48 protein-coding genes and 1 riboswitch (1 of these 49 running past the window's edge) are annotated in these 57,671 nt (G+C 67.2%); of the genes, 19 read left to right on the top strand and 29 right to left on the bottom strand.

Annotation, left to right across the window (positions count from 1 at the left end; all coding sequences use genetic code 11):
* Positions 1–298, top strand: partial view of an MgtC/SapB family protein gene (locus tag HH308_RS07335; RefSeq protein ID WP_170193536.1) — the end only. Its footprint begins 410 nt before the window's first position; the window shows 298 of its 708 coding nt (coding positions 411–708); the start codon falls outside the window, past its left edge; its stop codon occupies positions 296–298.
* Between the two features lie 126 nt (positions 299–424).
* On the top strand, positions 425–1,408 hold the full coding sequence (locus HH308_RS07330; protein ID WP_170193535.1) for an acyl-CoA thioesterase: 984 nt from the start codon (positions 425–427) through the stop codon (positions 1,406–1,408).
* On the opposite strand, the gene HH308_RS07325 is transcribed toward HH308_RS07330, so the two are convergent.
* Positions 1,395–2,270, bottom strand: coding sequence for a hypothetical protein (locus tag HH308_RS07325; RefSeq protein ID WP_170193534.1), 876 nt, complete (start codon positions 2,268–2,270; stop codon positions 1,395–1,397). The genes HH308_RS07330 and HH308_RS07325 overlap by 14 nt on opposite strands.
* Positions 2,271–2,436: 166 nt before the next feature.
* Positions 2,437–2,567, top strand: a riboswitch (SAM riboswitch).
* 57 nt (positions 2,568–2,624) lie between these two features.
* On the opposite strand from HH308_RS07325, the gene HH308_RS07320 reads away from it, so the two are divergent.
* Together HH308_RS07320 and metX are read left to right on the top strand one after the other, a co-directional pair.
* Positions 2,625–3,950, top strand: coding sequence for a bifunctional o-acetylhomoserine/o-acetylserine sulfhydrylase (locus HH308_RS07320; RefSeq protein ID WP_170193533.1), 1,326 nt, complete (start codon positions 2,625–2,627; stop codon positions 3,948–3,950).
* A 73-nt stretch (positions 3,951–4,023) separates the two neighbouring features.
* Entirely contained in the window at positions 4,024–5,148 is a 1,125-nt protein-coding gene (gene metX / locus HH308_RS07315) for a homoserine O-acetyltransferase MetX (RefSeq protein WP_211188290.1), read from the top strand.
* A gap of 210 nt (positions 5,149–5,358) precedes the next feature.
* Here the strand turns inward: metX and HH308_RS07310 are convergent, their stop codons facing one another.
* The 3 genes from HH308_RS07310 to HH308_RS07300 all read right to left on the bottom strand — a co-directional run bounded on the left by HH308_RS07310 (position 5,359) and on the right by HH308_RS07300 (position 8,198).
* A complete protein-coding gene (locus HH308_RS07310; protein ID WP_170193532.1) occupies positions 5,359–6,894 on the bottom strand; it encodes a hypothetical protein in 1,536 nt (511 codons plus the stop codon).
* A gap of 107 nt (positions 6,895–7,001) precedes the next feature.
* Complete coding sequence (locus tag HH308_RS07305; protein ID WP_170193531.1) at positions 7,002–7,331, bottom strand: DUF3017 domain-containing protein; 330 nt, start codon at positions 7,329–7,331, stop codon at positions 7,002–7,004.
* 9 nt (positions 7,332–7,340) lie between these two features.
* Positions 7,341–8,198, bottom strand: a complete 858-nt coding sequence (locus tag HH308_RS07300) for a bifunctional methylenetetrahydrofolate dehydrogenase/methenyltetrahydrofolate cyclohydrolase (RefSeq protein WP_170193530.1) — start codon at positions 8,196–8,198, stop codon at positions 7,341–7,343.
* Between the two features lie 72 nt (positions 8,199–8,270).
* Between HH308_RS07300 and HH308_RS07295 the strand changes: the two genes are divergently transcribed.
* The gene (locus HH308_RS07295; protein WP_170193529.1) at positions 8,271–8,735 is read left to right on the top strand and encodes a tRNA (cytidine(34)-2'-O)-methyltransferase; all 465 of its coding nucleotides are present in this window, start codon (positions 8,271–8,273) and stop codon (positions 8,733–8,735) included.
* A 30-nt stretch (positions 8,736–8,765) separates the two neighbouring features.
* Here HH308_RS07295 and HH308_RS07290 read toward each other — a convergent pair whose 3' ends face one another.
* The 4 genes from HH308_RS07290 to HH308_RS07275 form a co-directional block, all read right to left on the bottom strand.
* A complete protein-coding gene (locus tag HH308_RS07290; RefSeq protein WP_170193528.1) occupies positions 8,766–10,067 on the bottom strand; it encodes a reverse transcriptase family protein in 1,302 nt (433 codons plus the stop codon).
* A gap of 237 nt (positions 10,068–10,304) precedes the next feature.
* Positions 10,305–10,538: a DUF167 domain-containing protein gene (locus tag HH308_RS07285; RefSeq protein WP_170193527.1), complete on the bottom strand. Its 234-nt coding sequence runs from the start codon at positions 10,536–10,538 to the stop codon at positions 10,305–10,307.
* Positions 10,539–10,588: 50 nt separating this feature from the next.
* The gene (locus HH308_RS07280) at positions 10,589–13,906 is read right to left on the bottom strand and encodes an error-prone DNA polymerase (protein WP_170193526.1); all 3,318 of its coding nucleotides are present in this window, start codon (positions 13,904–13,906) and stop codon (positions 10,589–10,591) included.
* Positions 13,907–13,970: 64 nt separating this feature from the next.
* Positions 13,971–15,488 carry a long-chain-fatty-acid--CoA ligase gene (locus tag HH308_RS07275; protein ID WP_170193525.1) on the bottom strand — a complete coding sequence of 506 codons (1,518 nt, stop codon included), beginning with the start codon at positions 15,486–15,488 and terminating at the stop codon, positions 13,971–13,973.
* Between the two features lie 224 nt (positions 15,489–15,712).
* On the opposite strand from HH308_RS07275, the gene HH308_RS07270 reads away from it, so the two are divergent.
* Both HH308_RS07270 and HH308_RS07265 read left to right on the top strand, forming a co-directional pair.
* Positions 15,713–16,480 (top strand): putative protein N(5)-glutamine methyltransferase, encoded by a 768-nt coding sequence (locus HH308_RS07270; RefSeq protein WP_312870450.1) that lies wholly within the window; start codon positions 15,713–15,715, stop codon positions 16,478–16,480.
* Between the two features lie 95 nt (positions 16,481–16,575).
* Entirely contained in the window at positions 16,576–18,474 is a 1,899-nt protein-coding gene (locus HH308_RS07265; RefSeq protein WP_170193523.1) for an SDR family oxidoreductase, read from the top strand.
* On the opposite strand, the gene HH308_RS07260 is transcribed toward HH308_RS07265, so the two are convergent.
* A complete protein-coding gene (locus HH308_RS07260) occupies positions 18,475–20,052 on the bottom strand; it encodes a DNA polymerase Y family protein (RefSeq protein WP_170193522.1) in 1,578 nt (525 codons plus the stop codon).
* The gene (imuA', locus tag HH308_RS29530; RefSeq protein ID WP_312870449.1) at positions 20,052–20,894 is read right to left on the bottom strand and encodes a DnaE2-dependent mutagenesis accessory factor ImuA'; all 843 of its coding nucleotides are present in this window, start codon (positions 20,892–20,894) and stop codon (positions 20,052–20,054) included. The genes HH308_RS07260 and imuA' overlap by 1 nt, the downstream gene beginning before the upstream one ends.
* A 222-nt stretch (positions 20,895–21,116) precedes the next feature.
* On the opposite strand from imuA', the gene HH308_RS07250 reads away from it, so the two are divergent.
* Positions 21,117–21,815, top strand: a complete 699-nt coding sequence (locus HH308_RS07250; protein ID WP_170193521.1) for a M24 family metallopeptidase — start codon at positions 21,117–21,119, stop codon at positions 21,813–21,815.
* A 157-nt stretch (positions 21,816–21,972) separates the two neighbouring features.
* Here the strand turns inward: HH308_RS07250 and HH308_RS07245 are convergent, their stop codons facing one another.
* Complete coding sequence (locus HH308_RS07245; protein ID WP_170193520.1) at positions 21,973–23,007, bottom strand: Rv2578c family radical SAM protein; 1,035 nt, start codon at positions 23,005–23,007, stop codon at positions 21,973–21,975.
* Between the two features lie 70 nt (positions 23,008–23,077).
* Between HH308_RS07245 and HH308_RS07240 the strand changes: the two genes are divergently transcribed.
* Positions 23,078–24,508 carry a serine/threonine-protein kinase gene (locus HH308_RS07240; RefSeq protein ID WP_170193519.1) on the top strand — a complete coding sequence of 477 codons (1,431 nt, stop codon included), beginning with the start codon at positions 23,078–23,080 and terminating at the stop codon, positions 24,506–24,508.
* 98 nt (positions 24,509–24,606) lie between these two features.
* Here the strand turns inward: HH308_RS07240 and HH308_RS07235 are convergent, their stop codons facing one another.
* Both HH308_RS07235 and HH308_RS07230 read right to left on the bottom strand, forming a co-directional pair.
* The gene (locus HH308_RS07235) at positions 24,607–25,293 is read right to left on the bottom strand and encodes a LuxR C-terminal-related transcriptional regulator (protein ID WP_170193518.1); all 687 of its coding nucleotides are present in this window, start codon (positions 25,291–25,293) and stop codon (positions 24,607–24,609) included.
* Positions 25,294–25,300: 7 nt separating this feature from the next.
* Positions 25,301–26,560: an ATP-binding protein gene (locus tag HH308_RS07230; RefSeq protein WP_211188284.1), complete on the bottom strand. Its 1,260-nt coding sequence runs from the start codon at positions 26,558–26,560 to the stop codon at positions 25,301–25,303.
* A 148-nt stretch (positions 26,561–26,708) separates the two neighbouring features.
* Here HH308_RS07230 and HH308_RS07225 point away from each other — a divergent pair, with 148 nt between their 5' ends.
* Both HH308_RS07225 and HH308_RS07220 read left to right on the top strand, forming a co-directional pair.
* Positions 26,709–28,145, top strand: coding sequence for a PspC domain-containing protein (locus HH308_RS07225; protein ID WP_170193517.1), 1,437 nt, complete (start codon positions 26,709–26,711; stop codon positions 28,143–28,145).
* Positions 28,138–28,329: a hypothetical protein gene (locus HH308_RS07220; RefSeq protein WP_170193516.1), complete on the top strand. Its 192-nt coding sequence runs from the start codon at positions 28,138–28,140 to the stop codon at positions 28,327–28,329. Before HH308_RS07225 ends, HH308_RS07220 begins: the two co-directional genes overlap by 8 nt.
* A gap of 90 nt (positions 28,330–28,419) precedes the next feature.
* On the opposite strand, the gene HH308_RS07215 is transcribed toward HH308_RS07220, so the two are convergent.
* The 5 genes from HH308_RS07215 to guaB form a co-directional block, all read right to left on the bottom strand.
* Complete coding sequence (locus tag HH308_RS07215) at positions 28,420–28,605, bottom strand: hypothetical protein (RefSeq protein WP_170193515.1); 186 nt, start codon at positions 28,603–28,605, stop codon at positions 28,420–28,422.
* 194 nt (positions 28,606–28,799) lie between these two features.
* Positions 28,800–30,389, bottom strand: coding sequence for a glutamine-hydrolyzing GMP synthase (gene guaA, locus HH308_RS07210; protein WP_170193514.1), 1,590 nt, complete (start codon positions 30,387–30,389; stop codon positions 28,800–28,802).
* Positions 30,390–30,506: 117 nt separating this feature from the next.
* Positions 30,507–32,288, bottom strand: a complete 1,782-nt coding sequence (locus tag HH308_RS07205) for a GMC family oxidoreductase N-terminal domain-containing protein (protein ID WP_170193513.1) — start codon at positions 32,286–32,288, stop codon at positions 30,507–30,509.
* A 77-nt stretch (positions 32,289–32,365) separates the two neighbouring features.
* A complete protein-coding gene (locus tag HH308_RS07200) occupies positions 32,366–33,517 on the bottom strand; it encodes a GuaB3 family IMP dehydrogenase-related protein (protein WP_170193512.1) in 1,152 nt (383 codons plus the stop codon).
* A gap of 51 nt (positions 33,518–33,568) precedes the next feature.
* Entirely contained in the window at positions 33,569–35,080 is a 1,512-nt protein-coding gene (gene guaB / locus HH308_RS07195; protein ID WP_170193511.1) for an IMP dehydrogenase, read from the bottom strand.
* A gap of 245 nt (positions 35,081–35,325) precedes the next feature.
* Here guaB and HH308_RS07190 point away from each other — a divergent pair, with 245 nt between their 5' ends.
* Positions 35,326–35,700, top strand: coding sequence for a DUF5319 domain-containing protein (locus tag HH308_RS07190; RefSeq protein ID WP_170193510.1), 375 nt, complete (start codon positions 35,326–35,328; stop codon positions 35,698–35,700).
* Between the two features lie 107 nt (positions 35,701–35,807).
* On the opposite strand, the gene HH308_RS07185 is transcribed toward HH308_RS07190, so the two are convergent.
* The 3 genes from HH308_RS07185 to HH308_RS07175 form a co-directional block, all read right to left on the bottom strand.
* Entirely contained in the window at positions 35,808–36,761 is a 954-nt protein-coding gene (locus HH308_RS07185; RefSeq protein ID WP_170193509.1) for an anti-sigma-D factor RsdA, read from the bottom strand.
* Positions 36,745–37,332, bottom strand: a complete 588-nt coding sequence (locus tag HH308_RS07180; RefSeq protein WP_170193508.1) for a sigma-70 family RNA polymerase sigma factor — start codon at positions 37,330–37,332, stop codon at positions 36,745–36,747. The genes HH308_RS07185 and HH308_RS07180 overlap by 17 nt, the downstream gene beginning before the upstream one ends.
* Before the next feature lie 187 nt (positions 37,333–37,519).
* On the bottom strand, positions 37,520–38,251 hold the full coding sequence (locus tag HH308_RS07175) for a hypothetical protein (protein ID WP_170193507.1): 732 nt from the start codon (positions 38,249–38,251) through the stop codon (positions 37,520–37,522).
* 414 nt (positions 38,252–38,665) lie between these two features.
* Here HH308_RS07175 and HH308_RS07170 point away from each other — a divergent pair, with 414 nt between their 5' ends.
* Positions 38,666–38,959, top strand: coding sequence for a WhiB family transcriptional regulator (locus HH308_RS07170; protein WP_170193506.1), 294 nt, complete (start codon positions 38,666–38,668; stop codon positions 38,957–38,959).
* A 102-nt stretch (positions 38,960–39,061) separates the two neighbouring features.
* Here HH308_RS07170 and groES read toward each other — a convergent pair whose 3' ends face one another.
* Positions 39,062–39,361 (bottom strand): co-chaperone GroES, encoded by a 300-nt coding sequence (groES, locus tag HH308_RS07165; protein ID WP_170193505.1) that lies wholly within the window; start codon positions 39,359–39,361, stop codon positions 39,062–39,064.
* 176 nt (positions 39,362–39,537) lie between these two features.
* Entirely contained in the window at positions 39,538–40,608 is a 1,071-nt protein-coding gene (locus HH308_RS07160; protein WP_211188264.1) for a YncE family protein, read from the bottom strand.
* Positions 40,609–40,721: 113 nt separating this feature from the next.
* Here HH308_RS07160 and HH308_RS07155 point away from each other — a divergent pair, with 113 nt between their 5' ends.
* Entirely contained in the window at positions 40,722–41,843 is a 1,122-nt protein-coding gene (locus tag HH308_RS07155) for a YncE family protein (RefSeq protein ID WP_170193503.1), read from the top strand.
* Positions 41,844–41,937: 94 nt separating this feature from the next.
* Here the strand turns inward: HH308_RS07155 and HH308_RS07150 are convergent, their stop codons facing one another.
* The 5 genes from HH308_RS07150 to HH308_RS07130 are packed head-to-tail and all read right to left on the bottom strand — an operon-like array spanning position 41,938 to position 47,851.
* Positions 41,938–43,089, bottom strand: coding sequence for an amidohydrolase (locus HH308_RS07150; RefSeq protein WP_170193502.1), 1,152 nt, complete (start codon positions 43,087–43,089; stop codon positions 41,938–41,940).
* A 1-nt stretch (position 43,090) separates the two neighbouring features.
* Positions 43,091–43,918, bottom strand: coding sequence for an ABC transporter ATP-binding protein (locus HH308_RS07145; protein ID WP_312870446.1), 828 nt, complete (start codon positions 43,916–43,918; stop codon positions 43,091–43,093).
* The gene (locus HH308_RS07140; RefSeq protein ID WP_170193500.1) at positions 43,915–44,961 is read right to left on the bottom strand and encodes a FecCD family ABC transporter permease; all 1,047 of its coding nucleotides are present in this window, start codon (positions 44,959–44,961) and stop codon (positions 43,915–43,917) included. The genes HH308_RS07145 and HH308_RS07140 overlap by 4 nt, the downstream gene beginning before the upstream one ends.
* Positions 44,958–46,004: a FecCD family ABC transporter permease gene (locus tag HH308_RS07135; RefSeq protein WP_170193499.1), complete on the bottom strand. Its 1,047-nt coding sequence runs from the start codon at positions 46,002–46,004 to the stop codon at positions 44,958–44,960. The genes HH308_RS07140 and HH308_RS07135 overlap by 4 nt, the downstream gene beginning before the upstream one ends.
* Positions 46,001–47,851 carry an AMP-binding protein gene (locus HH308_RS07130; protein WP_312870445.1) on the bottom strand — a complete coding sequence of 617 codons (1,851 nt, stop codon included), beginning with the start codon at positions 47,849–47,851 and terminating at the stop codon, positions 46,001–46,003. Before HH308_RS07130 ends, HH308_RS07135 begins: the two co-directional genes overlap by 4 nt.
* A gap of 58 nt (positions 47,852–47,909) precedes the next feature.
* On the opposite strand from HH308_RS07130, the gene HH308_RS07125 reads away from it, so the two are divergent.
* From HH308_RS07125 to HH308_RS07110, 4 genes are read left to right on the top strand one after another with little or no spacing between them, the layout of a single operon-like run.
* Positions 47,910–52,862 carry a non-ribosomal peptide synthetase gene (locus HH308_RS07125; protein WP_312870444.1) on the top strand — a complete coding sequence of 1,651 codons (4,953 nt, stop codon included), beginning with the start codon at positions 47,910–47,912 and terminating at the stop codon, positions 52,860–52,862.
* On the top strand, positions 52,862–53,818 hold the full coding sequence (locus tag HH308_RS07120) for an ABC transporter substrate-binding protein (protein WP_170193498.1): 957 nt from the start codon (positions 52,862–52,864) through the stop codon (positions 53,816–53,818). The genes HH308_RS07125 and HH308_RS07120 overlap by 1 nt, the downstream gene beginning before the upstream one ends.
* Positions 53,818–54,462, top strand: coding sequence for an isochorismatase family protein (locus HH308_RS07115; RefSeq protein WP_170193497.1), 645 nt, complete (start codon positions 53,818–53,820; stop codon positions 54,460–54,462). The genes HH308_RS07120 and HH308_RS07115 overlap by 1 nt, the downstream gene beginning before the upstream one ends.
* A complete protein-coding gene (locus tag HH308_RS07110; RefSeq protein WP_312870442.1) occupies positions 54,459–55,244 on the top strand; it encodes an SDR family oxidoreductase in 786 nt (261 codons plus the stop codon). Before HH308_RS07115 ends, HH308_RS07110 begins: the two co-directional genes overlap by 4 nt.
* A 10-nt stretch (positions 55,245–55,254) precedes the next feature.
* On the opposite strand, the gene HH308_RS07105 is transcribed toward HH308_RS07110, so the two are convergent.
* Positions 55,255–56,658: an MFS transporter gene (locus tag HH308_RS07105; protein WP_246284368.1), complete on the bottom strand. Its 1,404-nt coding sequence runs from the start codon at positions 56,656–56,658 to the stop codon at positions 55,255–55,257.
* A 157-nt stretch (positions 56,659–56,815) separates the two neighbouring features.
* Between HH308_RS07105 and HH308_RS07100 the strand changes: the two genes are divergently transcribed.
* A complete protein-coding gene (locus HH308_RS07100) occupies positions 56,816–57,229 on the top strand; it encodes a MarR family winged helix-turn-helix transcriptional regulator (RefSeq protein WP_170193495.1) in 414 nt (137 codons plus the stop codon).
* Positions 57,230–57,671: the final 442 nt, after the last annotated feature.

Raw genomic sequence — 57,671 nt, 5'->3', positions numbered from 1 at the left:
ACATCGGGAGAGTCGGGAGGACTCGCCCGCCGAGTACATCTTCGAGGTCCGGTGCCCGACCGACGCCGAAGCCGACATACGACGTCTGGTCTTCGACGCCCTGTCCCGACCCGATCTCACCGTGCAATCCATCGCCGCACGCGATCTCCCCGACGACGAGGGTGTCCGGATCACCGTCACCGCGCTCACCGACGAACGTGACGACCGGGAGATCGAAGCCGCGATCGCCGATGTGATCGTCGCGCCGGCGATCACCGAGGTGCGTTGGTCGGTCGCCGATCTCTCCGGAATCGACTGACTTCCGAGTAACACCCGACGTGTGTAACCGTTGTGTGGCGACATTCTCACAACGACGTGCCGGCCGGCCGAGAGATTCCCGGCCGATCGATGATCGCTGAGTCACTGCGTACGTCAGGAGAAATCCATGTCTGTCACCCCACAACGCGAAATCACGCTGCGGTTCCTCGCCGCACCCACCGACGCCACGACTCTCGGCGGCGCGGTTCGCGGTGGTCGCCTGCTGTCCTGGATCGACAAGGCCGCCTACGCCTGCGCCGCCGCATGGTCGGGCGGATACTCGGTGACCGCCTACTTCGGAAACATCACGTTCACCCGCGGCATCGAGCCCGGCGACATCGTCGAAGTCACCGCGTCGCTCGTGCACACCGGGACGTCGAGCATGCATATCGCGTGCACGGTCCGCTCGGCGCACCCGTTCACCGGACTGTTCACCGTGGCGAGCGAGTGCCTGGTCATCTTCGTCGCGATGGGCGACGACAAGCGGCCCCGCCCGGTGCCGCAATGGATTCCGGAGACCGACGCCGAGCGGGCCGCGCAGGCTTACGCCACCTCACGCATCCCCGTCCGCAAGCGCATCGAAGCCGCGATGTCGACGGTGACCTACTCCGACGCCGGGACCGCGCCGCGCTCCCAGACCCGGTTTCTCGCCGCACCGACCGACGTGAACTGGGGCGGCAACGCCCACGGCGGCCGCGTCATGGAATGGATGGACGAGTCCGCCTACCTCAGCGCCGCCCGCTGGTGCGGCGGTCGATGTGTCTCCGCGTACGTCGGCGGCATCCGCTTCTACGCGCCCATCCACATCGGCGACGTCGTGGAACTCGACGCGCGGCTGATCCACACCGGCAAGCAGACGATGCATATCTCCGTGCACGTACGGGCCGGCGACCCGCATACCGGTGTGATGCGCGACTGCGCTCATTCCCTCACCATCGTCGCAGCGATCGACGCCGACGGTGACGCGACCGCTGTCCGACGCTGGATCCCGGTCTCCGACGAGGACATCGCGCTCGACGCGCACGCGCGGGACCTCGTTGCACTGCGCGCCAAGCTGCCGCGCCGCCCCCTCGCTCAACCGGGCGCAGGCGTGGCGACTACCGCCCGATAGCCTGGTACGCCTGTGCGAGCCGCTCGAAAGCGGTCGCGACGCCGAGCAGTGCGTCACTGATCATCGCGGCCTCGGAAGCGCTGATGTCTTCGGCGATGGTCGGTGTGGCGACACTACGCTGCTCGGACTCAAGCAATTCCATGCTCTCGCGGATCGTAGCGTCGATGCGCTCGATCGTGTCGATGCGCTTGTGTCCGTTACTGTTTCGCTTGTCGGCGAGCTCGGCGTCGGCGCTCGGCTCGTCGGCGCTGCGATGCCCGCCCCGGTACTCTGCTGGGCGCCCAGGCGCCGGACCGGGAGCCGCTTGGTCGGTCGGCGTCCGGCGCGGCATCGCCCGCGAGGCGTGGGTGCCGAGCGGGTACTTGCCCGAATGCGACGTCGCCGAATGCAGGCCCGTCGCATGCATGCCGGTCGCCTGCGGTGCGAGAGTCGGCGGAACCGGTACCGGGCTGGGCGCGGACGGCATCGACGGGCCGGATCCCCGCGGTGCAGGCGTCGACATGAGTGCCGTCGCAGCCGGCTCACGCACCGGCGGGATAGACGGCGACGGCGGAGATGCGACCGGCGCATAGAAGTGCAATCCACCGTGGCCCTGGTAGAACTGGCACGGTTCCCCGGCGCGACCGACGACCGCGCACGGGTCTCGTTCGAGCAGGGAGTGCGGGTATTCGCTGAAGTCCGTCCACTCCAGCCAGCGGCGTCGGATGTGCGCGGCACCCCGGTCCCCGTCGGTGGCGTGATGGCCGTCATGACCTGAGGAGAGTCGACACTGCAGGGTCCACTCGGGCCCCTGATATCCGACGGCGGCACGCTCAGCGGCATTGCAGATGACCGTTGACCAACAGCCTTCGACGTTCAACATTCCTCCCGACCGAGCAAGCTTTGCCGATCACGATACTCGCCGACGTCGACGCCGCTCACACCGCCGGACTCCGACTTCAGCAGCCATATGAGCGCGACACGACTTTTCCTCGCGGTGATCGAGAGGGTTCATCTCAACCGAAATCAGTGTTATACCCTTGACGCCAGGTCATGAGCATCAGCACCAAGCCCCGGCTGGCTGATCAGCAACCCTCCTTCCGCGGTGGGGTGCTCCGGGTGATGACCCGGTTGTGTGTCCGGCATCGATACGATGCGCGGCGCATGGCAAGCGCGGGTCCGAAGGTCGGACCCAACAGGGGTAACCCCCACCGACCGAGAAAGAGACTTCACCGAAATGTCTGACACCACCGACGCCGTAGTGGATCCGACCGCCAACTGGAGCTTCGAAACGAAGCAGATCCACGTCGGACAGTCGGCCGATGCCGCCACCAATGCTCGCGCACTGCCGATCTACCAGACCACGTCGTACGTCTTCAACGACACCCAGCATGCGGCCAACCTGTTCGGGCTGGCCGAGCCGGGCAACATCTACACCCGCATCATGAACCCGACGCAGGATGCCGTCGAGCAGCGAGTCGCCGCACTCGAAGGCGGTGTCGCAGCGCTCCTCGTCGCGTCCGGTCAGGCCGCCGAGACGTACGCGATCCAGAACATCGTCGAGACCGGCGGGCACGTCGTCTCCAGCCCGCGGCTCTACGGCGGCACCTACAACCTCTTCCACTACACCCTGCCGAAGTTCGGCATCGAGGTGTCGTTCGTGGAGAACCCGGACGATCCCGAGTCGTGGCAGGCCGCCGTTCGCCCCAACACGCGCGCGTTCTACGGCGAGTCGATCTCCAACCCGAACATCGAGGTTCTCGACATCCCGGCTGTCGCCGAGGTCGCGCACCGCAACGGTGTTCCGCTGATCATCGACAACACCGTCGCCACCCCGTACCTGCTCAACCCGCTGGCCCACGGCGCCGACATCGTCGTGCACTCGGCCACCAAGTACATCGGTGGCCACGGCACCGCGATCGGCGGCGTCATCGTCGACGGCGGCACCTTCGACTGGCGTGTCCAGCGTGACGGCGAGGACCTGTTCCCCGGTTTCACCACTCCGGATCCGAGCTACCACGGCGTCGTCTTCGCCGACCTCGGCGCGCCCGCCTATGCACTCAAGGCGCGCGTGCAGCTGCTCCGCGACACCGGTGCGGCGATCGCCCCGTTCAACGCCTTCCTGCTCGCCCAGGGCCTGGAGACGTTGAGCCTGCGCGTCGAGCGGCACGTGGCGAACACCAAGAAGGTCGCGGCCTTCCTGGAAAGCCACCCGCAGGTGGAGAAGGTCAACTACGCCGGCCTCGAGTCGTCGAAGTACTACGCTCTCGGCTCTCAGCTGGCGCCCAAGGGCACCGGTGCCGTCATCAGCTTCGAGCTGGCCGGCGGCGTCGACGCCGGTAAGAAGTTCGTCGATGCGTTGACGCTGCACAGCCACGTCGCCAACATCGGCGACGTGCGCTCGCTGGTCATCCACCCGGCGTCGACCACCCACAGCCAGCTCACCCCCGAAGAGCAGCTGGCCGCGGGCGTCACACCGGGCCTGGTGCGGCTGGCAGTCGGCATCGAGGGCATCGACGACATCCTCGCCGACCTCGAGCAGGGGTTCGCCGCGGCCAAGTAGCCGCGTTTCAACCCGCTCGACCAACAGAGAAAGACCATAGGTGTCCGTGAGTATCGACCTTCCCGCCGCCCCGTTGGGCGACAACACATTCGACAGCTGGGCAACGTCTGCCGATGCAGTTCTGCACAGCGTCGAAGTGGGGTCGATACCGCTGGACAGCGGGTCGACGATCGACGACGTGACCCTGGCGTTTCAACGCTGGGGCACGTTGTCGCCGGCACGCGACAACGTCGTGCTCGCGCTGCACGCGTTGACCGGCAACTCGCATGTCACCGGTCCGGCCAACGACATCTTCCCGATGGCCGGCTGGTGGGACGGCCTGATCGGTCCGGGGTGCGCCGTCGACACCGACGAATGGTGCGTCATCGCCATCAACGTGCTGGGCGGCTGCGACGGATCCACCGGCCCGGGCAGCACGCACCCCGACGGTCGCCCGTACGGGTCACGCTTTCCGCAGCTCACCGTCGCAGATCAGGTGCGCGCCGAGGTGACGTTGCTCGATGCCCTCGGAATCCGTTCCGCCGCAGCAGTTCTCGGCGGTTCGATGGGTGGCGCGCGGGCGCTGGAGTGGGCGGTGTCCTATCCCGATCGGGTGCGTGCCGCACTTGTTCTCGCGGTAGGCGCTCGCGCCACCGCGGACCAGATCGGCACCCAGACGACACAGATCGCGGCGATCACCGCCGACCCCGACTGGCAGGGCGGCGACTACTACGGCACCGGCGCCGGCCCGGCCACCGGCATGGGCATCGCCCGGCGCATCGCGCATCTCACCTATCGCGGTGAAGCCGAACTCGACGAACGGTTCGCCAACCTTGCGCAGCGCGCCGAGCAGCCCCTTGAGGGTGGCCGGTACGCCATCCAGAGCTACCTCGAGCACCAGGCCGACAAACTGATCGCCCGCTTCGACCCGGGCAGCTACGTGGTGCTGTCGACCGTCCTCAATCACCACGACGTCGGGCGCAACAACGGTGGTATCGATGCCGCACTGCGCAATTGCACGGTCCCGGTTGTCGTCGGTGGCATCGAATCCGACCGTCTCTACCCCATCCGGCTGCAACGCGAACTCGCCGACAAACTCGGCAACTGCGTCGGCGGCCTACACGTCATCGACTCCCCCGACGGTCACGACGGTTTCCTCACCGAGTTCGACGCCGTCGCCGAGTTACTCACCCGCACAATCGAATTGGCGCGACGCTAGGAGCGGGTGGGGGCCGAGTTCCCCACTGCCGCAAGGTGTGTCGTGCGCTGACAGCGTCGGCTCGCGTGGTTTCGACACGGCCCTTCGCTAACGCTCCGGCCCGGCTCAACCAGCGGAGTGGGTGGGCCCGCTCCCCGAGTGCCGAAGCGAGGCACGAGCTTCGGTGTAACGAGGGGGCGGCGACACGGAGAACCCAAGCCACCCCCCGCTCTATCGCTGCGGCACCTCGGGTGGTTCCGGTGTGCTGTGCGGCGGCGCGTGCCGGGTGCCCGATCGCGCGGCGGGCGCCACCGATCGGGGCGTCTGTTTCGGCGCCGGAGTCGTCTGCTCGCCGGCCGGCGCATTCTGCGGCTGCGGCGCGGGCGACGGCGACGGGATCAGTCCGGATGGAATCAAATTGGGCGGCAATGGAATTCCCGACGGGACGAACGGAATCCGCGGCGCCGACGACGGAGTGGAACTGTCGCTACTCGACGCATCCGGCGACTTCGTGGGTGTGGTCGACGTGGTGGGCGGCAGCGTCGTCGGGACCAGGGTGCGGGTACGCGCGGGAGTCGTCGGGTCGAGGCGCGTCGTCGCCCAGCCGCCCGGGCCGGTGCCGGTTTCCGTGGTCTCGGGAGTGAGCGTCGCCTCGCCGTAGTCATTGTCGACGGGCGTCCGGGTAGTCAGAATCGACGCGTCAGAGATATTCGGCGAACTGGGAGTCGCTGGAATGAACGGACTTTCATGATTCGTCAGTGCCCCGCTGGCGTACACCGACATCGCGATCACGCCGATCGCCGCACCGGCGACCACCAACGGCGCGGTGGACAGCCAATCGCGGTTACGCCGACCTCCGATGGTCACCAATCTCGTTATGCCGGAATCGGTTTCGCGGGCGATCAGTGCGGCGCCCAGCGCGCCGGCGAGTTCGGGCATCGGCGCAGCCATCGCCGCGACGTCCGCCGCCCGACCTATTCCGTCCACGATGTGCGCAATATTGGCGAGTCCACCGACCACCACGACCACCTGCGGCCGCGCGTCCCGGCGTCGGACATATTTCGAAACTTGTTGCGCCGCAGCATCGATGAGCGGCTCCGCGGCTAGCTCGACGTCGGCGTCGGTGACTTGCACCTGTCCCGACGCCGGCCGCGCCTCGACGCTGAACAGCTCTTCTTTGGCGGTGCGGCACGCCGCGACCTGCTCGTCGGTGGGTCGCTTGGACCATCCGTGCGCGGGCCCGATCGCCGTGGCGAGGCGTCGGTCGAGTTCTTGCCCGGACAGGTCGGGAACCCGCACGACGTCGGTGACGTCCTCGCCCGACGTCGTGGTGAACAGGGTCATACCGGAATCGCCGCAGTCGACCACGAGGACAGAGTCGTACGACGAGAGCAGTCCGGCGTCCGACAGGTACCGAACGGTGGCGGCGTTCTCATCGACGACGCGTACGCGGCGACGGCTGCCCGTGCCGCGGTGCAGCTCGGTGTATTCGTCGTCGGAGCGGACGGCCACACAGATCGACGACGCCGCGGTGTCGGCGGTCGCGGTACGCATCACGTCGATCGCGGAATTGACCCGACTGGCCTGATTCAATCCGTCTGCGGGTTCGACGTCGAGGACGCGGCTTTCAACGGTGCTGCGGCCCGCGGAGTCGATGCCGAGCCGCGCGACGTGAATCATGCCACGACCCGCGGATACCCCCAACGTCGCGCTGACATCGGTGACCTCTGTTGTTAGCAATTCCGGAGAACTGATCGGCTGCCCCATCGCTTTGCTCGGCTAAGAACTATTCCCACCACTGTATACCAAAACGTTACCTTGGCTTGCGGTGACCACGCCACCGCTGGGGAAGTTCGGTCGTTCGACCGACAGGTTCAGTCGGTGCCGAGTGCCGCGATGGACGACGCGAGCCATAGCATGAGCAGCCCCATCGTCGTCATCGCGAAGACGTCGAACAAGCGCCCGCGCACCTGCAGCAACCCGACCCGGGTCACCGGAAGGATCGCCCGGAACACCGCACCGACCAGCAGCGCCCCGCTGAAAACAAGGGTGCCCTTGCGCCAGAAGCCGAAAAGCACCAGCACGGCGGCCACCGCAATGATCCCGACGACGATGAAGTACGGGATCTGCACCATGATCCGCCGCACTCTACGAGCGCGGCGGATGGCGTCGGTACGCTCTTCCAGTTCGGGCTGCCGAGACATGAGTGCGCGCTAGCGGGCGGCGAGCTGCGCCTCGGCGCGTTCGACGACGTTGACTAGCAGGAACGCGCGGGTAAGCGGCCCCACCCCGCCCGGATTGGGCGATACGTGTCCGGCGACCTCCCAGACGTCAGGCGCGACGTCGCCGACGAGACCGGATTCGTTGCGGCTGACGCCGACGTCGATGACCGCGGCCCCCGGCTTGACCATGTCCGCGGTGATCAGGTGGCCGACGCCGGCCGCGGCTACGACGATGTCGGCGCGCCGCACCTCTGCGGCCAGGTCACGAGTTCCGGTGTGGCACAACGTCACCGTGGCATTCTCGCTACGACGCGTCAGCAGCAGCCCGATCGGCCGGCCGATCGTGACACCACGCCCGACGACGGTGACGCGCGCGCCGTCGATCGGGATGTCGTAACGCCGCAGCAGATGAATCACACCGCGCGGCGTGCACGGCAGCGTCGACTCCTTACCGAGGACCAGGCGGCCCAGGTTGATCGGGTGCAGTCCGTCGGCGTCTTTCTCCGGGGCGATGCGCTCGAGCGCGGCGTTCTCGTCGAGGTGTTTCGGCAGGGGCAGCTGCACGATGTATCCCGTGCACGCCGGATCGTCGTTGAGCTCGTCGATCGTGGCGTCGAGCTGCTCTTGGGTGATGTCGGCGGGCAGATCCTTGCGGATGGATTCGACGCCGATCTTGGCGCAGTCGGCGTGCTTGCCCTTGACGTAGGACTGCGATCCCGGGTCGTCGCCGACGAGGATGGTGCCCAGTCCCGGCACGATACCGTTGGCGCGCAGTTTCGCCACGCGCGCGGAGAGGTCGGTGAAGATGTCGTCGCGGGTTGCTTTGCCGTCAAGTCGTATCGCCGTCACGGCTTCATTGTTCCATTAGGTCACGTGCGGCAGAGAATCCGGCGGGTCGACGCAGCGCTACACTTGCCTCTCGTGTTCCGCATCATGTTCTACCAACCGTGCATTCCTCCTAATACCGGCAATGCGATCCGGCTGGCCGCGAACACCGGATGCGAGCTGCACCTGATCGAGCCGCTCGGGTTCCAGATCAACGACACCCAGGTCAAGCGCGCCGGTCTGGACTACCACGAGATGGCGACCGTCACCATCCACCCGAACCTCGAGTCGGCGTGGGAGAAGCTTGCGCCGCAACGTGTTTACGCATTCTCTTCGCATGCCACGCGCTTTCACACCGACGTGTCGTATCACCCGGGCGATGTCCTGCTGTTCGGGCCCGAGCCCACCGGGTTGCCCGACGACGTACTCGCCGATGAGCACGTCACCGCACAGATCCGCATCCCGATGCTCCCCGACCGCCGCTCGCACAATCTGGCCAACTCGGCGAGCATCGCGATCTACGAGGCGTGGCGGCAGAACGAGTTCGACGGCGCGGTGTGAGGTCGACGCCGCCGATGCCCGTGGCACGGTTCAGCCGTCCCAGTCGACCTCGGCGGCCAGCGCCAACAGCTTTCGGCGTCGCGCGGCCGATCCCGTCGCCACCCAACCGATCCGGCCGTAGACATGCGCTCGGAAGTCCGCGTGAGCGCCTCGGTTCTGCGCCCGCGCCCCCGTGCAAGTCGCATTGTGCAGCAGTGCTTTGAGCTCGTCGAAATCGGAGCGGCGCGACCGCGGCCCGACGTTGACCACGAGCCCAGCCAACTGCTGACGCTGATGGTCGCCCATCACTCTGACCTTTTCCGGGTGCAGCGTGAAGCCCTCGTCGACGATCACGTTGCGCACCACCCACAGCAGCTGTCCGACGTTCATCTCGTCGCCCGACAATGCGAGGTCGTCCCCGTATCGGGTGTAGGCCAGCCCGTTCTTCGCCGCGTAACCGGCTATGCGAAAGTCCAAGCGGCGCAGGGCGAGATTGACCAGTGCGGGCGAGGTCGGAGCACCTTGCGGAACGTGGCGCCCCCGAAGCAGCCCGGCGTGAAACGGGTCGTCGCCGGGAAGGTCGTCGAATGCCGTTGCCGTGGTGCATATCTCCGCCAGACAGCGCGCTGTCGCCGACCGGTATCCGACGGCGGTGAACACCGCCCGCACCTGCGCCGCGGTGATGTGCTCGAAGCAGTGTTTGAGGTCGACGCGAATCACGGTGTCATGCAACGAATGCGGCGCCGCGAATGAGTACGGCGACCGGCCGCGGACAAAGCCGTGTGCCGCCGGGTGCGCGGGCACGTCGGCCAGGATCGCGTCGAGGATTCGACGCTGGAGCGTCGCCAGCCGCTCTTTGGGAGCTTCGATGACTCGAAACCCACTATGCCGCTTGGGAATTCTAGTCACCCGGTAGTGCCGAAGGCGCGGCGTCGCCCGCTGCAACCACAGCCCGTGATCGGCGAACCAGTCCAGCTCGTCGACGCTGACGTTCAACCACGACGCCAACGCGCCGACGTCGCCGATCTCGGGGAGGCCGAACCTGGGTGGTCCCACGGGTTCTCGAATCACCGGTGCGGTGAGAACCGCGACGACCCGGCGCACGGCGTCGGCGATGCCCGGCAATGGCGGCGGCGTCGGGTACCGCATCAGCAATTCGCGGGCCACCTCTTCGGCGTCGACGGGATCGACCGCCGTGACCAGCGCACCGTTGAGTTCACGCCGTGTCCATACCCGTTCGGCGTACCCGTCGTCGAGCGGCGGTCCCAGCAGGCGTCGTATGACCGCGCTCATTCGGTGGATATCGTTGCGCGAGAACCGATCCGGCTGTGCCGCCGTCTGTTTGCCGACCATCGGTTCCCTCCTTCACGCGGTGGCGCGCGACGGTTGGGACGACCGAAACCTGTCGTCCGCCGCGCAGGGTTGCACACGCAGTGTGCTCGGCTGCGCGGGACGTGATGTCACGCTGTGCATGAACCCAGGGGTAGCCCCTGAGACCGAGGATCTCGCGATCCCCCGCTCTCGTCCCACCCGTCGCGCGTGTCCACCCTAACCCGGCGTGCGTTCGACTCGCAGTCACCGCCCCGGCACTCATCCCACCCGAAAACGCTTGATCCTCGACGTCGCCCCGGCCACCAGCGCCACCGAGCTCTTCGATACGCCGAGGTGTTTCGCGAGGACCAGCGCGACGGCCTTGTTCGCCTTGCCCTCGGTCGCCGGCTCGCGTACGTAGACGATCAGCGTCCCGTCGTCGGCGGTCGCCACCAACGGCCCCTTACGACTGTTGGGTTTGACCGTCACCGCGATCACCGTCGGGTCGCTCACTCGGCGTCCTCGATCCGAAGGTGCCGCTCATCCATGATCCCGCCTGCCTCTCAATGCCAATCCCGTGATCGCGATCCCACCCGCAGGTCCAGTCGCTGCAGACGGTCGGCCACCACGGTCACCGCTCCCTGAGCATTCTGCACCTTGCCGCGCACCAGCAACGCCGACGCGGTGTGCGCGAGCTCGGAATAGCGGGACCACAGCCCCACCGAGCACACCACGTTCACCATGCCGGTCTCGTCTTCGAGGTTGATGAACGTCACCCCCGACGCGGTGGCCGGCCGCTGCCGGTGAGTCACCGCGCCGCCGACGATGATCCGCGCGCCGTCGGGCACCGACAACAGCTGATCCGCCGGGATCACCCCGAGAGCGTCGAGCCGCGGCCGCAGGAACTGCGTCGGGTAGTTCGACGGTGTCACCCCGGTCGCCCAAGCATCGGCGCCGGCCAGTTCGATGTCGGACATGCCGGGCAGCGTCGGCGGCATGGCTTCGGTAGCCGCGGCCAGCGGCAACTGATCGGGCCGATCGGCCGCCGCCGCACCCGCCGCCCACAACGCTTGACGCCGTGAACCGCCGAACCGCGCGAACGCCCCCGCCGTCGCCAACGCCTCCAACTGCCGCTTGGTCAGTCCGATTCGTCGGGAAAGGTCTGCGGCACTGGAATATTCACCGCACGCGATACGCTCGTCGACGATCTGTTGCGCCACCTCGTCGCCGATGCCGCGCACCGCGGCCAGCCCGAGCCGCACCTGGGTGCCGTCGGCTTCCAGACTCGCCCACGACAACGATGCATTGATATCCGGCCGATGCACGCTCACCCCGTGCCGCCGGGCATCGGCCACCAGCGACTGCGGCGAGTAGAACCCCATCGGCTGCGCCCGCAGCAGTGCCGCGCAGAACGCCGCGGGATGATGCAGCTTGAACCACGACGAGTAGAACACCAGCGATGCGAAACTCTGCGAATGGCTTTCCGGGAAGCCGAAATTGGCGAACGCGGCCAACTTCTCGAAGATCCGGTCCGCCATCTCTCCGGTGATGCCGTGCAACTCGCGCATCCCCTCGTAGAAACGCTCCCGCAGCCGCTCCATCTTCTCCGGCGAACGCTTGGAGCCCATCGCCCGGCGCAACTGATCGGCTTCGGCGGGATCGAATCCGGCCACGTCGACGGCCAGTTGCATCAGCTGTTCCTGAAACAGTGGGATTCCCAGGGTCCGACCCAGCGCATTCTCCATCGACGGGTGGTCGCATTTCGCCTCTTCGTCACCGTTGCGGCGCCGGATGTAGGGGTGCACCGATCCGCCCTGAATCGGGCCGGGACGGATCAACGCCACTTCGACGACGAGATCGTAGAATACGCGCGGTTTCAGCCGCGGCAGCGTCGCCATCTGTGCGCGCGACTCCACCTGGAACACCCCGACCGAATCGGCCTTGCACAGCATGTCGTAGACAGCTTGCTCGGTGAGGTCGATCTTCGCCAGGTCCACCTCGATCCCCTTGTGTTCGGCGAGAAGGTCGATGGCGTAGTGCAGGGCCGAGAGCATACCGAGACCGAGCAGATCGAATTTCACCAAACCGATTGCGGCACAGTCGTCTTTGTCCCACTGCAGCACACTACGGTTGGGCATGCGTGCCCACTCTGTCGGGCAGACGTCGGCGATGGGTCGGTCACAGATCACCATGCCGCCGGAATGGATGCCCAGATGTCTTGGCAATCCGGCGATTTCACCGGCGAGTCGTTTGACGTCGTCGGGCGCCTGCTCGGGTGTTTTGCTCCACGCGTCCTGCTGGCCGGCGGCATAGCCCAGCGCGCGGGCCATGTCGCGGATACCGGAACGGCGGCGATAGGTGATGACATTGGCCACCTGTGCGCTGTACTTGCGCCCGTACTTCTCGTAGACGAACTGGATGGCTTCCTCGCGACGGTCGGACTCGATGTCGACATCGATGTCGGGTGGCCCGTCGCGCTCCGGCGACAGGAACCGCTCGAACAGCAGATGGTTGACAATCGGGTCGACCGAACTGATCCTGAGCGCGAAGCACACCGCCGAATTGGCCGCGCTCCCCCGCCCCTGACACAGGATGTCGTTACGGCGGCAGAAGCTGACGATGTCGTGGACGACGAGGAAGTAGCCGGGGAAGTTCAGGGACTCGATGATCGCGAGTTCGTGCTCGATCTGCTGGTACGCCTTGGGATTCGACGCCGGCGGGCCGTACCGCTCGTGAGCACCCGCCCTCGTCAGCTCGCGCAGCCACGTCGCTTCGGTATGCCCGGCGGGTACGTCGAACGGCGGTAGCTGCGGTGCGATCAATCCCAATTCGAAGGCACAGTCGTCGGCGAGGTCGACGGCGTTGGCGATCGCCTCCGGGTGCGCCGCGAGCAGCCGGGCCATCTCGTCGCCGCTGCGCAGGTGCGCTCCGCCGACGGCGGGCAGCCATCCGGCGATCGTGTCGAGGTCGGTGCGGGCACGCACCGCGGCCATCGCCATCGCGAGTCGGCGTCGATGGGGTCCGGAGAAATGGGCGCCGGTGGTGGCGACCGTCGTCAGCTTCGACGTCGCGGCGAGGTCGGCGAGCAGCGCATTGCGCTCGTCGTCGTCGGACTGTCCATACGAGGTCAATTCGACGACGACGTTGTCGACACCGAAGCGGTCGACCAACTCCCCCAACGCTTTTCGTGCCGCGGGTAGACCGCCGCGATCCAACGCCCGACGCACCGCCCCTTTGCGGCAGCCGGTGAGGATCAGCCATTGGCCCGCCGCGGCGTCGGACAGTGCGTCGACGTCGTAGCGCAGGATCCCCTTCTCCCCACCGGACATGTGCGCGTCGGAGATGGTGCGGGAGAGTCGCCGATAGCCTTCCGCTCCGCGCGCGAGGACGAGTAGGTGCTCGCCGGACGGGTCGTTGACGCCGGTGCGCACGGCGTCGCGTTCGAGGGAGAGTTCCGCGCCGAACACCGTCGGCATGCCGAATTCGCGGGCTGCCTCGGCGAAGCGCACGATGCCGTAGAAACCGTCATGGTCGGTGAGCGCGAGGGCTTTGAGATCGAGCCGCTGAGCCTCCTCGACCATCGCCTCCGGCATCGACGCCCCGTCGAGAAAGCTGTAGGCGCTGTGCGCGTGCAGCTCCGCGTACGGCACCGCCGAGCGGACGGGCTTGATCGACTCGTCGGCGTGATAGGCGTCGCGTTTGCGCGACCAGGCCGGACCGTCGCCGCCGTCGGGGACACCGTCGTTCGAAAAGCCCCCGTCGCGAGGGCCCTGCGGGTACGGCGGAGCGAAGGTCTCACCCGGTCGGCCCGATCGATTGGGCCGACCGGAGAGCACCCGCTCCATCTCCGACCAGGTCGGAGGACCATTGTTCCAGCCCACCGCGCAAGTGTATCGAACATTTGTTCGTATGAAAGGTTAGTGTGGCTCAACCAGCGGCTGGAATCTACCCGTACATCTGCCTCAACTCGCGCTTCAGGATCTTTCCGGCACCCGACATCGGGAAGGTCTCGACCACCGACAGCCCGCGCGGCACCTTGTATCCGGCGATCTCGTTCTTGGTGTGTTCGATCAGCTCGTCGAGAGTGAGCGTGGCTCCAGGCGCCAAACTGACCACCGCGTGCACCCGCTCGCCCCACCGATCGTCGGGCACGCCGATCACCGCGACCTGGGTCACCGCGGGGTGCTTGGCGACGGCGTTCTCCACCTCGACCGAGTAGACGTTCTCGCCGCCGGTGATGATCATGTCCTTGATCCGATCGACGACGAACACGAACCCGTCGTCGTCCATGAATCCACCGTCGCCGGTATGCATCCAGCCGTCGCGGACGGCCGCCGACGTTTCGGCAGGCTTGTTCCAATAGCCGAGCATCACGTGATCACCGCTGACCACGATCTCCCCGACCGTTCCCCGCGGTACCTCGACGTCGTCGGGGTCGACGACCTTCACCAGCGAATGCGGCGTCGCACGCCCCGCGGAGCGTCGACGCACCGGGTCGTCGTGATCGGCGTCGAGCAACATGGTCGCCACCGGCGACAGTTCCGTCATGCCGTAGGCCTGCGCGAGCCGCGCCGACGGGAAGGCTCGGCGCGTCCGGTCGAGAAGTGCCTCCGAGATCGGAGATGCCCCGTACAGGATCTGGGCGAATCCGGACATGTCGAAGTCCGCGACGCGCGGGTGATCGACGAGGAATTGAATCATGGTGGGCACCAGCAACGCATCGGTGATGCCGTCGTCGGAGATGGTCCGCAGTACCTCGACGGGGTCGAACACCGGAAGCATCACATGCGTTCCGCCGAGCAGCATCTGTCCGATCAACGAGGCGAGATCGGCGAGGTGGAACATCGGCGCCACATGCAGCACTCTCCCCTCAGGGGTCCACGCGCCGCTCGCGGCGCACCCGAGAGCCGACGTCATCAGATTGCGATGACTGAGCATCACACCCTTCGGGAAGCCCGTGGTTCCGCCGGTGTAGAAGATCCCCGCCAGGTCATCGCCGCGGCGGTGCGCATCGGCAATCGGTTCTCCTTGTGCGACAACGGTTTCGAAGTCGAGGGCAGCGGCGGGCGGCTGCTTGCCCCAGGCGATAACCGGTCCCAGATCGGGGCAATGGGCTCGGAGCTCATCGACCAGACCGGCGAACGCATCGTCGACGAACATCACCCGCACACCGGCGTCGACCAACGAATAGGCGATCTCCTTCACGCTCCAGCGGGTGTTGACCGGCACGGTCACGGCGTCGGCCCAGGCGGTGGCGAGCAGCGCCTCGAAATAGTAGTCCGCGTTGAGCGCCAGAATCGCAACGCACGCACCGGATTCGACGCCGTGCGAACGCAACGCGCCGCCGAGCCGCGCGACACGGTCGAAAGTTTGTGCGTGTGTGCGGGTTCGTCCGCCGCAGATCGTCGACGCCGAGTCGGGACGCTGTTGGGCATTGCGATGCAGTGGTTGGGTCAGGTACATGAGCGTCCTCCGGCAACGGGCATGGGCAGTCGAGCGGCGAACCTCGCCACTGCATTCGCGTGGTCTTCGGACAGTAGACCCGAGCACTGCGGGCACAGTTCGAGTTCGAGATGTTCGCAGCTTGTCCGAGCGGCAGTCGGGGCCGGGATCGGGCGTACTCCCGCTCGTCGACAGCTCGAAGTAAAGCGTCGCTAAGGAGGTTGCCCACGGCGTACCGTTGCGTTGTGCAATCCCTGGTCGACGTGGCTGAGGAGCTCCGGTCGGCCGGATGCGTCTTCGCCGAAGAAGAGGCGGCAATCCTGCGCGACGCCGCCCTCTCCGACCGTGAATTGACGACACTGATCGAACGTCGTTGTGCGGGTGAGCCGTTGGAGTACGTCGTCGGCTGGGCCGAGTTCCACGGCATGCGGATCGCGGTGGGGCCCGGGGTGTTCATCCCGCGGCGGCGGACCGAGTTTCTCGCCGACCAGGCGATCGCCGTGACACCGGACGCCGCCGTCGTCATCGACATGTGCTGTGGTTCGGGAGCCATCGGCGCCGCGATCGCGAAGGCGCGCCCCACCGCCCACGTGTACGCCGTCGACATCGATCCCCGCGCCACCGCATGCGCCCGCCGCAATCTGGCGCGCGCCGCGGCGTCGGTGTACGTCGGTGATCTCTTCGCACCGCTGCCCGCGATGTTGCGCGGTCAGGTCAACGTGGTGGTCGCGAATGTGCCGTACGTTCCGTGCGGAGAGATCGGTCTGTTGCCGGCCGAGGCCCGCGACTACGAACCGATCGGCACCCTCGACGGCGGCCCCGACGGTCTGCGCATCGCGGCACGAGTCGTCGACGCCGCGCGCGGTTGGCTGCACCCCGACGGACATGTCCTCTTCGAAGTGAGCGAACGACAGGCCGAGACGGCCTCGGCGATCCTCGCATCGACGGGATTCCGTCCGAGGATCGCCGAGGACGAGGAACTCGGGGCGACGGTGGCGATCGGGTCACGATAGGCATCGTCATTGCCATCCGCCAATGTAAGTGTCACTCTGAGTAACAGATGTTCGCGAATTGCGGACCTTGCCCATGACACCTGGAGTGATCCCTCATGACCAGCTATTTCATTACCGGCGGCAGCGGCTTCATCGGACGCCGCGTGATCGGCCGCATCCTCGAAACCCAACCCGACGTTCAGATCTTCGCATTGGTGCGCGCGGCGTCGGCGAGTCGATTCAGCGAACTGTTCGACGCCGAGCGAGTTGTACCCGTCGTCGGCGACCTCACTGCCGTACGACTCGGCCTCGACGACTTCGACACACGGATCGACCACGTCATCCACCTCGCCGCCGTCTACGACATGGCCGTCGACGCCGACACTCAGCAACGCGCCAACGTCGACGGCACCCGGCGGGTCATCGACTTCGCGCTCGCCCGCGGCGCGATGCTGCACCACATCTCGTCGATCGCGGTAGCCGGGGATTACGCCGGCGTCTTCACCGAAGACGACTTCGACAAGGGCCAGGGGTTCCCCTCGCCGTATCACCGCACGAAGTTCGAATCCGAGAAGTCGATCCGCGACCAGTCCGGACTGTCGTGGCGGGTGTATCGGCCGTCGGTGGTCGTCGGCGATTCACGTACCGGCGAGATGGACAAGATCGACGGCCCGTACTATTTCTTCGGTCAACTACGCCTGCTCGGCCATGCCCCGTCGCGGCTGCCGCTGCCGCTGCCGGACTTGGGACGCACCAATGTCGTCCCAGTCGACTACGTGGTGAATTCGATTGTGGCGCTGGTTGATTACCGCGCCGGAGAATCCGGCCTGACCTTCCATCTCAGTGACCCGACTCGCCGCTCCATCACCGGTATGTACAACGCCATCGCACCGGCCTTCGACGGCCCGCGCGGTCGGAACGTTCTTCCGTCGTCGGTCGCCGACGCCGCACTGGCGATGTCACGGGTCGGGCCGATGGGCGTCGGACGCGATCTGATCGCCAAGCAACAGGGCATTCCGCCGATCGTGTTGGACACCATGGCCTTTCGCGTCGATTTCACGGCCGACGCCAGCGTCGGGGCACTGCGCGGGCTCGGCGTCGAACTGCCGGACCTCGCCGAGTACGGGCCGCGCCTGTTCACTTACTGGGCACAGCATCTCGATCCGGCGCGGCATCGACGCCGTGACCCGCGAGGGCCGTTGGTCGGCAAGAACATTCTGATCACCGGCGGGTCGTCGGGAATCGGGAAGGCGACGGCGCGGATGTGCGCGGAGCGCGGCGCCGATGTCATCATCGTCGCCCGCAACGAGGACGACCTGCGCGCGGCGACCACCGAACTCTCCTGCGCCGCAACGAAACCTGGAGTTCCGCCGGGTCGCGTCACCTCCTACCGATGCGACATCACCGATGAGCACGACGTGGCCGCACTCGTGAAAACCGTTCTCGCCGAACATGATCACGTCGACGTGCTGGTCAACAACGCGGGCCGCTCGATCCGCCGGTCCACCATCCACTCCGTCGACCGGCCGCACGACTACCAACGCACCATGGCGGTCAACTACTTCGGCGCGGTGAATCTGACGCTCGCGCTGTTGCCGCATATGGTCGAACGCAACGTCGGGCATGTGGTGAACGTCACCTCGATGGCGGTGCAGACTCATGGCCCGCGGTTCGGGGCGTATGCGGCGTCGAAGGCGGCGCTGGAGGCGTTCAGCGATGCGACCGCCGCCGAAACCCTGTCCAGCCATGTCACTTTCACCAATGTGCGGTTGCCGCTGACCCGGACGAAGATGATCGCGCCGACCGAGGCGTACCGAGCCGCGCCCGGGGTATGGAGTGCCGACAAGGCCGCGAGCCGGGTGCTGCACGGCATCCTCAAGCGGCCTCGCCGGGTCAATTCAGCGGTGGGCAATCTGGCCGATCTGGGCCAGCATGTGCTGCCCCGGCTGACCAATCGGATACTGCACCAGGAGTACCTGCTGGTCGGCGAGTCGGCCGCGGCCGAGGGACGGTAGCTACTCATAGACGCCTTCCACCCACCACTGCCCGGTTCGGAACAGCAGCAGTAACGCCCGCGAATCATCCAGCAGCACTTGGGCTCTCGCCTGTACGGCGTCGTCGGCGTCGAGGCCCGACGGCCACGGACCGGCCCACCAGCTGACCGAGTGACCGCGGTTGCCCACGCGCAGCAGCACGGGCTCGGCGTTGAATGCACCGCGCGGGGTGACGGTCACCGGGTCGCCCTCGGCGTCGACGAGGTGCACCAGAGTGTCGGTGAGCGTCACCGCGGGCGCCGGTTCACCGACCCGGCCGGGCCACGGAGCGGCCGGGTCCGCGGCGGGCCGCAGTTCATCGCCGAGCGCGACCATCGTGACCTGCTCGACGACGCCGCGTCCGCCACTGCGGATCGGCAGCCGCACCGAATCGCCGCCGAGCAGACCCTGCACCCGGACCAGGGCGCGCCGGGCGCGCTCGGCCACCTCGCGTCCACCGGTCAGCTCGTACTGCAGCGCACCGGCCGCCACCACCTCGATCGGCTCGAGGACGATGGTGACGATCGGCGAATCCGGCTTCTCCTTCGCCGTCAGCCAGCCTTCCAACTGCCACCGGATGCGGTCGGCGGTGGCATCGGGGGTCAGTGGCTGAGCACACCGCCAGATACGCGAATGTTCTTGCCCGAGTTCGGTAATCGCGCGTACGGCGAGTCGGGTGCAGGCCACCGCGGCCGACGACAGCCGGTGATGCAACTCATCGGCCAGTCGCCTACCGAGAAATGCCGCGGCGTCGATGCGTTCGATCGGCGGGTCGCAGGTGTACTCGACGGCGAGGTCGGGCGCGGGGGCCTGCCCCGACGGCGGGCGCGACGGGAGCGCCCGCGCCTGTCGATGCGCGAGCACGGCGTCGTCGTCGAATCTGGTGGCGACGTCGGTGGGGGTCAACGCCGCAAACGCGCCGACGGTGCGGATGCCGAGGTGCCAGAGCAATTCGACGAGCTCGACGCGGCGGTCGTCGCACAGACTCGACTCGATCATCAGGTCGCCGACGGGCCGGTCGACGAGGTAGGCGGCGTCTCCGCCTGCCTCGACGAAGATTCCCCGCCGGGCGGCGAGTACCGCGGTGAACATCTCGTCGGCCACGCCGACCGAGGACTCCACGCCCAGCGCCGACACGGCGTCGACGAGCGCTTCGGCGAGTACTTCCACCGAGCCGAAATACCGCACTCCGGCGGAGATGGGCAGCACGCACAGGCCGGGCCGCAGCACTTCGACGTTCGGGACGAGCTCGACCATCGCCGCGACCACCGGCTCGAAGACCCGGCCGTCGCGGTTGGCGTCGTCGGCGGCGACGACGAGGTGCGGACAATTGGCCTGCGCCTGCCGTTTGCGCATGCCGCGTCGGACGCCGGCGCGCCGAGCCGACGCCGAGCAGGCGACCACCCGATTGGCGTGCAGCACCGCGATCGGCTCGTGCGGGGCCAGATCCCGTTCGGCCGCAGCCGCCGCGGCGGGCCAGTCAGGTGCCCACAGCGCCAAGATTCGACGCTCGACCGCGGTCGAGCGCACGGCGACCTGCGCCGACGTCGCGCCGCCCATCAATTCGCCACCGCGAGCGGAGTCGGCGTCGGGGTCGCCGTGACCGAGATCAACTGAACGCCGACCTCGCCTGGGCCGCAATCGATTTCAGTGGTCACCGGCTGCTGACCGCGCCCTTCGACCGATACCTGCAACCGCCAGCCGAGGATTCTGCCGTAACCGCAGCCACCGATGCGGGGGTGCGCCAGATCCATACGGCCCGCTCGCTGCGCTCCCGGCGCCGGATCCATACGGCCCGCTCGCTGCGCTCCCGGCGCCAGATCCATACGGCCCGCTCGCTGCGCTCCCGGCGCCGGGCTGCGCCGATACGACGTCACCCGGGTGCTCAACCGCAACTGCGCACCCGGCCACCGTCCGTCGGTCACCAACAACACCGACGACTGTTTACGCGCTCGCCCGGCCAGCACTTTCGCCCGAGACGGCGGTACCGACGCTCCACCGAGGCCGAGTACCACCAGATCCATACCGTCGAGCAGGATGCCGCCGATCTCCACCGGATCCGGTCCGGGGTCGTCGATCACCGCGATACGAGACAGGTCCGCTCCCATCTCCTCCGCCGACAACATGCTCAACTGCGGCATACCCACCACCGCAACCTGTCCACCCGCCCCGCTGACCGCCGCGATCACGGCCACGATCATCGACCGCGCACCGTCGGCCGACATCACCGTCCCGCGCGCAATTCCATTGTGCGGCAACAATTCTGCCAACACCTGCGGTACAGTCAGCAACTCAACCGGACGCTCGTCCGCACTACCCGCATCCCGCTGCCCGGCCCGCCCCGACAACGCCGCCATCTGCTTACGCAGGGCATTCAGATCAACACCAGCCCGGTCACCCACGGCGTATCCTCCCTCGGGCGTCGAACACCCTGAAATCTCAGCGGGCCGGGAAGTTGCCCGCTACCAAACTTCGAACTTTTGTTCGATACAGGCAAGCCTAGAACCGGGGTATGACAACGTCAACAGACCTGCTCAGGGAGGTGCGAAGGCGACGATCCGAACACGACGAGGCAAGACGGCACACCCCTGACGGTTGTCACCCCGGCATGCGACGATGCACGTATGCCCACATCGCTCCCCGAATCCGAACGCATCGCCAACCTGCTCGATGCACAGGCAAAAGCCGAACAGCTCTTCGACGCAGTGCTCGCGCGCAACATGATTCGCGCCGACGTCGGCGAGCGCGCCCTGTCCGACGAGATCCGCGACCTCGCCAACGAGATGTTCGGCGTCACCCGCCACTGGCACAAACGCATCGTGCGGGCAGGAGAGAACACTTTGGAGACCGCGCGCGACAATCCGCCGGACCGCGTCATCGCCGACGACGACATCCTCTTCCTCGACTTCGGCCCGATCTTCGAGGAGTGGGAGGCCGACTTCGGCCGGACCTACGTCCTCGGCGACGACCCCGTCAAACACGCCATCCGCACCGATCTCCCCCGCATCTTCGACGCCGGGCGCGACTACTTCCGCACTCACCCCGACATCACCGGCGAACAGCTCTTCAACCACGTCGTCGAACTCAGCACCGACGCCGGCTGGACATTCGGTGGAGTGATCGCCGGTCACCTGGTCGGCGAATTCCCGCACGAGAAGATCAAGGGCCAGGAGATCGACGGCTACGTGGCCCCGGGCTCGACGCTGCCGATGCGCCGCACCGACACCAACGGACGGATCTGCCACTGGATCTTGGAGGTGCACCTGGTGGATCCGACGGGCAGTTTCGGCGGATTCTACGAGGAGTTGCTGGATCTGGGGTGAGGCGCCGGACGATCGTAACCTCTTCCCGCTGCGGTCGTTACGTCCGCGGGAACGGGAGCCGGACGAGGTGCTAGCCGAGGCCGTGTCAACCAACGGAGAGGGCCCGCCATCGGTGGATCCAGGTTCAGCCGCGACAATCCACCAGGTGCTGCAATACTCAGAACAACGTCAACGCGCCGGCCAGCTCCGGCTCAGCGACTACCGGACGCGCCGGGGCTTCCCGCTCGCGGGCAGCCCCGGCCAGTCCGTGCTTGGCGACCAACGGGCCCATCCGTTCGCGCAGCCATCGCGAGTACTCGGCGTTGACATACGCGCCGCGGCCGTAGAGGCTGCGGTAACGCTTGAGCAGGGCGGGATGCTCTTCGGCGACCCAGGACAGGAACCAGTCCTTGGTGGCGCCGCGCAGATGCATCGGGAAGGCGGTGACGCCGGCGGCTCCGGCGTCGGCGAGCTCGCCGAGCAGCGAATCCAGCACGGCGACACCGTCGGTCAGGTACGGAATCACCGGCGCGACCATGATGTGCGGGGCGAACCCGGCGTCGGCGACGGCGCGGATCAAGTCGAGCCGTGCGGCGGCGCTCGGGGTGCCCGGCTCGATTCGCTTCTGTAGCGCGCGCGACGCCTCGTCGGCGGCGGTGAACGCGAGAGAGATCGAAATATCAACGGGCACTTCACCTGCCGCCTGGCGAAGCAGCGGAAGATCGCGGCGCAACAGCGTTCCCTTGGTCAGGATCGACATCGGTGTGTACGCCTGCGTCAACGCCCCGATGACGCCGGGCATCAGCCGGTAGCGTCCTTCGGCCCGCTGATACGGGTCGGTGTTGGTACCCAGCGCGACGACGTCGCGATGCCAGGAGCGGCGTCGAAGCTCTTTGCGCAACACGGCCGCCGCATTGAGCTTCACCACGACTTGCGAGTCGAAGTCGGCGCCGGCGTCGAGCTCCAGATACTCGTGTGTCGGCCGCGCGAAGCAGTACCGGCAGGCATGGGTGCAGCCGCGAAAAGTATTGACGGTGAATCGGAATGGCAGCGTCGAGTTCTCCGGCACCTTGTTCAGGATGCTTTTACACAGCACCTCGTGGAAGGTGACACCCTCGAATTCCGGCGTCTGCACCGAGCGCACCAGCCCCGCTCGATCCAATCCCGGTAGAGCACCATCGGATGCTTCGACCATTTGTTCGGACCATCGCACCCATGTATGCGAACACACGTTCGACACGCTTGTCAATAACTAGCCACGCTCACCCGCTATCATCAGGCGTATGCCGCCAACCGCCCATCGCCCCGCACCAGGCCCGGACTACCTGGTCGCCGGGCGTTATCGCCTCCGATCACGCATCGGCGGCGGCGGCATGGGCACGGTGTGGCTGGCCAAAGATCAGCTCCTCGATCGTGAAGTCGCCGTCAAACAGGTCATCTCGACCGAGGGAATGAGCGACGAAACCGCCGAGAACATGCGCCAGCGAGCGATGCGGGAGGGACGGATCGCGGCGAAACTGGCTCACCGCAATGCGATCGCCATGCACGACGTCGCGCTCGACGGCGGCGCCCCCTGGCTGGTCATGGAGTATCTGCCCTCGCGCAGCGTCGCCCAGATCCTGCACACCGTCGGGACGCTCGACGTGGTGCAGGCCGCACAGATCGGCGCGCAGGTCGCCGACGCCATGGCCGACGCCCACGAGTCGGGCATCGTGCACCGCGACATCAAACCCGGCAACATCCTGATCTCCAGCTCCCCACGCAGTGCCGGTTTGGTGAAGATCACCGACTTCGGCATCTCCCGCGCCAAAGACGACGTCAATCTCACCCAGACCGGAATGATCACCGGCACCCCAGCCTACTTCGCCCCCGAGGTGGCTCGCGGCGCCGACCCCACCGAGGCGTCGGACGTGTACTCGCTAGGCGCGACGGTGTACACGATGGTCGAAGGCCAGCCGCCGTTCGGCGTCGACGACAACGCATTGGTGTTGCTGCACAAGGTTGCTCGGGCGCAGATCAACCCGATGAGCAAGGCGGGCGCACTCGAGAAAGTGCTGCTGCACCTCCTCGAACCCAGTCCGGCGAACCGCCCGACGATGGCGCAGGCACGCGACGAGTTGGCCGCCGTCGCCGCCGGCACCCACGCCACCACCGAGCAGATCCTGACGCGCCCGCTGTCGAAGGCCGACGGCGGAGTTCCGTTGTGGGCGTTGCGAACTCCCCCACCGCCGAGGTCGGGGACCACGGGCAACTACCCGCCGGCGCGCTCCGGTTCGACCGGAAACTATCCCCCGGTGCGAGGGCCGTCGAACCGCACGATGCCGCCCACACCTCCGCTGCCGTCGAACCCCAGCTACGCACCCACGGTCACGCCCCAGCCGTATTCCGCCGGTTCGCAGTCGTATTCGGGGAAGTCCTACGGCGGGCAGTCGTACGGCTCGTCGGTCGGCGGACAATCGATGGGCGGACAATCGATGGGCGGACAATCGGTCGGCGGTCCGTCAGTAGGCGGTCAATCGCTGCCGGGGCAATCGCTGCCGGGCCAGACCTACGGTCAACAGTCGAGGCCGCCGTACCCGTACACGCCGCCGACCGCGTATCACCAGCCGTCGCCGTCGAAGCAGACGTCGCCGACTGCACTGGCCCTCACGGTGCTGCTGTTCTTCGCGGTGCTGGCGGCGATCGCCGTACTCGTCGTGGTGCTGGTGCGGTAGGACGGGCTCTGTCGATCAACCCAACATGAATCGCTCAACCCGAACGGATTATCCGTTCGGGTTGAGCGATTCGTGTTGGGTTAAGCCAGGCAGGCCCCCTACCCGATATGCCGCGTCGCGGCCCACCTCGTCAGTGCGTTCCGGTTGGACTGCTGCGTCTTACGCAACACGTTAGAGGCATGTGTCTCAACGGTTTTGATCGAGATGAACAGCTCTTCGGCAATCTCCCGGTAGGTGTAGCCACGCGCCAACAGCCGCAGGACCTCCAGTTCGCGGCGAGTCAGTGAGTCCAGTTCCGGGTCCAGCGGCGGCTCACCGACGGCGGACTTACCGGTGAAGGAGTCGAGCACGAAGCCCGCCAGGCGCGGACTGAACACGGCGTCACCCTCGGCGACGCGGCGCACGGCGTCGGCGAGCCCACGTCCGTCGATGGTTTTGGTGACGTACCCGCGCGCACCGGCGCGGATGGTCGCAATGACGTCTTCGGCGGCATCGGAGACGGACAACGCGAGGAACACCGGCGCGTCGCTGCCGAGCCGGTCGGTGACGCCGCGCAGCACCGACACTCCCCCGCCGTCGGGCATGTGGACGTCGAGCAGCACGACGTCGGGGCGAGTGGCGAGGATGCCCGCCACCGACTGCGCGACGGTCCCGGCCTCGCCGACGACGAGAAGCCCTGGCTCACCGGACAATTCGGCGCGGACGCCGGAGCGGAACACGCCGTGGTCGTCGACGAGGAACACCCGGTATCCGTTGTCGCCCGGCGTGTGCGATTCCTGTGTCACGTGAAAGTCATCCTCGCTCAGTCGATTTCAGTTGGTCGGGGCTCTTGTCAGGATTCTTCTCAGTGCCGTGGCGGCCACCGTTCTTCTCCGCCCGATCGCCGTCGGCGCAGCGGGGCATCCGCAGTCCGACGTTGGTACCGCGGTCGGGCGACGACGTGATGCTCACGGTACCGCCCGCACGGTCGATGCGGCCGCGGATCGATCCGGCGATGCCCTGGCGGTCGTCGGCGACCGCGTCGACGTCGAAACCCGAACCCCGGTCGCGCACAAAGACTTCCACCTGGTGGTCTTCGATCTCGCAGTACATGTCGACCTTGCGTTGCCCGGAATGCTTGGCCGCGTTGACCAAAGCCTCCCGACTGGCGGCGACGAGCGCGTCCCAGCGTCGGTCGCCGGAGGGGTCGAGATCGCCGACGCTGACCACTTCGACGTCGACGTCGTAGGTGTCCTCGACCTCTGCGGCAACGGATTTCAGCGCACCGGACAGCGAATCGCCACGGCCGCGGGTGTCGCCGAACAACCAGCCGCGCAGCTCGCGTTCCTGGCGTCGGGCGAGGCGGGCGACCTCGTCGGGACGGTCGGAGCGCTTCTGGATGAGGGCCAGGGTCTGCAGCACCGAATCATGCAGGTGCGAGGCGATCTCCTCACGCTCGGCGATGCGAATGGCCGCGGCGCGTTCCTCGTTGAGCGCGCGCCACAGCCGCATCCACAGCGGAACCGTGAGCAGCACGACGCCGATCAGCGTGGCGAGGACCGCGACCAGCGTCGTGTTGAGTCCGCCGAACGAGGTGTCACCCGCCCACACGACGACGGCCAGCCCGCCGATGACCAGTACCGCGCCACCGATCAGTCGCGTCCAGGTGAGCAGCGGGCTGCGCGGCGTCGACCGGGATTTGTCGAACTCGCGCCATACCAAGCTGGCGCCGATGGCGACGACCACCAGTGGAACAAGTTGTGCCGCAGGCGTTCCCGACGCGACGAAGCCCACCAGGAAGGCCGCGACCAATCCCAGAACCGCCAGTCCGTAGGCCTGTTGGCGTTCGCGGTGCGACGGCGGCGTCGTATCGTCGCCCTGCGGGCAGAAGAACCATAGCGCGGCGTATGCGATGACGCCCGCGCCTGCCAGGGCGGCGAGGACCACAAAGACGACCCGCACTCGAAACGCGTCGACGTCGAAGTAGTCGGCGATGCCGCCCGCCACTCCCGCGACCACGCGGCCACCGTCGCGCCGATGCACCTTGGGCGGTGGCGGCTGTACGGGCAGCATGGGCACGGATCGACTCACACTATCGATACTGGCACGTATCGGCCCCCGAGCCCATCGGGGAAGACACCTGTCGGCGTGGTCTGATCTCAGGGAAAGTCAGGGTGATACCCGATTGGTCCAGGTGGATCGTCGCAGCAGGATTGCTGTCATGGATACCAAGCTCCTAGAAGGTATGTGGACGACGCGGCCCATCCGCCCACAGACCGGTCGCACCATCTCTGGCGTGTGTGTGGGCATCGGCAACCGGTATCGCGTCGATCCGACGCTGGTAAAGGTTGCATTCGTGGTCGCTGCGATGTTCGGCGGCAGCGGCATCCTCGTCTACATCGCGGCGATCCTCGTGCTGCCGACAGAGCGCCGACTGTCGAGTTCGGCGGCGCAGATCGCGGTCGCGCAGTGGTATGCGACCCATCCGCATCTCAGCTACGACCAGTGGCGACGCAGTCACGCCGACCTCGGTCTGCCCGCGCTGGACGGCCTGGCGCGACATGGTCTTCGACGTCCCCATGTGATCGGGCTGATCATCCTGGCAGTCATCGTGGTGAGTTCGATGGGGCCGGATTCGACGTGGAGTTCGAGCGGACTCGTCGGCGTCGCGTTGCTGGCCATCGGCTGGTGGCTGTTGCATCGGCGCACCCCGATTCCGCCGCCGGGAACCAGCGTCGACACATATCGACAGGTTCTGGCTCAGGCGATGGCATCGCCGACTCCTGTCGTGCCGGGCTCGGCGATGCCGTATTCACCGGAGCGTCCCGTCGCCACTCCCGGGTCCGAATCCGCCAGTCCCGCTGGTGCTTCCACACATTCGACCGGCGGCGCAGCGGTCGACGTCGGCAAGTCCGGCGTCGACATGACGAAGTCGGGAGTCCCGGCCGCGGCGTCGACGACGGATCTCCCGCCGCTCGCACCCGAGCCGCTCCCGCCGGCCTGGGATCCGCTGGGCACCGCGAAGTTCGCGTGGGATCTGCCCGAGCCGAAGCCGCGCGCCGAGGTTGCCCTCCGCGACAAGAGTCGGTCGCCGATGACGCTGGTGACGGTCGGGATCGCGGTACTGGTTGCGACGAGTGCAAGTGCGGCGGCGCTCGCCGGCGTCGGCTGGTTCACTCCGGCGCGGATCGTCGCGTTGGGGTTGGCGGTGCTGGGCGTCGGGCTGGTTGCCGGCGGGTTGAGGAAGACCACCGGCAAGCACGCACCCGGCCTGGTTCCGCTGGCGATGATCTCGATCGCCGCCGTGATCGCGCTCAGTTCGGCGTCGAACTTCTCGCTGCCGTCGGGCGGCGTCGGCGACCGTGTGTGGACGCCGACGTCGGAGTCGGATCTGCAGGCGCTCTACACGCTCGGCATGGGCTCGCAGACGCTCGACCTGCGGTCGGTGAAGCTGACGGCGGCCCGCACAGTGGAGGTCCGCAACGGCGTGGGTGAAGTGGTGATTCGGGTGCCGTCGTCGATGGCCGTCGACTCACGGTGCACCGCCGACGTCGGGAGCGTGCAGTGTCCGGGCGGACACAGCGGACCGTCGGGCTCGCCGGTCCTTACGGTGACCGCACACACGAACGTGGGACAAGTGAGGATGAGCCGTGAATGAGACTGAGAAGGCGCGCCGTGCGCCCGTGCTGGTCATCATCGGAGTGATCGCCCTGCTGGTGTCGGCGTGGGGGCTGGCCGGCGGAGGGGCGCTGCCCGACGGCGTGAGCCGGCTGTGGGTGTTGGTCGGCGTGGCCGTGGTCGTCGGAATCGGGATGGTCGTGCTGGGGGCGAAGTCGGGGTAGGTCGCGGTCCCCGCTCCCCGAGTGCCGAAGCGAGCTCGCGAGCTTCGGTGTATCGAGGGGCCGCAAGTCAAACTCGAAACCCGACCACGGTCATCCCAGCCCGGCGAACAGCTGCTCAACCGTCGACAGCGGCTCCGCCTTGCGCGGGCAGTGCGACGCCGCGCCCTGCCGCCACGGAGCGATTCGGTCGCCGCAGCACCGAGATGACCGCGCGGCGGTTCCATGCAGGCGTGCACGCCAGCGGCACCGGGCTGAGCAGAAGTGCTGTTCGGTCATGACGGGCCACCTTTCGTTCATCGCCGAGAATCGGTGTGATGAGCTAAGTGTGGACCCTGGGTACGACATCGAACGGCCGCGATCGGCTGGGTGAATGAGGGGAGAAGTCCCCATGGCGAGCGAACCTTTGCGACGTTTCTGCGAAACGTCAGCGGCGTGTCGCCGCACGAACGGCACAAAAGTCGGACCCCGACTCACTCCCACTCAATAGTTCCCGGCGGCTTGCTCGTCACGTCTAGGACTACGCGGTTCACGTCAGGAACCTCATTGGTGATCCGCGTGGAGATCCGTTCCAGCGTCTCGTAGGGCACGCGGGTCCAGTCGGCGGTCATCGCATCCTCCGACGACACCGGCCGCAGCACGATCGGGTGGCCGTAGGTGCGGCCGTCGCCCTGCACTCCGACACTGCGCACGTCGGCGAGCAACACCACCGGGCACTGCCAGATCTGGCCGTCGAGGCCCGCCGCGGTGAGTTCCTCGCGGGCGATCAAATCGGCCTTGCGCAGCAGTGCGAGCCGGTCCGCGGTCACCTCGCCGACGATGCGGATCGCCAGCCCCGGACCCGGGAACGGTTGGCGCCCAACGATTTCCTCCGGCAGGCCGAGCTCACGCCCGACGGCGCGCACCTCATCCTTGAACAGCAGCCGCAGCGGCTCGACAAGACTGAACTCCAGGTCGTCGGGCAGGCCGCCGACATTGTGATGACTCTTGATGTTCGCCGTCCCCGACCCTCCGCCGGATTCGACGACGTCGGGGTACAGGGTGCCCTGGACCAGGAAGTCGACCTTCTTGCCCTCGCCGCCGGCGTCGAGCAGCACGTCGCTGACCGCGCCCTCGAACGACCGGATGAATTCGCGGCCGATGATCTTGCGCTTCTCCTCGGGATCGCTCACCCCGGACAGTTCAGTGAGGAACTTCTCCTCGGCGTCGACGGTGACCAGGCGCGCGCCCGTCGATCCGACGAAGTCGTGCTGCACCTGCTCACGCTCCCCCGCCCGCAGCAGGCCGTGGTCGACGAAGACACAGGTCAGTCGGTCACCGATGGCACGCTGCACCAGCGCCGCGGCAACCGCGGAGTCGACGCCGCCGGACAGACCACAGATAGCCAGGCCGTCACCGATCTGATCCGACACGGCGTCGATCAGGGCGTCGGCGATGTTCGCCGGGGTCCAACTGGGCTCCAGCCCGGCGACCTCGTAGAGGAACCTAGTCAGAACTTCCTGACCGTGTGGGCTGTGCAGCACCTCCGGGTGGTATTGCACACCGGCCATCCGCCGGTCGACGTTCTCGAACGACGCCACCGGCGCACCCGGCGTCGACGCCGTGACGGTGAAGCCGTCGGGGGCGGACTGCACGGCGTCGTTGTGGCTCATCCACACCGGCTGGGCGTCCGGCAGGCCCTGGTGCAGGACGCCAGAACCGTTGGGCGTCAACATCGTTCGACCGAACTCGCGGCCGCCGGTATTGGCGACGGTCCCGCCCAGCGCCTGCGCCATCGCCTGGAATCCGTAGCAGATGCCGAAGACGGGGATGTCGAGGTCGAGGAGTTCGCTGTTGAAGACCGCGGCGTCCTCGGCGAACACCGACGCTGGGCCGCCGGAGAGCACCAGCGCGACGGGATTCTTCGCGCGGAATTCCTCGATGGGGGCGTCATGTGCGATGACCTCGGAGAAGATCCGAGCCTCGCGGACCCGTCGGGCGATGAGCTGCGCGTACTGCGCGCCGAAGTCGACGACGAGGACTGGACGGGGGGCACCGGCGAAGTCAGCGGAAGTGTCGGTCACCCGGTCAAGTCTACTGAGGTTGCCTATTTCACCTTTCAGCGGACCAACCCCATCGGACACCTCGCCCCGTAGACCACAGCGTCATGCCGGCCGAATACCGTCGAAACCAACCTCGACCTACCCCGCGTTGCTCTGAATCTCGGTATTCGACGCCGCTTCACGCACGGTGGTCTTCGACGGAACGGTCGGGATGGGCAGGATGAGCGCGCCGGGTGCGTCGGCCGGGACGACCGGCGAATTGGGCTCGACCGGCGTGATCCGCTGGTAGCCGGCGCCCTGCGCGGGGCGGGTGTCGAGTTCGCCCTTGTTCGGCCACATCGACGCCGCACGCTCGGCCTGCGCGCAGATCGACAACGACGGGTTCACGCCCAGGTTCGCCGTGATCGAGGCGCCGTCGACGACGTAGAGCGTCGGGTAGTTCCACACCCGGTGGTACGGGTCGATGACGCCGGCCGCCGGGTCGTCGGAGATCACGCATCCGCCCAGGTAGTGCGCGGTCAGCGGAATGTTGAAGACGTCGCCCCAGGTGCCGCCGGCAAGCCCGCCGTCGAGCTTGTCGGCGATACGCCGGGTGGCCTCGTTGCCCGCCGGAATCCACGTCGGGTTGGGTTCACCGTGGCCTTGTCGGGAGGTGACGTATTTGAACGGGCCACGCTTGCGGACGAACGTGGTGAGGGAGTTGTTGGTGGACTGCATCACCAACGCGATCACCGTGCGTTCACTCCACTTGCGCACCAGGATCAGCCGGACCAGCAAGAATGGATTGCGGATGATCTGCTTGAGCAGTTGTCCGAGGCGATTGAACCGCGAGCCGCCGTCGGTGAGCGCGGTCTGCAGATACGCCATCGCGTTGGACCCCTTGCCATAGCGGACCGGCTCGATGTGCGTATTGGCTTCGGGATGGAACGACGACGTGATCGCGACGCCGTGGGAGAAGTCGCGAGCGGGGTCTGCCTTGGCCGCCATCGCACCGAGGATCGACTCCGAGTTGGTTCGCGTCAGCACGCCCATGGCGTCGGAGATGTTCGGCAGCGTCGACCCCTTGGCCGCGTGCATCAGCTTCTGCGTGTTGAACGTACCGGCCGCCATGACGACATGGTCGGCGGTGAAGGTCTGCGAACGCCTGCCGAGCGGGCCCCAGGCCGACGACCCTTCGGTCTCCACTTCCCAACTGCCACTTGATGATTGGCGAATCTCGGTGACCGTCGTGCGGGCGTGGACCGTTGCCCCCTTCGACTCGGCGAGGCCGAGATAGTTCTTCAGCAGGGTGTTCTTGGCGCCGACCCGGCAGCCGGTCATGCACGAACCGCACTCGGTGCAGGCGGTCCGCGTGGGGCCGGCCCCGCCGAAGTACGGGTCGGGGACGGTCTCGCCGGGTGCGCCCTGCCCGCCGGTCTTCTCGCCGAAGAACACACCGACCGGCGTCGACACGAAGGTGTCGCCCGCGCCCATCTCGTCAGCGACCTCTTTCATCACGCGATCGGATTCGGTGAAGGTCGGATTGGTGACCACGCCGAGCATGCGCCGCGCCTGGTCGTAGTACGGAGACAGCTCGTCTTCCCAGTCGGTGATGTGATTCCACTGCGGGTCGGTGAAGAACGGCGTCGGCGGCTTGTACAGCGTGTTGGCGTAGTTCAACGAGCCACCGCCGACCCCGGCACCCGCCAGAATCATGACGTCTTTGAGCAGGTGGATGCGCTGAATGCCCATCAGTCCGAGCTTCGGCGCCCACACGAACTTACGGACCCGCCAGGAGGTCTTGGCGAATTGGTCGTCCTCGAAGCGGCGGCCCGCTTCGATCACACCGACCCTGTACCCCTTCTCGACGAGGCGCAGCGCGGTGACGCTGCCACCGAAACCCGAGCCGATGATAAGCACGTCATAGTGGCTGTTCGACATGCGGACATCGTACTTACCGCCGAGTAGGAAAGTAAGGAAGGTCACCCTAAGTCGACAATGGATGTTGTCGAGGTCGCCTAGGCCCGGACGTTCAGCCCGACCTTCTGGAATTCCTTGAGGTCGGAGTAGCCGGCCTTGGCCATCGACCGGCGCAGGGCGCCGACGATGTTCAATTCACCGTAAGGGTCGTCGGACGGGCCGTTGAGGATCTTGTCGAGACTCGGACGGTCCTCGCCGGCCTCGATCTCCAGCAGCGCTCCGCGCGGCGTCGACGGATGTGCGGCCGCCGCCGACCAGTACCAACCACGTCCCGGCGCATTGCACGCCGCTGCGAACGGAGTCCCGAGCACCGCGGCGTCGGCACCGCAGGCGATCGTCTTGGCGAGGTCACCGGAGGTGTGGATGTCGCCGTCGGCGATCACGTGCACGTACCGGCCACCGGTCTCGTCGAGGTATTCCCGGCGGGCCGCCGCGGCGTCGGCGATAGCGGTCGCCATCGCGACGCCGATACCGAGGACCTCATTCGTCGACGTCGCGCCCGCGGCCGAACCGTATCCGACGATCACCCCGGCCGCGCCGGTGCGCATGAGGTGCAGCGCGGTGCGGTGATCGTGGACGCCGCCGGCGATGACGGGGACGTCGAGGTCGGCGATGAAAGTCTTCAGGTTCAGCGGTGCGCGACTCTCGGAGTCGTCGGCGCTGACGTGTTCGGCGGAGATGATCGTGCCGTGCACGACGAGCAGTTCGACCCCGGCGGCCAGCAGCGCGGGAGTGAGTTGCTGCGCGTTCTGCGGGCTGACGCGCACCGACGTCGTGACACCGGCGTCGCGTACCTGCGCCACCGCCTCGCCGAGCAGTTCGGGGTTCAGCGGCGCGGCGTGCAGCTGCTGGAGATACCGCACCGCGACACGCGGGTCCGGATCGTTCTCGGCGATGTCGGCGAGTGCGGCCAGTTTGTCCGCGACGTCGCTGTGGCGAGCCCACAGACCTTCGCCGTTGAGCACCCCGAGCGCGCCGAGCCTACCCAGCTCGATCGCGGTCTCCGGGGACACCAACGCATCGGTGGGATGCGACAGAATCGGCGACGAGAACCGGTAGGCATCGATCTGCCAGGCCGTCGACACATCCTTGCTGGACCGCGTCCGGCGGGACGGAACTATCGAGATGTCGTCCAGTTCGAAGGTACGGCGGGCTGTTCGTCCCATACCGATGTCGACGAGGTCACGCACCTTTGCGCCTTTCGTTGAAACTGCCAGTGCACCAACGGAGAAGGATACCCGCTAGCGCGTGTAGTAGTTCGGCGCCTCCGCGGTGAGGGTGATGTCGTGCGGGTGTGACTCCTTGAGTCCGGCCGCGGTGATCTGCACGAACCGCGCCTGCTGCAAGTCGGCGATCGACGACGAACCGGTGTATCCCATCGCGGCACGCAGACCGCCGACGAGCTGGTGAACCACCTGTGACAACGGGCCGCGGAACGGCACCCGACCTTCGATGCCTTCGGGGACGAGCTTCTCCTCCTTGAGGACGTCATCCTGGAAGTAGCGGTCCTTCGAGTACGACTTCGCCTGGCCACGGCCCTGCATGGCGCCCAGCGAGCCCATGCCGCGGTAGCTCTTGAACTGTTTGCCGTTGACGAAGATGAGCTCACCCGGCGACTCGGCGGTGCCGGCGAGCAGCGAGCCGAGCATCGCGGTCGACGCGCCGGCGGCCAGCGCCTTGGCGATGTCGCCCGAGTACTGCAGGCCACCGTCGGCGATGACGGGAACGTCGGCCTTCTGGCAGACCGCGACCGCTTCGAGGATCGCGGTGATCTGTGGGGCACCGACGCCCGCGACGACGCGCGTGGTGCAGATCGAACCGGGACCCACGCCGACCTTCACGGCGTCGGCGCCGGCGTCGATGAGGGCCTGCGCCGCTTCGCGGGTGGCGACGTTGCCGCCGACGATGTCGATCCGGTCGCCGACCTCCTTCTTGAGTCGCGCGACCATCTCCAGCACGAGGCGGTTGTGGGCGTGCGCGGTGTCGACGATGATGACGTCGGCTCCGGCGTCGGCGAGGGCCATCGCACGGTTCCACTGTTCACCGCCGGTGCCGACCGCGGCACCGACGAGCAGCCGGCCGTCGGCGTCCTTGGTAGCCAGCGGGTGCTGTTCGGTCTTGACGAAGTCCTTGACGGTGATCAGCCCGGTGAGGGCGCCGTTGCCGTCGACGATCGGGAGCTTCTCGATCTTGTTGCGACGCAACAGTCCGAGCGCGGCCTCCGCGGAGACGCCTTCCTGAGCGGTGATCAGCGGCGCCTTGGTCATCACATCGGAGACGGGCCGATCGGTGTCGACCTCGAAGCGCATGTCGCGGTTGGTGATGATGCCGACCAGGCAGTTCGCGTCGTCGACGACGGGCAGTCCGGAGATGCGGTAGCGCGCGCACATCGCGTCGACCTCGGCGAGGGTGTGCGAGGGCGAACAGGTGACGGGATCGGTGACCATTCCGGCCTCCGAACGCTTGACCGTCTCCACCTGACCGGCCTGATCTTCGATCGACAGGTTGCGGTGCAGAACCCCCATACCACCGGCGCGGGCCATCGCGATCGCCATCCGCGACTCGGTGACGGTGTCCATCGCCGACGACACCAGCGGCACCCGCAGGCTGATGTTGCGCGTCACCTTCGACGAGGTGTCGACCTCGCTTGGGATCACATCCGACGCCGACGGCAGCAACAGCACGTCGTCGAAGGTCAGGCCGAGCATCGCAACCTTGCCGGGATCGTCGCCACCCGTGCGTACGTTCGTCATCTGATCATCCTATCGAGTTGCCGGTGGCGGAGAAGAATCGCATGGCCGGTCGGCGATGCCGCGGGTCAGCCGCCGATATGCCACCTACCAGTGCAATCAACAACACATAGCCGGTTGCGCATGTTCCCGGCTGTGGCCTATCACGCACTGCGAACGGCCGCCGACTGTGTTAACGGGGAGAGAATTACGCACTCCGCGAACTCGCGGAGGCAGGAATCCAGGCGTTCATCGGTTACCGTGGTTATGTGCGCGATCATTTCCCTCCCGGCCTTCCGCCGGATCCGTTTGCCGACGACCCGAGCGACCCGGCGATGGCGCTCGACTCCGTCGAACCGGGAATACCGCTCGACGCCAATGAACGGATCGCCGTCGAAGAAGATCTCGCCGATCTCGCCGTCTATGAAGCACTGCTGGCCCAGCGGGGTATCCGCGGACTCGTCGTCGTCTGCGAAGACTGCCACGAAGACCACTACCACGACTGGGACATGCTGCGCGCCAACCTTCTTCAGCTGCTCGTCGACGGAACGGTGCGGCCGCACGAACCCGCCGTCGACCCGCGTCCCGAGGCGTACGTCACGTGGGACTACTGCCGGGGATATGCGGACGCCAAAGGCGTCTAGACAAGCTCCACCGCACTCGCGCTCGAAACGACGAGGGCCCGCTCACCGCACAGTGAGCGGGCCCTCGTCGGATGAGTCGGCTGACTCGTAGACGCTGCGACGGGTCGCTAATTCGGCCGAATCGAGATCGGGGGCAGCGGAACTCCGGGCTGGGTCGTCGGACGCGGTTTGGGGGTCTGCGTCGTCGGGGTCGCGGTCTGATCGCTCGGCGGGACCACGGGCACGGTGGACGGCAGCGTCGTCTCGTCGGTGGTCTCCGGCGCCTGAGTCTGCGTCCTGGTACGCAGCTGGTCACGCAGATCCGGCGGGATGGTGGCCGGGTCCGTGCTGCTGCGGACAGGAGCCTGCTTGGTGGTCGTCACCGCGCTGGACTTCGACGCGGCGCTGGACGTGGACACCGACGTCTTCGGCGCGCTGGCACGCAGGCGTCCGATCCAGTCGTCCATCTCCTTGCGCAACTTGTCGTCGTGCACCGGCTGCATGTTCTGCGCCGCTTTGTCGACCAGTGCCTGCGCCTGCGCGGTGTCGCCGCGGGCCATCGCGGCTTCGGCCTGCTCGAGGTTCTGCTGTGCGTCGGTCGCGGCTTGGGTCTGGCTGGCCTGATCGGCGAAGACGACCTTCTTCACGTTCCACAGCGGATCGCCGGGCGCCGCACCCTGCGACAGAACGGTGAGTCCCGCCGCCGCCACGACGACGACGGCCGCCGCACCCGATGCCAGGCGCAGGTGCCGAATCGCCTTGCGAGCGGGCCGCCGAGGCGCAGACGCGATGATCGCGCGCTCGACGTCGTCGACCGACGGAAACTCCGGCACCGGCTCGGCGAGGACCTCGTAGCGCCACCCGGCCAGCAGGGTGGCCAATTGGTATTCGGCGTCGCTGTTGGTGGCCACCGGCATATCGCGGGTGAGCGCCTCGAGGAACTCCTCGTCGGCGTGTACGGCGTTCATGTCCAACGGCGACTCGTCCGCGCCGTGGTACTTCCAGCCCGAAGACTCACCCGCATCGGTCGACGGCTGGTCGGGCACTGCCCCCAGCCGACGGCGGCTAAGCTCGTCGCTCATCGATTCCTCCGGACCTACTCAGTTCATCCTTCAACTTGGTGAGGGCACGGTGTTGGGCGACTCGCACGGCGCCCGGCGTACTGCCGACCATCTGTGCGGTCTCCTCGGCTGACATCCCGACGACAATTCGCAGGGTGAGCACTTCTCGCTGCTTCTCCGGCAGGAGTTGCAGCAGTTGCTTCATCCGCTCACTGGTGTCGGCTTGGATCGCCAACTGTTCCGGTCCACCGGACACCGACGGTGTCTCGGGGATGATCTCGACCGGGTCGGACTTCGTCCGGCCGACGACGCGCATGGCGTCGGCGACCTTGTGCGATGCAATGCCATACACGAAAGCCATGAACGGTCTCCCCTGGTCCCGGTAACGGGGCAGGGCAGTCATCACCGCCATCAAGGCCTCCTGCGCGATGTCATCCGCGGAGAACAGGTGTCGTTCTCCCACTCCAATGCGTCCTCTGCAGTACCGAAGTATCGGTTCCTGCACACTTTGGAGTACCGATTCGAGCGCCGACCGATCCCCTTGCCCTGCGGCAAGGACGGCGGCGTCCAACTCAGCACCCGTTAAGTTCATCGGCAGTGAAAGCCCCTGTGTTACATCGTCAGTTCCGGTCTGTCTCTTATGCGCAGGTCGACACGTACTCCAGTCTGACCCCCTCCTTACTCTAGCGGCGTCGAGGCGCGGTGGAAGAATCGGCCGTTCAGTCGAATGAGACCGTTCCGGCGTAGACGCAGGTCACTCGTGCCACAGCCGACACATCTCAGAGCACCATGCCGCGACGTCGCAGTTCGGCTGCGACCGCGGCCCGCTGTGCGCTGCGGGTCTCCTGTTCGACCGATCCCGCATCGGCCAGTCCGGCGAGCATGGTCAATGCCGCCCAGCGCAACGGCAGCAGGTCGGTCTCCGCGCATCTGCGCTCGCACGACGCCGCCAGCGCACGTGCCGATTCGCCATCGTCGTTGACCGCGGCGGCGGCCGCGGCGATCAGGTCGGTTTTGATTCGATGCCGCGGCGAGGGCACCGTCGCGGCGAGTTCGACGGCCGCCGCACTCGACGCCGCGGCACCGGCAGCGTCTCCGCTATATAGGGCGAGTTCGGTGGACACCCATCGCCAGCGCAATTCCAGCCGCGCGCCCCAGACGAACTCGGAGTGGGCGGCGATCGCGGGAAGCACCTCGCGCTCCACCCGGTCGAGGAGCCGGCGGGTCGTCGCGAACCGTCCGACACCGAGGTTGTCTGCGGCGAGACCCGTCAGCGCGTCGGCCAGGGCGCCGAGTGCCGCCGGACTGTCGTAGGCGTCGACGAGAACGAAGGCCGACGATGCCGCAGCGCCGTCGAACACGGCGGCCTGCGCGTGTCGCCCGCTCTGCCGGATCCACGACGCGCGGGTGCTCGCCTGCAACGACGCGACCGCGCCGGTACCGAGTCGTGTCCCCCGTAATACCGCCTCACCAGCACAGACATAGCCGAGCGCACCGAGTTCGGTCGCCATACTCCACTGGTTCAGGGAACTGGAAGGGTTTCGATTTTGCATGAATTTAACCTGCCGATTTCTGAGCCATATTCGCCACACTAGTCACCGGGAGATGTCCCGACTATTTCACTGATGTTAATCGAGCTACGCGCAGGGCTCGACCGACAGCTCACCGGATGTCGTCGACAATCACCGTCGTCGACGCTGGTCAGCGCATGTCTACGCTGCTCAGATCCGCTATCGACAGGGGTTGAGATCTCGGTGCGCACACCGGTTGACATCCGGAGCAAATACGTTAACAGGAGGGAAACAAATACACATTTTCGATACAAAATAGCCGAATTGACTCTATTTCCGGCCGCTGCCTAATGTGTGCATTGCAGTTCGAAAGAGCTTCGGGCCGAACAACCGTGGATGGAAGAGGAGAAGATAATGCCGTTGCCACATGAGCTTCCGGGTCCCAATGCCGATATCTGGGATTGGCAGATGCAGGGGATGTGCCGCGGCGTCGAGTCGTCGGTGTTCTTCCATCCCGACGGCGAGCGCGGGCGGGCCCGCGCTCAACGCGAGCGCCGAGCCAAACAGCTGTGCCATCAGTGCCCGGTGATCGCGTCCTGCCGCGAGCACGCCCTCGCGGTGGCCGAGCCGTACGGCATCTGGGGCGGGCTGTCGGAGTCCGAACGCGCGACTCTCATCAAGCGGAGCCGACGCCGATTGGCGAGTTGACTTAACATCGACGTCGACGCCCGCGACGCTCGATCTCCATAGCAGAACGCCTCCGCCCCGGACTGCGAAGTCCGGGGCGGAGGCGTTTGTCAGCGGGTAGCGCTAGCTGACCACTGCGAGCACGTCGCGTGCCGACAGGATCAGGAATTCCTCGCCACCGTACTTGATCTCGGTGCCGCCGTACTTGCTGTAGATCACGACGTCGCCCTCAGCGACATCAAGCGGAATACGCTTCTCGCCGGCTTCGTCCCAGCGGCCCGGTCCGACTGCGATGACCTTGCCCTCCTGGGGCTTCTCCTTGGCCGTATCGGGGATGACCAGGCCCGAGGCGGTGGTGGTCTCAGCCTCAACGGCCTGGACCAGGATCTTGTCCTCAAGCGGCTTGATGTTCACGCTCGCCACGATGTGAGTCCTCTTCTTTCGTTGGAAATTGAAGTTTGCGGCCCTGGTGTGATCGCCTCGTCGTCGCGGGTGAACGAGGATCTCTCACAGCGCCACCTAGCACTCTATACATGAGAGTGCCAGCACTCAAGGGCGACGTGTGACAAGCGGCGGCAGGTGCCCGAAACCGCCCGTCGTCAACGACGACTGGGCACTAGCACGGTGATCCCGCTGCCCCGGTATTGAGATCCGTACACGATGCCGGTGCGCTGGTCCACGGCGAGAGTGTGCACCCGGGCCGCGGTCTTGACCACCGCGAGCACCGACGCGGTGTCCAGGTCGATGACGGTGATCGAACGGTTGTCCAGGTTCGCCAGGTAGCCGAGCCGGCGTTTGCCGTCGACGGCGATCTGGTTCGGTGTCGACCTCGTCGCGATGGTCTTCACCACGCGCAGCGAGTCCGGATCGATCACCGACACCTCGCCGGTGTCAAAACTCGCCGCGAAGACCCGCCCGGTCACGGGATCGACCGTCGGCCGCGAATTGGACGGTGTCGAAACCTCCTTGACGACCTTGTTGGTCCGGGTGTCGATGACCGCCACGAAGTTCCGTCTGCGATTCTTGTGGTCGTCGTTGCCCACGTAGAGCCGGTGCCGCGCCGAATCCAGCGACACCAGGGTGGGACTGAAGACGGAACTCTGCGCGATCTGCCGTTTGGTCGCAGTGTCGAGCAGAACGACCTTGTTCGCGGAGAATAGTGCGACCCACGCGCGGCCTCCCGCGGCGACGACGCCCATCGGGTGCCCGCCGGGGTATGCGAGGAGGTCGTCAGGGGTCGCTTTGCGCGCGTCGGCACGCACGATCGAGACGCCGTCGGCGTGCGCACTGGTAGTCACCAGGGCGCCGGCCGCGGAGTCGACGGCGATGCCGTCGGCGATCTGCGGCATCGGCACCTTCACCGACTGGTACTTGAACAGTCCCCACGGTTGGTCGGACAGGTCGATCGAGCCGACCGGCCGACGAGCGGCCAAGCTCACCACCGAGACGTCGATGTTGGGCTTTTGGACGGTGAGACCTTCTTTGGTAGTCGTCGCGGGAAACGTGTTGTCGGTGACGAAGAGTTTTCCACGGTGCTCGTCGATGGCGAGCTGTCCTCCACTGGTTACGCCGGCCGGCATGCTGGCGAGCCGAAAGTCCCAGCCGCCGGGTTCGGCCGGCGCCACGCCCGGAGAAGCGAACGTGGCCACGATCACAAGGGCTGCGGTCAAGATCGATAGTCGATGCACAAAGGGGAGCCTAACTCAGCTGCCACACAGATGGCACGCCGCGCTTAACCGCACCGCCTGAGTGCAACCTAAGAAGTTCAGGTAGCCTACCCTTCATGACTCGATCCCGTGCGCGCCTGGCTGCGCTCTTCACCTCCGCGAGCGCCCTCATCGCTCTCCCACTGGCACTGAACGCACCCGTCGCATCCGCGGCTCCGTCGTCGTACAGCGTCTCCACCGCGTCGGCGGGCGTCGCGAGCGCGGGCGAACTGGCGCTCGACCAGAGCCGCGATGAACTGTTCATCACCGACAACAACGCGCGGGCGATGTCCAGCGGCGGATCGAACTTCAGCTTCAGCAAGTATCCGGTCAAGCCCAAGGTGACGGTCTTCAGCACCAAGTCGCGCAAGGTGGTCCGGTCGATCGATCTGTCCGATCAGCCACTCGGCATGATGCTGTTCGGCCCGGTCCCGCTGCTTCCGGTCGAACAGTCGCCCGACGGCATCGCCATCGATCCCAAGCGGGGCCGCGTCATCGTCACCAACGCCCACGCCAACGGCGTCACCTCGTTCAACATGAGCGCCCGCCGGGTGACACCCGCCAACCTGCTGTCCCTGCCGAGCACACACCCGATGGGTGTGTTGGCGAATACCGCCACCGGCCGCACCTACGTCGCGCTCAACAACGCCGACAAGGTGCTCATCCTCAACACCTCGACCGGACGCAGCATCGGTGAGATCGGCGGCATCTACCATCCGTCGTTCCTCGACGTCGACAACTCGCGACACCGCCTGTACGTCGGAAACGCCGACTACATCGACAAAAAGCAGAACTTCGTGGCCGTCGTCGACACCCGCACCAACCGCGTCATCAAGAAGATCACCACGCCGTCGAATTCGCGAGTGAAGGTCAACCCGGTCACCGGCGACGTGTGGGCCAACAGCTACGACACCGGCAAGATCTCGGTCATCGACTCCAACACCCTGCAGATCAAGCGGACCATCGAGACCAACACCACGCCCAACAAGCTCGTCTTCGACGCCACGCGCCGCCTCGCCTACACCGCGAACTTGCAAAAGCGCACCGTCACCGTCCTCGACGCGTCGTCGGGCGCCATCCTGCGCGTCATTCCGACCGGAGCGCCGGTGCACACCATCGTCGTCGACGACCGCACCGGCATCGTCTACGGCACGCAGCACATGGGTGGCAACCTGACCATCATCACCCCCAAGGGCTGACACCTCGACAAACAGCAGTCGGTAGACAATTCGGCGCTGAGGGCATATCGCCCTCAGCGCCGAACCAGCTCACCGGCTTTCGCCGCAACTTCGCTCACGCGCGATCGGCGATAGCCCGCAGAGCAAGGGCCGCAAGGAATTTCGCGCCGACGCCGATGATGTCGTCGTTGAAGTCGTAGTCGGGATTGTGCACCGGCGCGCCCGCTCCGTTGCCGATGAAGGCGTATGCGCCGGGGATCTGCTGCAGAAAGAACGCGAAGTCTTCCGCGGCGAGAATGCCGTCGCAGTTCGCATCCACCCGATCGGCCCCGACGACGTCGGCGGCCACCGCCGCGGCCCGCGCGGCACAGCCCGGTTCATTGACCGTGCACGGGTAACGCCGCTCATACGTCAGAGCGACGTCGACGCCGTGCGCGGTCGCCGTCGACGCGCAGATGTCGGTGACCATCCGCTGGATCTCGTCGCGGGCGTCGGCGGACAGACACCGCGCGGTCCCCCGCAGCCGCGCGGTCGGCGGCAAGACATTGTTGGTGTCACCGGCCACGAACTGTGTGATCGATACGACGGCGCGCACCGCCGGATCGAGCCGCCGGGCGACGATAGTCTGCAGTGCGGTCACCAACGCCGACCCCGCCACGATCACATCGCCCGCCAGATGCGGCGCCATCGCATGGCCGCCGGGTGCGGTGATGGTGATGTCGAGATCGTCGAACGACGCCAGCTGAGTACCCGCTCGGACCGCGATGTCACCGGCATCGATGCCGGGGATGTTGTGGATCCCGTAGATCTCCTCGATGCCGAACCGCGCAAGCAGGCCGTCGTCGAGCATGGCCACCGCACCGGCCGCGCCCTCCTCCGCGGGCTGGAACACCACAACCACATTTCCAGCGAATTCTGTTGCAGCACAGAGCATTTCCGCGGCACCGAGCAGCATCGCGCAATGCCCGTCGTGGCCGCAGGCATGCATCACCCCCGACGACGTCGACGCGTACGGACGCGGCTGCCGCTCGACGATGGGCAACGCGTCCATGTCGGCGCGCAGACCGATCGTCGGGCCCGCCGACGTCCCGCGAATCACCCCGACGACGCCGGTCCCGCCGACGCCGGTGGTCACCTCGGCGCCGAGTCCGCGCAGATAGTCGGCGATGACGTCGGCCGTTCGGTGCTCGGCGAAGGCGAGTTCCGGGTGGGCGTGCACGTCGTGTCGGAATGCGCGAAGCCGGTCGAGGTCGGGCAGCGATGTCATTTCATTTCCCCCGTACGATCGCGGCGGCACCGACCCGCGGAATCACCAGCGGTGTCCCCGACTCCGGGTCGTCGACGACCCGGCAGCGCAGACCGAACACCTCCTCGACCACGTCGGCGGTGACCACCTGTGCGGGCGGTCCCTGTGCGACGATCCGGCCGTCGCGCATCGCGACGATGTGATCGCCGTAGCGCGCGGCCTGGTTGAGGTCGTGCAGCACCGCGACGACGGTGCGGCCCTGGTCACGATTGAGCGAGCGGCACAATTCCAGCACCTCCAGCTGGTGGGCGATGTCGAGGAATGTGGTCGGCTCGTCGAGCAACACCAGTGGCGTCTGCTGGGCGAGTACCAACGCGATCCACACGCGCTGACGCTGTCCGCCCGACAGTCGATCGACCCGCTGGCCGGCCAGTTCGGTGGTGCCGGTCGCGGCCAGCGCCTCGACGACGGCCCGCTCGTCGTCGGGCGACCACTGCCGCAGTAGCTTCTGATGGGGAAACCGGCCCCGTGCGACGAGTTCGGCGACACGGATGTCCTCGGGTGCCACCGACGACTGCGGCAACAGACCGAGGATCCGGGCCACCTCGCGTGGCGGGTAGCTGTCGATCACCCGCCCGTCGAGCACCACCTGCCCCGACGTCGGGGTAAGCACCCGTGCGAGCGATTTGAGCAGCGTCGACTTCCCGCAGGCGTTCGGTCCGATGATCACGGTGAACCGGTCGTCGGGGATGTCGACGGTCAGGTCTTCGACGATGGAGCGCTCGCCGTAGCCCAGGGTCACCGCGCGCGCCGCGAGCCGGGCCGTCGGATGCGGTGTCGGTTCACTCACTTCGCACGCCTCATTTCGGAAAACAGCAGGTAGCAGAGGTATACGCCGCCCAGACATACCGTGACGACGCCGACCGGCAGCGTCGTCGGCGCGAACAGGCGAACGGCGATGACGTCGCTGACGACCAGCAGCAGCGACCCGACCAGGCCGGTCACCATCGGTGGCGTGTGTCCCGACCGGCACAGGCGCCGCGCGATATGCGGTGCCGACAACGCGACGAACGCGATCGGTCCCGCGACCGTCGTGGCGACCGCGGTCAGCGCGACACCGAGCACCGGCAGCCCCACCGCAGCCAGACGCGTCTGTGCACCGAGGGTGCGCGCCAGCTCCGGCCCCAGTTCGACGACGGGCGCACGCCTGCTCAGCAGTCCGAACGCGGTGAGCAGGATCACCACCACGATCGACGCCGGGCCGGCCATCGCCCAGGTGGCGGTCTCCAACGTGCCCGCGCCCCACAGCGCCGCCGACATCGCCTGATCGAGGTCGGCGCGCAGAATCAGCCAGTAGTTGACCGCGGCCAGCATCGACGAGATCGCGACACCGGTGATGACCAGCCGAAACCCCGCGACGCCGGTACGAAAGGCCAGCAGATAGACCGCGCCCGCGGTCAGGATTCCACCGGCGAGCGCACCCATCGACGTCATGGCGAAACTGCCGCCGAGCACCAGCCCGGCGATCAACGCGCCGGTGTAGGAACCGACGCCGAACCCGATGAGATCGGGGCTGCCCAGCGGATTGCGGGTCAGCAGCTGGAAGATCAAGCCCGACGACGCCAGCGCCGCGCCGAGCGTTACCGCGGCCAGCACTCGCGGCAGCTGCCAGTCCCACACGGCCAGCCGGGCAGCGGGATCGTCGCCGACGAACAGCGCGCCGAGCACCTGTCCCGGCCCGAGCGGATACGTTCCCGACCCCAGTGCGACGACAACCGAAATCACCAAGGCGGCAAGCACTGTCAGGCCGACGACGACACTGCGTCGATCACCGCGCACCGATAGTCCGCCGGCGCGCACCACGATCTGCGGGCGTCCGAAATCGACGGTCATGCCGGGCTGCCCTCCCAGCGCCGGACCAGCAGGATCAGCACCGGGCCACCGATGACGGCGGTCACGATTCCGACCGGCACTTCGTCGGGCCGGACGATCACGCGCCCGACGACGTCGGCGGCCAGCACCACCAGGCCGCCGAGCACCGCGGCGAAGGCGACGGCCCAGCGGCCCGACGCCCCGAGGGTCAGCCGGATGGCGTGCGGCACCATCAGCCCGACGAAGCCGATCGGTCCGGCGGCCGCGGTGGCCGCTCCGCACAGCACGGTGATCGCGACCAGCGCCACGACGCGGATCCGTTCGACGCGCACGCCCAGGACGGTGGCCATCTCGTCGCCCATCGACACGACGTCGACCGCCGGTGCGACGATGAAGGCCAGCACCACTCCGATGAGGATGAACGGGCCGACGACCTGTGCGACGCCGAGGTCGCGGTCGACGACGGAGCCGACCTCCCAGACTCGTAGCCGATCGAACGCCGCGGGGTTCAGCAATGCGATGCCACGCACCGCACCGGTGAGTGCCGCGGTCACCGCGATGCCCGCCATCGTCACCCGGATCGGAGTGAGCGGTCCGCGCCCCGCCGACCCGAGTCCGTACACGACGGCCATCGCGATCACCGCGCCGAGGAAGGCGAACCAGACATACGACCACACCGAGGTCAGTCCCAACAGCCCCACCGCGACCGCGATGGCAAGTGCCGCACCGGCATTCACGCCGAGAATCTGCGGGTCGCCGAGTGGATTGCTCATCAGCCGCTGGATCAACAGTCCGGCGACGCCCAGTGCGGAACCGGCCAGAATCGAAATGATCGCGCGCGGAACGCGATAGCCGGTGACGGCTTCAGCATCCAGACCAGAACTGTTATGCCACAACGCATCCCACACCTGGGCTGCTCCGATGCCGCGCGAACCGACAAACAGGCTGAACCACGCGAGCGCTGCCAGTGCGACGACGGCGAGCACCCACAGCAGCGTCAACCGCAGTCCGCCGCGCGTCGATCGAGTCGGCGCCGACGTCGACGCTGGGTCGGTGAGCGTCACCGTTGCCCGGCCCTCCGGACGCCGTCGATGAGGTCGCCGATGGTCGCCGACTCGGCGATCGCCTGGAAGTCGAGTTCGCCCGCGCCGGCGGCTCGCCAGTGGTCGAGCAACGCCATCAGCTGCAACGAGTCGATACCGCTGTCGGCGAGCATGGTCTGCGCGGTCAGCGCCTCGGCGTCGATGCCGAGTTTGTGGGCGAGGTCGCCACGGATGCGCTCGGGTGCGAGCGGATCGTCGAGCGCCGGCGTCGCCACCGACGCCCGCTGACTGTTCTTCGAGATCTTGCCGACCGCCGTCGTCGGGAAGTCGTCGACGATGAACACGTCGTCGGGGATCTTGAATCGGGCCAGTCCCGACTCACGCAGAAACCCGCGCACCGCGATCGGATCGGGCACATCGCCGCCGGCCACCGCGGCAGCGGCAGGAATGATGTAGGCGACACTCCGTTCACCGAGCCGATCATCGGGCACGCCGACGACCGACGCGTCACGAATGGCCGGGTGGGTGACGAGGACCCCTTCGATCTCGGCCGGGGCGATCTTCTCACCGGCCCGATTGATCTGGTCCTTGTCGCGGCCGACGACCGTGACATAGCCGCGCTCGTCGCGGACCACGCGGTCACCGGTGCGGTAGAAACCGTCCTCGGTGAAGGACTCCGGCGACGCACCGCCCCAATAGTTGCGGATCGTGTACGGTCCGCGCGTTTGCAGGGCTCCCTCCACGCCGTCGGCGACCGGCTGACCGTCGGCGTCGACGACGCGCACCTCGTCGGCTGGGCTGATCGGACGTCCCTGGGTGCCGACGATGGTCTCGGGATCGTCGTCGAGCCTGGTGTAGTTGACCAATCCCTCGGCCATCCCGAAGACCTGTTGCAGGGTGGCCGATCCGAACAGCCCGGGCACCCGTTGCGCTTGTGCGCGTGCGAGTTTCGCGCCGCCCACGCCGAGCACCGTGAGCGACGACACGTCGTGGCGACCCGCCTCCGGCGAGTCGAGCCACGCCGCGACCAGCGGCGGTACCGCCGACAGGTGCGTAATGCGTTGCGTTGCAACGGCGTCGAGAACGGTGCGCGCATCGGTCGCGTCGACCATCACGATCCGCGCCCCCGCGTGGACCGCGCCGAGGATGCCCGGTGAACTCATCGTGAAGTTGTGCGAGACCGGCAGCACCACTCCGAACACCGACGTCGCGTCGAGTCCACAGATCTCGGCACTGGCGCGAACGGAATAGAGGTAGTCGTCGTGGGTGCGGCCGATCAACTTCGGCGCACCGGTTGTTCCACCGGACAGCTGCAGAAACGCGATATCCGACGGTGCGCCGGACCGGCCGGTCGACGACGCCGCGTCGACGCGGTGGGCGGCCAGCGGATCGGCGGCGTCGGGGTCGCCGACGATGCAGTGGAAGGTACGGCCGTCCGACGTCGTCGACCGGGTCTGCGCGAGCGCACCGGCGTGGTCGCGGTCGTCGGCGACGGTCAGGAATGCCGCGGCGTCGCTCCGCTCCACCAGGTCGGTGATGTCGGCGATTCCGTGGGAGGCCAACGCGAACACCGGCAGCACACCGGCGTCGAACAGCGCGAAGATCACCTCGACGTAGTCGACGACGTTGGGGAACTGCACGACGGCACGATCGCCGGGCCGCAAGCCATAGCGTTCGACGAGTGCTCCCGCCACGCGGCGTGAACCATCGAGGAGTTCGGTGTAGGTCAGACTGCGTCGCGCATCGCGGACCGCCTCGGCCGCACCACGCCGTTGCGCTGCGTCTTCGAGCAGCATCGTGTGCGTCTGTCCGATCCAGTACCCGTCTCGCCGGTACTGGTCTGCCACATCACTGGGGTATCCGGCCACGGGGTCGATCGTAACGGATAGGGTAACCTATCCTTCATCTGGTATTGCCTCACCGAAAGTGCCCCTCACCTTGCATGACGAACTCACCGCCGCACAGAACGCGGTCTGGTTCGCACAGGCCCAGGTCGGAGCTTCGCCGGTTTATCAATGTGCCGAACAGATCGACATTCATGGCGAATTCTGCGCGGAACGGTTCGGCCGAATCGTCGGAGCATGCCTCGCGCAGCTCCCCGCGCTGAACCGTCGCTACGTCGGCACCGACGCCGGGCCACGCGCCCTCGCCGATCCGCGCACGCACACCGTCGTGCTGCACACCGACGAATCCGTCGCCGACGTCGTCGACGCCGCGCTGACCACGGCGCCGGTCACCGACTCGATCTCCGGCGATCAGCTCAGCTCTCAGCACCTCGTGCGCCTGCGCGACGATCACCACGTCTGGATCACCCGGATCCACCACATCGCCATCGACGGCTACTCGTTCGCCGCGCTGTTGCGGTGGATCGCCGAGTGTTACACCGCTGACGCCGCGGGTGAGGCGCCGACACAACCACCGTTCGTCCCGCCCACACCCGGAGCCGACACCGGCACCGACTTCTGGTCGGGATACCTCGACGGTTCCCGGCCGCCGTCGCCGAGCAGAACAGATCCCGCACCGGCCACGGAACGCGCGATGCGCGTGACCCACCGGCTGCCACCGCGCACCTCGGCCACCGACCGCGGATGGACCGAAGCGCTGCTGGGCACGCTGGGGATGTATGTGGGCGCGGTGACTCGCGAATCCGACACGGTCCTCGGCATGCCGTGGGCGAACCGCCGGATGGGCGCCAAACCGACGATCGAGCCAGAGGTGAACATCCTTCCGCTTCGGGTGCACACCGCGCCGGGGATGACCGTCGGCGAGTTGATCTCCGACGTCGGAGCCGAGATTCGCGCCGTCCGACCGCACACTCGCTACCGGGCCGATCAGATCCGCCGCGACCTCGCCGCGGTCGGCAGCGGCCATCCGCTTTACGGACCGGTGGCCAACCTCAAGTACTTCACCCCGCGCCTGGGTTTCGGCACCGCGACCGGAACCGTCACCAATATCGCGATGGGTCCGGTGGACGATCTCACCGTCACCGGGTCACCCCAGCCCGACGGCGGTTTCGTGCTCGAAGTCGAGGCCAACCCGGCGCGCTACAGCGCCGACGACCTCGCCGGGCACGCCGCCCGATTGTGTGCTCTCCTGCAACGGATCTCGCAGGCCGACGCCGACACTCCACTCGCCGCGCTGCCCATCGCGACCGGCACCGAGCAGACCGCCGAGATCCACGTCGCCAACGACACCGTCGACACCGCGATGGCCGTCGAGGCGCAAACGCACACGCTCGCAACGCTTCTCGACGCCGCTGCGGTCGAACACGCCGATCGACCCGCGCTCGTGTGGAATTCCGGCGGCGAGCGCCTGTTGACCTATCGCGAATTGCATTCCACCGCAGCCGATCTGGCCGCACAGCTACGACGCCGCGGTGCCGGTCCGGGTACCGTCGTCGCATTGACGATGGCGCGTTCGGCGGAGACGGTGTGCAGTATCCTCGCGGTAACCGCGTGTGGCGCAGCCTATCTGCCCGTCGATCCGGAACTCCCCGCCGACCGGATCACCGGCATGCTCGACGACGCCGACGCCTGCATCATGCTGAGCACCGCCACCCCCGACGACGCCGACTGGACTCACGAGGGTCTCGCTCTGCGAATCACGATGCGCCACAGTACGTCGCCTGCCGACGACACTGGCACACGACCAGCACTCCCCCGCGACACCGCCTACGTCATCTTCACCTCCGGGTCCACCGGTCGCCCCAAGGGCGTGGCGGTGGAGCATCGCAGCATCGTCAACCGGCTGCGCTGGATGGACGACGCGTTCAGTCTGACCCCGAACGATCGGGTCCTGCAGAAGACGCCGTACTCCTTCGACGTGTCGGTGTGGGAGTTCTTCTGGCCGTTGATATCCGGGGCGACGCTGGTGTTGGCGAGTCCCGGTGTCGAGCGGGACAGTCCGGCTCTGGCAGCCGAACTCGCGCGGCGTCGAATCACGGTGTGCCACTTCGTTCCGTCCGCGCTCGCCGCCTTCACGGGCGCGGCACAGTCGTCCGAACACCGATTCGAGGCGCTGCGGCTGATCGTCTGCTCCGGCGAGGCACTCGGCCCACAGACGCTGGTCCGGGCACGGGAAGTACTGCGGCACACCACTTTCCACAATCTCTACGGCCCCACCGAAGCCGCCGTCGACGTCACCGACTGGACACCGCCCGGCGACTGGACCGGCGACGTCGTGCCGATCGGCTCGCCGATCGCCAACACTTCGACCTATGTGCTCGACGCCGCGCTGCGCCCACAGGTCCCGGGCGCCGTGGGTGAGCTGTACCTGGCGGGCATCCAACTCGCCCGCGGTTACCTGCGGCGACCGGCACTGACCGCCACCCGTTTCGTCGCCAACCCGTTCGTGCCCGGGGAACGGATGTACGCGACCGGGGACGTGGTGTACCGCGACACCGACGGCGCCCTGGTCTACCTGGGCCGCACCGACGATCAGGTGAAGGTACGCGGTCGGCGCATCGAATTGGGCGAGGTTGCGGCCGCGCTCGCCGCGCTGCCCGACGTCGAGCAGTCGGTGGTCGTGACCCGCGAGATCACCGGCGTCGTCCCCCCGGCGGCGGTCATCGTCGGATATGTGGTGGCCGGCGGCGCTTTCGACCGGTTCGCCGCGCGTGGCCTGCTCGCCCGGCTGTTGCCCGGGTACATGGTTCCCGATGCCATCGAGGTCCTCGACGCCATCCCGATGACCCGCAACGGCAAGCTCGACCGGCGGCGGTTGCCCGTGCCGCGGCTGGGTGCCGACGACGTCGTGGCGCCGCGCACACCCGTTGAGCTGACTCTGGCGCCCTTGTTCGCCGAAGCCGTTGGGGCCGCGGAGATCTCGGTCACCGACAGTTTCTTCGACCTCGGCGGTACGTCACTGTCGGCGTCGACGCTCGCCGCACGCTGCAGCGATGTGCTCGGGACGCGGATCGGTGTGGCCGACCTCTTCGCCGCGCCGACGGTCGCCGCGCTGGCCGCCCACCTCGCGGGCGACCGCGAGGTCGATCCGTTCGGCCGGCTGCTCACCTTCCGGGAGAGCGCGCCCGGGCAGGCACCGCTCTTCGCGATTCATCCGGCGGGCGGTCTGGGCTGGTGTTATGCGGGGCTGCTTCCCGTTCTCGACCCGACGGTCGGGCTGTATGCGCTGCAGGCCGACGGCTTGGGTGTGGGCGACGACCTGCCGGTCTCGCTCGCCGCGGTCGCCGCGTCGTATCTGGAGACCATCGAATCCGTAGCGCCACAAGGACCGCTGCGCCTTCTCGGCTGGTCGGTCGGTGGTGTCATCGCGCACGAGATCGCGGTGCTGGCCCGGGCTCGCGGACGCGCGGTCGCTCCGATCGTGCTTCTCGACGCCTACCCGAGCGAGTGCTGGGCCGGCCGACCCGCACCCGACGCCGCCGAGGTGCGTCGGGCCCTGTTGATCATGGCCGGAACGGAGTCGGAATCAGCGCTGGCCACCGACGACGAGCTGCTCGCCGCGTTGCGCGACGGCCACGCCGCCTTCGGCAGCCTCGGCATCGAGCGGATCCGTCGCATCACCGAGGTCGTCGCTACCTTCGCGACCTTGATGCGAACGCATACGACAGGTGTATTCGACGGTGACGCATGGCATTTCGCAGCCACGCTCAGTGCCGAAGACTTCCTGGCGGCCGACGCGTGGCAGTCGCATGTCCAGGGCGCCGTGCACCGCGTCGAGCTGCCGGTCCGGCATCCCGGCATGGTGTCGCCGGCATCGTTGGCGCAGGTGGCGCAGCACCTTGCGCCGCTGCCGCAGCCGCCGATCGTGACCGACGCCCCCGGCTCCGGCGGGCAACGCGCGCTGTTGAGCTTCTCCGCACCGGCCGGGACCACCGGCGTCTACGCCTGGGTCAACCGCCTCACCGACGGCCCAGCAGCCGCGGCGGGCATGATGACCCGCTCGGGCAGTACCGATCGATGGTTCACCGAGCTGCGCATCGACCGTGACACGATCGCCACCTACCGGTTCTATCCGTTCACCGACGACGACCCCGCCGTCGTCGACTCGGTGCTGCGGTATACGCGTGACGTCGCTCGGCGGGCCGTCGTCGATCCGGCGAACGACGGTGGCGCACAACGATCTTTCGGATCGGTGTTGCGTGGTGCCGATGCTCCCGACCTGGCTGCGTGGACCGGCGACACGTCGCTCGAGATCGTCGACACGGGGAAGGTCGACGGCCCCGACGGTCCGGTCCGCTGGCGGCTCACTCCGTTCATCGGGTCCGGCGATGCGCCGCCGCGGATCGTCGTCGTGTTCGACGCCGACATCTGGTTCGACACGCACGGTCTCGCCTCGGCGCTGGGCCGCACCTCGACGTCGGGGCCGGTCGCATTGCTCGGCGTCGACTCGCCGAGCGACACCGCAGCGCGCCTACGTCAACTCGGTCCGAACCGTGACTTCCTTCGATCGATCGCCGAATCGGTTGTGCCACAAGCACGTAGCACGCTCGGCGTCGACGCCGCGGCCGGATGGGCGGGGCAGAGTCTCGGTGGCCTGACCGTCCTCGCCGCGGCGGCGTGGTTCCCCCACGCCGTCGACGAGGTTCTCGCGTATTCGCCGTCGGTCTGGTGGCGTCCGGGCATGACGTCGCGGCCGACGGCGATGCCGCAGGGCCGGCCGTGGATCTCCGAACTCATCGACGCCGCGCAGACGCGGGCGTCGATGAGCATCGCCGTCGGACGCTACGAACGCATGCTGGTGACTCCGGTCACCGAACTCGCCGATCACCTCGCCCGCACCGGGCACACCGTGCGGTTCACCACCGTCGGCGGCGGACACGACATCGCCTGGTGGGCGCATCGGCTGTTGGCCGACCTCGCCGACCCGCCAGGCGCACCCTCACTCGAATCACCGCTGGAAAGCGAGCACCACTGATGACCTTCACTGTCCGAATAGCAGCCCTCGTCGGGGTCCTGGCCGTCGTCGGGGCACTCGCGGCCTGCGGGGGCTCGTCCGATTCCACCGCAACCGCCGACACACGCAGCTATGTCGATGCCTCGGGACGCGCCGTGCAGGTGCCGAAGAATCCGCAGCGCGTGGTCACCCTCGCCGAAGGCGCCCTCGACGGCGCGCTCGCCCTTGATGTGACACCGGTCGGGACGACGAGCGGTCGTGGGCAGACCGGGATCCCGGCCTATCTGGGTGCCCACCCCGACATTCCGATCGTCGCGTCCACGCGTGCGCCCAATCTGGGCCAGATCCTCAAGCTACGGCCCGACCTCATCATCGTCGACGACACCACCGGTGCCCGAAACAGCATCGACGAGCTGACGAAGATCGCCCCGACCGTGTTCGTCGCGAAATACGCCGACGGGTGGGAGAAGTATTTCGCCGCGATGGGTGACGTACTGGGTCGCGCCGACAAGCACCAGGCCGTCGTCGCCGAGATCGATTCGACGATCACGAAGGTGTCCGCGCGGGTCGCCGCGGCACCCGGCGCCAAGCCACTCACCGCGAGCGTCGTACGGTGGGCCGCCGACGGCCCGACCATCGTGGGCGGCAACTCGTTGTCGTCGTGGGTTCTCAAGCGCGTGGGCATGTCACGTCCACCGGCTCAGCAGAAGGTGGACTCGGCCAACCGGTCCGGGCAGAAGGTGAGCCTGGAGAATCTCGACCTGATCGACGCCGACTACCTGTTCTTCGGGGTGCTCGGCAGCGTCGAACAGGCGCGCAAGGATCTGGCGGCCGCGCAGACGCGTCCCGGCTTCGCCGAGCTGACCGCGCAGAAGTCCGGCCACGTCGTCGCCGTCGACGGCACACCGTGGACCAGCGGGTCCGGTCCGCTCGGCGTCGAAGCCGTCCTCGCCGACATCGACGGAGCGGTGAAGTAGTGGCCATCCCCCCGATTGCGTCCTACCAACTGAACGAGCTGAGCCCGGCCACGTCGCCGTGCCTGGACTGGAAGCTCGATCCGGGCCGCACCGCGTTGATCATCCACGACATGCAGCGGTATTTCGTCGACGCCTTCCCGCCGGCCGACGAACCGTTGCCGACGGTGACCGCCAACATCGTTGCGCTGCGCGACACCTGCGATACTCTCGGCATCCCGACGATTCTGACCGCACAACCGCCGGCTCAGCATCCCGCGCGCCGCGGATTGCTCACCGACCGGTGGGGTACCGGCATCGCCACCGATGCCGAGGCCGCGGTGATCGAGCCGTTGGCTCCGCGCGCCGCCGACATTCAGGTCGTGAAGTGGCGGTACTCGGCATTCGCCCGTACCGACCTGCGGCAGTTGCTCGCCCACGAGGGACGCGATCAGATTCTGATCACCGGAATCTACGCGCACATCGGCATCATGTTGACCGCCGCGGACGCGTTCATGAACGACATTCAGGCGTTTCTCGTCACCGACGCCGTCGCCGACTTCAACGCCGGCTTTCACACCGGAGCAATCGACTACGTCAACACCACCTGCGGCATCGCCCTGAGCACCGCCGACGCCCGGGCCGAATTGGCGGGCGAGCGACCGTGACGGCGTTGGCCGGCACCCGCGCGCTGATCACCGGTGCCGCAGGCGGAATCGGCTCCGCGACCGCGCGGGCCTTCGTCGACGCCGGGGCACGCGTCGTGGTCTCCGACGTCGACGCCGGGATCGCCGACGTCGGGCACGAGTTGGACTGTCCCGCACTGACCGTCGATCTCACCGATCGCCCGGCCGTCGACGGTCTGCTCGACGCGGCGACGCGGGCGCTGGGCGGTGCGCCGACCGCGATCGTGCATACGGCCGGAGTGTTGTTCGACGGCCGCATCGGCGACGTCGGGGACGACGACTGGGACCGCCTGCTCGCGGTCAATCTGACGGCGACGATGGCCATCTTGCGCGCTGCCGACCGCGTGCTGAGCGGCCCCGGTTCCATCACCGTGGTGTCGTCGAACGCCGCCGCGACCCCGCGGATCGGACTCGGGGCCTACGGTGCGAGCAAGGCGGCCGTCACCGCGCTGGTCCGCAGCGTCGGGCTGGAACTGGCGCCCCGCGCGATCCGCTGCAACGTGATCTCGCCGGGCTCGACCGACACTCCGATGCTGCGCGGAATGTGGTCGGCCGAGTCCAGCGTCGACTCTTCCAGTATCGACCAGGCCGCAGCCGCCGTGATCGCGGGTTCCCCGGACCAGTTCCGACTGGGAATCCCGTTGGGCCGCTTGGCCACCGCCGACGACATCGCCGGGACGGCCGTCTTCCTGGCGTCGGATGCCGCGCGGCACATCACCATGCACGACCTGCGAGTCGACGGCGGCGCGACGCTGGATCAGTGAGTTCGTCGGTCTACGACGACTTTCGGCGTCGCGCACCGACGATCACCGCGCCCGCCAGCCCGACGATCGACAGTCCGCTGACTACCCAGATCGCCGTCTGCATACCGGGCAGCAGCTGGCCCGGCACGACCGGCTGATGCGAACTGGTGAGGATGGCCGTCACGACGGCCATCATGATCGCGCCACCCACCTGAGCGAAGGTGTTGACCAGTCCCGACGCCAGGCCCTGCTCGTCGTCCTCGACGCCTGCGGTGCCTTGCGACATCACCGACGGGAAGGTGACGGCGAAACCGATGCCCAGCAGGATGATCGTCGGCAGCAGGAAGCTCGCGTAACCGGTGCCGGCGCTTGCCCGCGCGAACCACAGGTAGGCCAGCAGGAACGCCGTGAACCCGACGATCAACAGCAATTGGGTGGGCACCCGGTCGAGAACCTTGTCCATCTTCGTGGCGCTGAGGGCGACGATGAGCCCGGCGGGCAGGAAGCCCAAAGCCATCGACAGCGGCGACCATCCCAGCGACTGCTGCAGGTAGAGCGTCACGACGAATTGGAACGCGACGTAGCCGCCGAACATGAGCGCCGCCGAGATATTCGCCTGGACGAGCGACACCGATCGCAGGATTCCCAAGCGCAGCAGCGGAAGTCGGTGCCGCATCTCGGCAACGACGAACCCGGCCATCAGTGCCGCCGACGCCACGAGGGTGACCAGGGTGACCGGCGCGGTCCAGCCGATCTCCGGCGCGCGCACCACTCCGAACACCAGCAGCAACAGTGATCCGGTACTCGTCAACGCACCAACCACGTCGAACTGAGCCCACCGGAACGACGGAGCCGCGACGGCGGGGATGACCCGCATACCCACGACGAACAGCAGCAGCGCCAGCGGGCCCGGGAACAAGAGTGTTGCGCGCCAAGACAATTCAGTCAAGAGGCCACCGAATACGAGGCCGAGGGAGAATCCGCTCGCGCCGCAGACCGTGTAGATGCTCAGTGCCCTGTTACGAGCCGGCCCCTCCGCGAACGTCGTGGTGATGATCGACAGGCCCGCGGGTACGGTGAACGCGGCCGCGATTCCCTTGATGAAGCGCAACGCGATGATCAGCGCGTTGACGTCGACGACGGCGCTGATCACCGACGCGACACCGAAGACCCCCAGTGCGACCAGGAATACCCGGCGCCGCCCGAACAGATCGCTGGTGCGACCGCCCAACAAGAGCAGACCGCCGTAGCCGAGCACGTAACCGCTCACGATCCACTGCAACTGCGACGACGACATACCGAGGTCGTCGCCGATCGACGGCAGCGCGACACCCACCATGGAGACGTCGAGACCGTCGAGGAAAAGAGCGCCGGCCAGCACGACCAGCAGCAACCACACCTTCGGCGACCAGCCAGAACCCGTGGTGATGTGCATTCTCTGGTCGAGACGCCGCGGCGTCTCGACGGTGGACACTTCCGTTTCGGACACAACCTGTGTTTGAGTCACGTCGGAAACTATATGTGCTTGCATCTAATGTGTCCACATTTAATGCACCTGAATCTATTGCTCTTGCATGTGATAGTATGCGGCCATGGGATCGAAGGCGCAGGTGTGCAAAGACGACGAGTTGGCCGCGGCGTGGCAAGATCTGTCGGTGCGCTATCACCGGATCCAGTGCACCCTCGACCGCGAGTTGCAGGCGAATCACCAACTGACGTCGAGCGAGTTCGAGGTCCTCGAGTTCCTCGTCCGAACCGACGAACACTCCGCCCGGATGAGCGAACTCGCCGACCACGTCCACCTCAGTCAGAGCGCGACGTCGCGCGTGGTCGCCCGTCTCGAGGCAGACGGCCTTCTCACACGAAGCATGTGCCCCGGCGACCGCCGCTCGGTGTTCGCCGGCCTCTCCGAGGCCGGGGTGCAGCGCTACAACGAGGCGCGCCCCACCCAGCGTCGAATCCTCAACGAACAGTCCGTGGGATGCGAGAAGATCCTGGGTCGGTGAGCCACGAGCAGGAACTGCTCCTCCGCTCCCGAGTGCCGCGCCCTCCGCTCCCCGAGTGCCGAAGCGAGCTCACCAACCTCGGTGCCCCCTCCGCTCCCCGAGTGCCGAAGCGAACTCGCGGGCTTCGGTGCCCCTCCGCTCCCCGAGTGCCGAAGCGAGCTCGCGAGCTTCGGTGTAACGAGGGGATGGTGAGATCACTGGCCAAGCCGGGGACGCCTGTTTCGCGTTGAGCGCAACGATCCGTTGTTACCGGTGGGTTGCTGAGACTGGGAAACGCACGACGGGACAAGACACAATCGACAGATCCGACTCCCCATCGAGCAGGTGAGTCCGACACGAAACTGCTCAACGTCTCCGAAAATCCGTTCCCCCGTCGGCCTTTCGGGTCACCAGCCCCTCTACTTCGATACGACCGCTCGTTCCTCGCGGTCACTCAGCGGCG

The organism is Gordonia asplenii (genome assembly GCF_012933505.1).
Classification (GTDB): domain Bacteria; phylum Actinomycetota; class Actinomycetes; order Mycobacteriales; family Mycobacteriaceae; genus Gordonia; species Gordonia asplenii.
Note: the sequence above shows the minus strand (reverse complement) of the source record. Positions and strands in the feature narration are given on the sequence as shown.

Coding starts and splice junctions, on each gene's coding strand:
- HH308_RS07330 (WP_170193535.1), top strand. CDS start 425: ATGTCTGTCACCCCACAACGCGAAATCACGCTGCGGTTCCTCGCCGCA.
- HH308_RS07325 (WP_170193534.1), bottom strand. CDS start 2,270: ATGTTGAACGTCGAAGGCTGTTGGTCAACGGTCATCTGCAATGCCGCT.
- HH308_RS07320 (WP_170193533.1), top strand. CDS start 2,625: ATGTCTGACACCACCGACGCCGTAGTGGATCCGACCGCCAACTGGAGC.
- HH308_RS07310 (WP_170193532.1), bottom strand. CDS start 6,894: ATGGGGCAGCCGATCAGTTCTCCGGAATTGCTAACAACAGAGGTCACC.
- HH308_RS07305 (WP_170193531.1), bottom strand. CDS start 7,331: ATGTCTCGGCAGCCCGAACTGGAAGAGCGTACCGACGCCATCCGCCGC.
- HH308_RS07290 (WP_170193528.1), bottom strand. CDS start 10,067: ATGGTCGGCAAACAGACGGCGGCACAGCCGGATCGGTTCTCGCGCAAC.
- HH308_RS07275 (WP_170193525.1), bottom strand. CDS start 15,488: ATGTACCTGACCCAACCACTGCATCGCAATGCCCAACAGCGTCCCGAC.
- HH308_RS07265 (WP_170193523.1), top strand. CDS start 16,576: ATGACCAGCTATTTCATTACCGGCGGCAGCGGCTTCATCGGACGCCGC.
- HH308_RS07260 (WP_170193522.1), bottom strand. CDS start 20,052: ATGGGCGGCGCGACGTCGGCGCAGGTCGCCGTGCGCTCGACCGCGGTC.
- HH308_RS07250 (WP_170193521.1), top strand. CDS start 21,117: ATGCCCACATCGCTCCCCGAATCCGAACGCATCGCCAACCTGCTCGAT.
- HH308_RS07240 (WP_170193519.1), top strand. CDS start 23,078: ATGCCGCCAACCGCCCATCGCCCCGCACCAGGCCCGGACTACCTGGTC.
- HH308_RS07230 (WP_211188284.1), bottom strand. CDS start 26,560: ATGCTGCCCGTACAGCCGCCACCGCCCAAGGTGCATCGGCGCGACGGT.
- HH308_RS07225 (WP_170193517.1), top strand. CDS start 26,709: ATGGATACCAAGCTCCTAGAAGGTATGTGGACGACGCGGCCCATCCGC.
- HH308_RS07215 (WP_170193515.1), bottom strand. CDS start 28,605: ATGACCGAACAGCACTTCTGCTCAGCCCGGTGCCGCTGGCGTGCACGC.
- HH308_RS07205 (WP_170193513.1), bottom strand. CDS start 32,288: ATGTCGAACAGCCACTATGACGTGCTTATCATCGGCTCGGGTTTCGGT.
- guaB (WP_170193511.1), bottom strand. CDS start 35,080: ATGACGAACGTACGCACGGGTGGCGACGATCCCGGCAAGGTTGCGATG.
- HH308_RS07185 (WP_170193509.1), bottom strand. CDS start 36,761: ATGAGCGACGAGCTTAGCCGCCGTCGGCTGGGGGCAGTGCCCGACCAG.
- HH308_RS07180 (WP_170193508.1), bottom strand. CDS start 37,332: ATGAACTTAACGGGTGCTGAGTTGGACGCCGCCGTCCTTGCCGCAGGG.
- HH308_RS07175 (WP_170193507.1), bottom strand. CDS start 38,251: ATGGCGACCGAACTCGGTGCGCTCGGCTATGTCTGTGCTGGTGAGGCG.
- HH308_RS07170 (WP_170193506.1), top strand. CDS start 38,666: ATGCCGTTGCCACATGAGCTTCCGGGTCCCAATGCCGATATCTGGGAT.
- HH308_RS07155 (WP_170193503.1), top strand. CDS start 40,722: ATGACTCGATCCCGTGCGCGCCTGGCTGCGCTCTTCACCTCCGCGAGC.
- HH308_RS07150 (WP_170193502.1), bottom strand. CDS start 43,089: ATGACATCGCTGCCCGACCTCGACCGGCTTCGCGCATTCCGACACGAC.
- HH308_RS07140 (WP_170193500.1), bottom strand. CDS start 44,961: ATGACCGTCGATTTCGGACGCCCGCAGATCGTGGTGCGCGCCGGCGGA.
- HH308_RS07120 (WP_170193498.1), top strand. CDS start 52,862: ATGACCTTCACTGTCCGAATAGCAGCCCTCGTCGGGGTCCTGGCCGTC.
- HH308_RS07105 (WP_246284368.1), bottom strand. CDS start 56,658: ATGCACATCACCACGGGTTCTGGCTGGTCGCCGAAGGTGTGGTTGCTG.
- HH308_RS07100 (WP_170193495.1), top strand. CDS start 56,816: ATGGGATCGAAGGCGCAGGTGTGCAAAGACGACGAGTTGGCCGCGGCG.